This window comes from Pirellulales bacterium (assembly GCA_035546535.1).
GTDB lineage: Bacteria > Planctomycetota > Planctomycetia > Pirellulales > JACPPG01 > JACPPG01.
The window spans coordinates 1-52,199 of sequence record DASZWQ010000208.1 but is presented as its reverse complement, the minus strand read 5'-3'; the positions used below and the strand labels follow the sequence as shown (position 1 = coordinate 52,199).

General features: G+C 62.7%; 43 protein-coding genes. 17 read left to right on the top strand and 26 right to left on the bottom strand.

Features of this window, described 5'->3' with window-relative positions:
- Both VHD36_24725 and VHD36_24720 read left to right on the top strand, forming a co-directional pair.
- The coding region (locus tag VHD36_24725) for a transposase (protein ID HVU90550.1) at window positions 1-396 on the top strand (396 nt) is incomplete at its 5' end.
- A gap of 121 nt (window positions 397-517) precedes the next feature.
- Window positions 518-799: a hypothetical protein gene (locus VHD36_24720; protein ID HVU90549.1), complete on the top strand. Its 282-nt coding sequence runs from the start codon at window positions 518-520 to the stop codon at window positions 797-799.
- 72 nt (window positions 800-871) lie between these two features.
- Here VHD36_24720 and tilS read toward each other — a convergent pair whose 3' ends face one another.
- A complete protein-coding gene (tilS, locus tag VHD36_24715) occupies window positions 872-1,900 on the bottom strand; it encodes a tRNA lysidine(34) synthetase TilS (GenBank protein HVU90548.1) in 1,029 nt (342 codons plus the stop codon).
- Window positions 1,901-2,820: 920 nt separating this feature from the next.
- On the opposite strand from tilS, the gene rny reads away from it, so the two are divergent.
- The 3 genes from rny (at window position 2,821) to VHD36_24700 (ending at window position 6,521) form a co-directional block, all read left to right on the top strand.
- Entirely contained in the window at window positions 2,821-4,377 is a 1,557-nt protein-coding gene (rny, locus tag VHD36_24710; GenBank protein HVU90547.1) for a ribonuclease Y, read from the top strand.
- Window positions 4,378-4,444: 67 nt separating this feature from the next.
- Complete coding sequence (locus VHD36_24705; GenBank protein HVU90546.1) at window positions 4,445-5,287, top strand: TIGR00282 family metallophosphoesterase; 843 nt, start codon at window positions 4,445-4,447, stop codon at window positions 5,285-5,287.
- Between the two features lie 196 nt (window positions 5,288-5,483).
- Window positions 5,484-6,521 carry a lipase gene (locus VHD36_24700; protein HVU90545.1) on the top strand — a complete coding sequence of 346 codons (1,038 nt, stop codon included), beginning with the start codon at window positions 5,484-5,486 and terminating at the stop codon, window positions 6,519-6,521.
- A gap of 4 nt (window positions 6,522-6,525) precedes the next feature.
- Here the strand turns inward: VHD36_24700 and VHD36_24695 are convergent, their stop codons facing one another.
- The 3 genes from VHD36_24695 to VHD36_24685 form a co-directional block, all read right to left on the bottom strand.
- Complete coding sequence (locus VHD36_24695) at window positions 6,526-7,254, bottom strand: FAD-dependent oxidoreductase (GenBank protein ID HVU90544.1); 729 nt, start codon at window positions 7,252-7,254, stop codon at window positions 6,526-6,528.
- Window positions 7,255-7,273: 19 nt separating this feature from the next.
- On the bottom strand, window positions 7,274-8,389 hold the full coding sequence (thiO, locus tag VHD36_24690) for a glycine oxidase ThiO (GenBank protein ID HVU90543.1): 1,116 nt from the start codon (window positions 8,387-8,389) through the stop codon (window positions 7,274-7,276).
- A gap of 106 nt (window positions 8,390-8,495) precedes the next feature.
- Window positions 8,496-8,729, bottom strand: coding sequence for a glutaredoxin family protein (locus VHD36_24685; protein ID HVU90542.1), 234 nt, complete (start codon window positions 8,727-8,729; stop codon window positions 8,496-8,498).
- Window positions 8,730-9,295: 566 nt separating this feature from the next.
- Here VHD36_24685 and VHD36_24680 point away from each other — a divergent pair.
- Complete coding sequence (locus VHD36_24680; protein ID HVU90541.1) at window positions 9,296-10,006, top strand: hypothetical protein; 711 nt, start codon at window positions 9,296-9,298, stop codon at window positions 10,004-10,006.
- 176 nt (window positions 10,007-10,182) lie between these two features.
- Window positions 10,183-12,063, top strand: a complete 1,881-nt coding sequence (locus VHD36_24675) for a c-type cytochrome domain-containing protein (protein HVU90540.1) — start codon at window positions 10,183-10,185, stop codon at window positions 12,061-12,063.
- A gap of 34 nt (window positions 12,064-12,097) precedes the next feature.
- Here VHD36_24675 and VHD36_24670 read toward each other — a convergent pair whose 3' ends face one another.
- Entirely contained in the window at window positions 12,098-12,940 is an 843-nt protein-coding gene (locus VHD36_24670; protein HVU90539.1) for an SDR family oxidoreductase, read from the bottom strand.
- A 266-nt stretch (window positions 12,941-13,206) separates the two neighbouring features.
- Here VHD36_24670 and VHD36_24665 point away from each other — a divergent pair, with 266 nt between their 5' ends.
- Window positions 13,207-13,692 carry a hypothetical protein gene (locus VHD36_24665; GenBank protein ID HVU90538.1) on the top strand — a complete coding sequence of 162 codons (486 nt, stop codon included), beginning with the start codon at window positions 13,207-13,209 and terminating at the stop codon, window positions 13,690-13,692.
- Window positions 13,689-14,690 (top strand): hypothetical protein, encoded by a 1,002-nt coding sequence (locus VHD36_24660; protein ID HVU90537.1) that lies wholly within the window; start codon window positions 13,689-13,691, stop codon window positions 14,688-14,690. The genes VHD36_24665 and VHD36_24660 overlap by 4 nt, the downstream gene beginning before the upstream one ends.
- Before the next feature lie 94 nt (window positions 14,691-14,784).
- Here VHD36_24660 and VHD36_24655 read toward each other — a convergent pair whose 3' ends face one another.
- From VHD36_24655 to VHD36_24640, 4 genes are all read right to left on the bottom strand, one after another.
- Window positions 14,785-16,572: an acyl-CoA dehydrogenase family protein gene (locus tag VHD36_24655; GenBank protein ID HVU90536.1), complete on the bottom strand. Its 1,788-nt coding sequence runs from the start codon at window positions 16,570-16,572 to the stop codon at window positions 14,785-14,787.
- Between the two features lie 302 nt (window positions 16,573-16,874).
- Window positions 16,875-17,189 (bottom strand): hypothetical protein, encoded by a 315-nt coding sequence (locus VHD36_24650; GenBank protein ID HVU90535.1) that lies wholly within the window; start codon window positions 17,187-17,189, stop codon window positions 16,875-16,877.
- 339 nt (window positions 17,190-17,528) lie between these two features.
- A complete protein-coding gene (locus VHD36_24645; protein ID HVU90534.1) occupies window positions 17,529-18,530 on the bottom strand; it encodes an HD domain-containing protein in 1,002 nt (333 codons plus the stop codon).
- 117 nt (window positions 18,531-18,647) lie between these two features.
- Window positions 18,648-19,901 carry a hypothetical protein gene (locus VHD36_24640; protein HVU90533.1) on the bottom strand — a complete coding sequence of 418 codons (1,254 nt, stop codon included), beginning with the start codon at window positions 19,899-19,901 and terminating at the stop codon, window positions 18,648-18,650.
- Between the two features lie 395 nt (window positions 19,902-20,296).
- On the opposite strand from VHD36_24640, the gene VHD36_24635 reads away from it, so the two are divergent.
- Window positions 20,297-21,487: an aminotransferase class I/II-fold pyridoxal phosphate-dependent enzyme gene (locus VHD36_24635; GenBank protein HVU90532.1), complete on the top strand. Its 1,191-nt coding sequence runs from the start codon at window positions 20,297-20,299 to the stop codon at window positions 21,485-21,487.
- Window positions 21,488-21,493: 6 nt separating this feature from the next.
- Here VHD36_24635 and VHD36_24630 read toward each other — a convergent pair whose 3' ends face one another.
- Entirely contained in the window at window positions 21,494-22,813 is a 1,320-nt protein-coding gene (locus tag VHD36_24630; GenBank protein HVU90531.1) for a tyrosine-protein phosphatase, read from the bottom strand.
- A 321-nt stretch (window positions 22,814-23,134) separates the two neighbouring features.
- Here VHD36_24630 and VHD36_24625 point away from each other — a divergent pair, with 321 nt between their 5' ends.
- Together VHD36_24625 and VHD36_24620 are read left to right on the top strand one after the other, a co-directional pair.
- Window positions 23,135-24,682: a HAMP domain-containing sensor histidine kinase gene (locus VHD36_24625; protein ID HVU90530.1), complete on the top strand. Its 1,548-nt coding sequence runs from the start codon at window positions 23,135-23,137 to the stop codon at window positions 24,680-24,682.
- A 4-nt stretch (window positions 24,683-24,686) separates the two neighbouring features.
- Complete coding sequence (locus VHD36_24620) at window positions 24,687-26,042, top strand: sigma-54 dependent transcriptional regulator (GenBank protein HVU90529.1); 1,356 nt, start codon at window positions 24,687-24,689, stop codon at window positions 26,040-26,042.
- 84 nt (window positions 26,043-26,126) lie between these two features.
- Here VHD36_24620 and VHD36_24615 read toward each other — a convergent pair whose 3' ends face one another.
- A complete protein-coding gene (locus VHD36_24615) occupies window positions 26,127-26,624 on the bottom strand; it encodes a GNAT family N-acetyltransferase (GenBank protein HVU90528.1) in 498 nt (165 codons plus the stop codon).
- Window positions 26,625-26,823: 199 nt separating this feature from the next.
- Here VHD36_24615 and VHD36_24610 point away from each other — a divergent pair, with 199 nt between their 5' ends.
- The 3 genes from VHD36_24610 (at window position 26,824) to VHD36_24600 (ending at window position 30,360) form a co-directional block, all read left to right on the top strand.
- Window positions 26,824-28,173, top strand: coding sequence for a twin-arginine translocation signal domain-containing protein (locus VHD36_24610; protein ID HVU90527.1), 1,350 nt, complete (start codon window positions 26,824-26,826; stop codon window positions 28,171-28,173).
- Between the two features lie 169 nt (window positions 28,174-28,342).
- A complete protein-coding gene (locus tag VHD36_24605; GenBank protein ID HVU90526.1) occupies window positions 28,343-28,882 on the top strand; it encodes a peroxiredoxin in 540 nt (179 codons plus the stop codon).
- 182 nt (window positions 28,883-29,064) lie between these two features.
- Window positions 29,065-30,360, top strand: coding sequence for a TCR/Tet family MFS transporter (locus VHD36_24600; protein ID HVU90525.1), 1,296 nt, complete (start codon window positions 29,065-29,067; stop codon window positions 30,358-30,360).
- A 13-nt stretch (window positions 30,361-30,373) separates the two neighbouring features.
- Here VHD36_24600 and ligA read toward each other — a convergent pair whose 3' ends face one another.
- The 7 genes from ligA to VHD36_24565 all read right to left on the bottom strand — a co-directional run bounded on the left by ligA (window position 30,374) and on the right by VHD36_24565 (window position 38,784).
- On the bottom strand, window positions 30,374-32,386 hold the full coding sequence (ligA, locus tag VHD36_24595; protein ID HVU90524.1) for an NAD-dependent DNA ligase LigA: 2,013 nt from the start codon (window positions 32,384-32,386) through the stop codon (window positions 30,374-30,376).
- A gap of 67 nt (window positions 32,387-32,453) precedes the next feature.
- Window positions 32,454-32,837 carry a cupin domain-containing protein gene (locus VHD36_24590; GenBank protein ID HVU90523.1) on the bottom strand — a complete coding sequence of 128 codons (384 nt, stop codon included), beginning with the start codon at window positions 32,835-32,837 and terminating at the stop codon, window positions 32,454-32,456.
- Between the two features lie 36 nt (window positions 32,838-32,873).
- The gene (locus tag VHD36_24585; protein HVU90522.1) at window positions 32,874-33,203 is read right to left on the bottom strand and encodes a hypothetical protein; all 330 of its coding nucleotides are present in this window, start codon (window positions 33,201-33,203) and stop codon (window positions 32,874-32,876) included.
- A gap of 467 nt (window positions 33,204-33,670) precedes the next feature.
- The gene (gene murD, locus VHD36_24580; GenBank protein HVU90521.1) at window positions 33,671-34,993 is read right to left on the bottom strand and encodes a UDP-N-acetylmuramoyl-L-alanine--D-glutamate ligase; all 1,323 of its coding nucleotides are present in this window, start codon (window positions 34,991-34,993) and stop codon (window positions 33,671-33,673) included.
- 36 nt (window positions 34,994-35,029) lie between these two features.
- The gene (gene phnW, locus VHD36_24575) at window positions 35,030-36,157 is read right to left on the bottom strand and encodes a 2-aminoethylphosphonate--pyruvate transaminase (protein HVU90520.1); all 1,128 of its coding nucleotides are present in this window, start codon (window positions 36,155-36,157) and stop codon (window positions 35,030-35,032) included.
- 36 nt (window positions 36,158-36,193) lie between these two features.
- A complete protein-coding gene (gene phnX, locus VHD36_24570; protein HVU90519.1) occupies window positions 36,194-37,027 on the bottom strand; it encodes a phosphonoacetaldehyde hydrolase in 834 nt (277 codons plus the stop codon).
- 302 nt (window positions 37,028-37,329) lie between these two features.
- Entirely contained in the window at window positions 37,330-38,784 is a 1,455-nt protein-coding gene (locus VHD36_24565; protein ID HVU90518.1) for an MFS transporter, read from the bottom strand.
- Between the two features lie 273 nt (window positions 38,785-39,057).
- Here VHD36_24565 and VHD36_24560 point away from each other — a divergent pair, with 273 nt between their 5' ends.
- Window positions 39,058-40,434: an aspartate aminotransferase family protein gene (locus tag VHD36_24560; GenBank protein HVU90517.1), complete on the top strand. Its 1,377-nt coding sequence runs from the start codon at window positions 39,058-39,060 to the stop codon at window positions 40,432-40,434.
- A gap of 119 nt (window positions 40,435-40,553) precedes the next feature.
- Here the strand turns inward: VHD36_24560 and VHD36_24555 are convergent, their stop codons facing one another.
- Together VHD36_24555 and VHD36_24550 are read right to left on the bottom strand one after the other, a co-directional pair.
- Window positions 40,554-42,923: an MMPL family transporter gene (locus VHD36_24555; protein HVU90516.1), complete on the bottom strand. Its 2,370-nt coding sequence runs from the start codon at window positions 42,921-42,923 to the stop codon at window positions 40,554-40,556.
- A gap of 197 nt (window positions 42,924-43,120) precedes the next feature.
- Window positions 43,121-43,867 carry a hypothetical protein gene (locus VHD36_24550; protein HVU90515.1) on the bottom strand — a complete coding sequence of 249 codons (747 nt, stop codon included), beginning with the start codon at window positions 43,865-43,867 and terminating at the stop codon, window positions 43,121-43,123.
- A gap of 410 nt (window positions 43,868-44,277) precedes the next feature.
- On the opposite strand from VHD36_24550, the gene VHD36_24545 reads away from it, so the two are divergent.
- A complete protein-coding gene (locus VHD36_24545; GenBank protein HVU90514.1) occupies window positions 44,278-44,505 on the top strand; it encodes a BON domain-containing protein in 228 nt (75 codons plus the stop codon).
- Between the two features lie 136 nt (window positions 44,506-44,641).
- On the opposite strand, the gene VHD36_24540 is transcribed toward VHD36_24545, so the two are convergent.
- The 6 genes from VHD36_24540 to VHD36_24515 all read right to left on the bottom strand — a co-directional run bounded on the left by VHD36_24540 (window position 44,642) and on the right by VHD36_24515 (window position 52,040).
- Window positions 44,642-45,796, bottom strand: coding sequence for a glycosyltransferase family 4 protein (locus VHD36_24540; protein ID HVU90513.1), 1,155 nt, complete (start codon window positions 45,794-45,796; stop codon window positions 44,642-44,644).
- Window positions 45,793-47,925, bottom strand: a complete 2,133-nt coding sequence (waaF, locus tag VHD36_24535) for a lipopolysaccharide heptosyltransferase II (GenBank protein HVU90512.1) — start codon at window positions 47,923-47,925, stop codon at window positions 45,793-45,795. The genes VHD36_24540 and waaF overlap by 4 nt, the downstream gene beginning before the upstream one ends.
- Window positions 47,926-48,113: 188 nt before the next feature.
- Entirely contained in the window at window positions 48,114-49,175 is a 1,062-nt protein-coding gene (gene lpxK, locus VHD36_24530; protein HVU90511.1) for a tetraacyldisaccharide 4'-kinase, read from the bottom strand.
- Window positions 49,176-49,328: 153 nt separating this feature from the next.
- On the bottom strand, window positions 49,329-50,426 hold the full coding sequence (locus tag VHD36_24525; protein ID HVU90510.1) for an isocitrate/isopropylmalate dehydrogenase family protein: 1,098 nt from the start codon (window positions 50,424-50,426) through the stop codon (window positions 49,329-49,331).
- A gap of 820 nt (window positions 50,427-51,246) precedes the next feature.
- On the bottom strand, window positions 51,247-51,585 hold the full coding sequence (locus VHD36_24520; GenBank protein ID HVU90509.1) for a hypothetical protein: 339 nt from the start codon (window positions 51,583-51,585) through the stop codon (window positions 51,247-51,249).
- A gap of 38 nt (window positions 51,586-51,623) precedes the next feature.
- Window positions 51,624-52,040 (bottom strand): VOC family protein, encoded by a 417-nt coding sequence (locus VHD36_24515; protein ID HVU90508.1) that lies wholly within the window; start codon window positions 52,038-52,040, stop codon window positions 51,624-51,626.
- Window positions 52,041-52,199: the final 159 nt, after the last annotated feature.

Below are 52,199 nucleotides of genomic sequence, written 5' to 3'. Positions count from 1 at the left end.
TTGCCCGACCATTTCCATACGCTCTGGACCCTGCCGGCATCCGATGCGTCGTATTCGCGGCGCCTGGGCTGGATCAAAAAGGAGTTCACGAAGTCTTGGCTAGCGCAGGGTGGCGACGAGATGCCGATTACGGCATCTCGTCGTAATCGCGGTGGACACGGCGTTTGGCAACGACGCTTTTGGGAGCATGCCGTGCGCGATGAGGAAGACTTCGCCAGGCTGCTCGACTATATTCATTTCAATCCGGTCAAACATGGGTTGGTCCGTTCGCCAAAGGACTGGCAGTATTCTTCGTTTCACCGTTGGGTGCGATTGGGAGTCTATGGTCAAGAATGGTGCGCCTTGTTCCCGCAGACGCTGAAGTCAGACGATTTGAGTGGCGTTGTAGGAGAGTAGGGGGCCCTGTGGGCACCATGCCCTATCGCATTCGTGCAAATCCTGCCAAATGTGCTTTCTTGCGCTGCCGTCGTCATAATTCTGGTGCCCGCAGGGCACCCTACTTAAGGAGTCTTTCGGTATGGATGCCGGTGCCGCGTGGCGTGATTACTTTCTGGCCTGGCCCAAGGAACTGCCGCGGCGCGGCGTGCTGGTGACGGCGTTCGGCGAGCAGGTGCCGTTCGACGGCTTCATGACCACTGATGCGCTCTTGCTGATCGAGCGGCGCACGCCCGACACGATCGGTGCTCGCAAGGTGATCCTGTCCTACACGCAAATCGTGGCCATCAAGCTGGTCGACGTGGTGAAGGCGAAGACGCTGGCCAGTGCCGGCTTCGTGGGCGACCTGCCGAATCAAGGATGAGGCAAAGTGCGAAGTGATGAACGATGAGTGCTGAGCTGTCATCTTCGACGTTCATCACTCATCACTTCGCGCTCAGCACTTATTCAAAACCAGCTTCTCACCCTTTCGCTCGGCGGTGATCGACCCGGGAAAATCTCGCTTCCGCTGGGCTTCCAGCGGCTCGATCGCCAGTGCAGCGAGTGCGTCCCACTCGTCGAAGCCCATCGCCTGCAGCGGCCAGTTTTGTTCGCGCCAAATCGCCATCAGCATTTCGCGCACCAGGTAGGGCGTGGCTTCGGCCAGGGGGGCGGTGTCGATGACGATTTGCGCGTGTCCGGCCGACACGATCGCACGTGTGGCAAGCGCCGCGGCGTCGACCTCGATGATCCGTTGCGCTTCGCGCGCCAACTGGGCCAGTCGCAGCAGCGACTCGACGACGCGCGGGTTGTATTCGGCAGCCAGCTTCGGCAGCAGGTCATTCCGCAGGCGATTGCGCGTGTAATCGAGCGAGGCATTCGAGCTGTCGTGACAAAACGACTGCCCCATCTCGGTCAGGTAATCGAGTACTGTCGCCCGGTTGATACCCAAAAGCGGGCGCACCAAAGCAATGCCTGGCGCCAGCTCGCGCGCCTCGGCCATCCCGGCCATGCCTGCCACTCCGGTACCGCGGAGGATGCGGTGCAAGACGGTTTCGGCCTGGTCATCAGCCGTGTGCGCGGTGACGACGTAGCGAGCGCCAAGCTCTTTTGCGGTTCGCGTTAGAAAATCGTAGCGTGCCGCGCGCGACGTTTCCTCGCTCGATCGGCAGGCGTCGGCGCGGTCGGCGCCAGCCCCGGTATCCAGCCCGTCAGCGACCGCTGGCCGACCCACGCGGCAGGCGACTCCCAGCGCGCCGGACAATTCGACGACGAACCGCTCGTCGCCATCGGCTTGCTCGCCGCGCAGGCGATGATTGAAATGGGCGGCAATCAGTCGACCGGGGCCCGGCGGTTTCAAGGCCGCCAGCGCGCAAAGCAGCGCCGTGCTGTCGGGTCCGCCCGAGACCGCCACGAGCACGGTAACATCCTGCCAGCGGTCCGGGGGCCAGGCGGCGGCCAGTTGGGCTTCGAAAGTTGGGGTCACGGCATCTCTGCGGGACAATGTTTTTCCGGCGGCTTTTGTTGATTGTTTTGCGAGCGGACCACCAGCCACAAGATGGTCCTTGCCAACCGCATATGCCAGCGGTAAACCCTAAAATGGTTGCAGGTTCGGGAGACTCTGTTAGGATGACGTTAGTTTGCCAGTTCCAGGTCCGGTAGCGAGTTGCGACTGGCTCGCACACTCGTGGCTGTTCGTGTTACGGCACAGTGGTCCCTGCCCGGCGGGGACTGCCGGTCCTGCTTGAGGGCGCAAACGTCACCGTTGCAGTCTTTGAATACGGCGAGTTTGTACCGCGGCGGCTCAGCAGGAATGGGCGTCAGCCAAGGGAAGTTATAGCGAGTTTGCAACTGGATCTGCCTGATGTGGGAAGAACCAGTCGCTTGCGGGAGTCGGCCCCTACGATGCACCTCTTGATCATTATCTTGCAACAACTGCTGGGACTACTTCCCAGCGGAGAAGGCAAGAAGGCCCCTCAAGTCGAATTAGCACGCGTACCGCGTCAGAACCCTCATAATTCTGAACCCAGTCCGTGCCTTGGGCTTGAGCTTCCGCGTAACGACTGGATGACGCTGCTTCCGTTGTACGGAGTCACCCCCGTGGTTTGGCGGGGTGAGGTCGAGTTCTCCTGGCCTCTAAGGCCGCCGCGCGTGCATCCTCGCGCGCGCCGTTCGGACGATTCCCCGACCCAAAGCGGATAACGCTCGGCTTCGCGCAGCGCTACGGCATCAATCAGGTTGTTTTTGGTTTGGCTCACTTGGCCGGCGGCCAGGCTTTTCTGCTCCGCCGCGTCCAACTTCTCCCTTGGCCTGTCCGCCTTCTGCGGGCATTCCGTGTTTTAGGCCAATCGCTGCGCAGGCGGATCACTAGCTAGCGCGCGGCGTTGATATTTTCGGGGGTGAACCGTGGAATCGAATGTTGTCACCGTGCTCGTGACCGCTGCCGTGGCGGCCGTCATGACGTTCGTTTTGATCAAGATGTTGGATTATTTGCGGCAGACGGATGCCGAAAAGAGGGCCCGCGAAATCATCGAGCGGGCCGAGCGCGACATCGAAACACGGCGCAAAGAAGCTGAGCTGGCCGCCAAAGAGCTGGCCATTCAGGTCAAGGCCGAGGGGGAAAAAGAGCTGGGTGTCATTCGCCAGGAATTGCACGAGCGCGATCGCATGCTGGACAAGCGGCAAGACGCGCTCGAACAGCAGGGCGACCAGCTCCGCAAGCAGGAAAAAATGGTCGAGGGGAACCAGCGCAAGCTGGCTGAACGGATCGAGGAAACCAACCGCCGCAACGACGAGCTGGGCAAGCTGCTCGATCTGCAGCGGCAAACCCTGCACCAGGTCAGCGGCCTGTCCAAGGACGAAGCCACCCGCCGGCTGCTCGAGCAGCTCGATGCCGAGCTGCAGCACGAGTCGGGCGCCCTGATCATGAAGCACGAGCGGCACATGGCCGAGGTCTGCGAGGAGAAGTCGCGCGACATCATGATCACGGCTTTGCAGCGCTACGCCGCCGCCCACACGGCCGAGACCACGACCAGCACCGTCGACATCCCCAACGACGACATGAAAGGGCGGATCATTGGCCGCGAAGGCCGCAACATCCGCGCCTTCGAGAAAGCGACCGGCGTCGACGTCATCATCGACGACACGCCGGGCGTGGTCATCGTCAGTGGTTTCGACATGGTGCGCCGCGAAGTCGCTCGTATCTCGCTCAGCAAACTGATTGCCGATGGCCGCATCCATCCCACGCGGATCGAGGAGATCGTTGCCGAAACGCAGACCGAGCTCGAGAAGCACCTGCAACAGCTCGGCGAGGAAGCGGCGCAAGAAGCCGACGTGCCTGGGCTGCATCCCAAGATCATCCACCTCTTAGGCCGCCTGCGCTTCCGCACCAGCTACAGTCAGAACGTGCTGCGACACTCGATCGAGGTGGCGTTCCTCACCGGCATGATGGCCGAAGAGATCGGCCTCGACGGCAAGTTGGCACGGCGCTGCGGCCTGTTGCACGATATCGGCAAGGCGGCCGACCACGAAGCCGAAGGCGGGCATCCGAAGATCGGCGCGGATATTCTCAAACGGCATAATGAACGCCCCGAGGTGGTCCACGCGGCGCTGGGGCACCACGACGACTTGCGGATCGATAATCCTTACACCGTGCTCGTGGCCGCGGCCGACGCCTGCAGTGCCTCGCGTCCTGGCGCGCGTCGCGAGAGCTTGGAACGTTACATCAAGCGGATGGAAGAGTTGGAAACGATCGCCTGCGGCTTCCCCGGCGTCGATCATGCGTTTGCGATCCAGGCCGGGCGCGAGCTGCGCGTGCTGGCCAGTGCCAAGGACACGACCGACGCGTCGGCCGCCAAGATTTGCCACGACATCGCCAAGGCGTTCGAAGAGCAGTTGACCTACCCGGGCGAAATCAAGGTGACGGTGCTGCGTGAATCGCGCTTCACGGAGATTGCCCGCTAAAGCCCAGCGATTGAGTTCCATCTAACCTTCCATCGGCCATGCCTTAAGAGTGCGTGAGGAGAAACGGTTGCGTATCTTGTTGATCGGCGACGTGGTCGGTAAGCCAGGGCGGCACATCATCGTGCAAGCTCTGCCGGGCTTGATCGCGCGCGAAAAGCTGGACCTGGTGATCGCCAACGGCGAAAACGCGGCGGGCGGATCCGGCATCACGCCGGCAATTTACCGCGAGCTGTTGCGCGCGGGCGTCGATTGCATCACGCTGGGTGATCACATCTACCGGCGGCAAGAGATCGCGCCGCTTATGGAGCAGGAGACGAACATCGTCAAGCCGGCGAACTTCCCGGCCGAGGCCTCGGGGCACGAACTGGCCGTCGTCAAAGCGCGCAACGGGGTTCCCGTGGGCGTATTCAGCGTGCTGGGGCGCGTGTTCATGCGGCCGGTAGATTGTCCTTTTGCCGCCTCCGACCGGGTGCTCTCGAATATGCCGGCCGATGTAAAAGTGATCGTGCTCGATTGTCACGCCGAGGCCACCAGCGACAAGCAGTTGCTCGGACGGTACCTGGACGGGCGCGTATCCGCCGTGTTGGGAACGCACACGCACGTGGCCACGGCCGACGAGCAGATTCTGCCTGGCGGCACGGCGTTTCAATGCGACGTGGGCATGACCGGCCCCTACGAAAGTATTCTGGGGCGGCGCATCGACCGGGTTCTGGAGACTACGCGGACGTTCTTGCCCAGCCATTTCGAGGTAGCCACCGGCGATCCGCGCCTGTGTGGTACGATCGTCGACGTCGACGAAGCGACCGGTCGCGCCACGGCGATCCGCCGACTGTGTGTCCTGGGGCCCGAAGCCGACGCCCTTGCGCAGGCGGCCAAGGGTGCGACGTCGGTGCCCTTGTCCGCGGGGTGAAGTGTCCGCGGGCTGTAGCGCATGTGCTTTCGGCCTGCTAGCGGCGCTCCCACCTCTCCTTACGCACTTTTTCAGTGCGCAAGCCAGGCCGCGGCGTGGGCGCGAATGGTCTTGCCGCTGGGCACCGCGGCTGCTAGCGTATCGCCCCCTATTCTGTTGCGGGACGCGGGCTGGAACGTCCTGACGAGGCATGTCGATGCGCCGTTTGTGCACCCATTCCGCACTGCTGCTGGGGGCATTCGTATTGCAGGCTGGGCTGGCGCCGGCCGAGGAGCCGGCTGGCTTCATGCGCTGGCCCGTCATTCGTGCGAACTTCCTGGCCGATCCTCCCAACGTCGTCGCGCCGACGCGCGGCGGAACGCAATTGTGGGGAGACGTTGTTTGCTGCGGCCGTTGGCGCATCCAGCGCCACGTCGTGACCGGACACTGCCGGCTGCTCGATCCCGACGATGTGCGCCGTGCCTGGGGCAGCCAGGAGGCGTGCCTCGACCATTTGGAAAAGCTCAAAGAGCGCGGCGCCGTCGAGCCGGTGCGCGGCACGGTCGTGCTGGTGCTGCACGGCCTGATCGGGACCCGCCAGCAGATGGGCCCCCTGGTCGAGGCCCTGGCCGAGGAGAGCACCTGGACCGTCATCAGCATTGCCTACCCCAGCACCCGCGCCTCGGTGGCCGATCATGCCGCGGCCTTGCGTTCGATCATGGCCAATCTCGACGGCGCCAAGGAGATTCACTTCGTCGCGCACAGTTTGGGCAACCTGGTCGTGCGTCATTATCTGGCCGATCACGCCCTCGCTCACCAGGGGCGGCACGATCCACGGCTGGGACGGTTCGTGATGTTGGGCCCGCCGAACCACGGCTCGCGCGTGGCCGACCGGCTGGGAGGGAACGTGATCTTCGACACGACGTTGGGAGAATCGGCGCAGCAAATGGCGCACCGGTGGAGCGAACTGGAACCGCATCTGGCGACGCCCCCCTGCGAGTTCGGCATCATCGCCGGCGGGCGCGGCAACGACAGTGGCTTCAATCCTTTGCTCGACGGGGACGACGATGGCACGGTGCGCGTCGCCGAGGCCCGTCTGGTGGGCGCAAGCGACTTCATTCTGGTCGACGCCTTGCACTCGTCGATGATGATGAGCAAAACAGTGCAGCAGCATACGCGACGATTCCTCCGTACCGGTGCCTTTCGCGCGGACGGCGTCCGCGAACCGATCGGCGAGGACGACGTCGCGCCTTGAGTCCTTAACTGAGGGCTGCAGTGCGGGCGTAGAGATCGAGCGACGCTCGGTCGGCAATGATCGTAAACAGGTCGCGGACCTGCGCCAGGCCGTCGACGAAGCGGAATTCTGACTGTACCGGAGCCGACTTCGCGCCCAGGACGTAGTAATCGGCCTCGGCCGTCAGCAATCGCTGCGGAGACAGGTCCCCGGCGGTGGATTGCCCCCGTTTTGTCCCGAGCAAGGCACCGAATGCGAGCGAGTCAGCCTCGCTTGTCACGGCCGGGCCCGAAGCGTCGATCACGACGTCAACTGTCTCCTCAGTTTCACTACTTGCGGTGCGGATACGCAGCCGGAAGCCGGCCACTTCGTCCTCCTCGACGACCTCACCGGGAGACAGGTCGCGCTCGATGCCGATCACCGCGCTGCCAAGGTAAAGGCTGTCGACGAGCAAATCGGATTGCGCCAGGAGCAAAAAGTATCGCTCGGCCAGATCGGCCGGAGAAATCGCGGCCTCTGGCTCGGGCGGCTGCCATCTCGGATCTTGCGCCGACAGGGCGGCAATGCCAAGCGGAGAAGTGCTTTCGCGCCACACCACCTGCCGCGCCGGATCTCCACGCCGCAAAGTGCCGACAATTTCGTGTTGCTCGAAGATGCGCACCTCGTAACCGAGAACTCGCGCGTACAGGGCGGCTTCGAGCCCGATCGGGCCAGCGCCGATGACGGCAATCGTGGCGGGCGTATCAACGGCCATAAAGATTCTGCTGTTTCGGTTACGATCGATCGACGCGGAACGGCACCAGGTCGATATCGACCGGCTGGCCGAGGATGGTTTGTCGCATGACGACGGCCGTGCCTGGCGAGAGCTGCAAGCCGGCGCGGAAGTGCCCGGCCGCCACAAAAGCGTTCTCCCATCCCGGCACGCGGCCGAGATACGGTCGCCCATCCGGCGTCGTGGGCCGGAGCCCCGCCCAGGACGTCTCCATCTTCGCGGCCGATAGCGCCGGCACAAGCTCCGCGGCAAACCGAACGAGCGCGGCGATGGCCTCCGGGGTTGTTTGCTTCTCGAAGCCGACATCCTCTTCGGTCGAGCCGACCAGCACGCGGCCGTCGGCGCGAGGCACGAGGTATCGCTTGCCTTCGTTGATCACGCGTCGCAGCAAACCTGCTGGTGCTTCCAGCAGAGCAATCTGGCCACGAATGGGCTTCAGCGCGACGGTGATTCCCAGCCGGCCCAGCAATGCGCGACTCCACGACCCGCCGGTGATGCAGACCATGTCGGCCGAGTAGCGGCTCGTCGTCGTCCGCACGGCCGTGATGCGATTCCCAGACGTTTCGAACTCCTCGGCCGCCATTCCTTCGCTCAGTCGAACGCCGCGGGCCGTGCAGGCCGCCTTTAATGCACGTAAATGACGCGGATTGCGCAATTGCGCCTCGTCGGGAGCGAACAAAGCTGCGATTGATGGAAGGTTCGGGCCCTCGACCGCCAAGGCAGGCTCGATATCGCGCAGTTCCGCCGCCGACGGCAAGTCGGCCCAAATGCCTTGCCTGCACCAGGCGGCGGCCTGCTCGCGAAGCTCGATTGCTTCGCCAGCCGTTCGGGCGAGATAGAGGCCGCCGGTCCGTCGATACTCGTTATCGATGCCGGTCTCGTCACGCAGCTTCTCAGACCATCGCGGGTGCAGGTCGTGGCACAGTCGAATCAGCCGTTCGTCGGCGGTTTTTGGGTCGGCAATATTGCCCGGCGGCAGGATGCCGGCACCGGCCCAGGAGGCCTCTCGGCCGATCGAGCCGCGCTCGATGACGTGCACCGAAGCGCCCGCGCCGGCCAGTTCGTAGGCCAGCGAAAGGCCGATGACCCCGCCACCAATGATCAGACAATCTTCCATCTGCCGCTGCTCCCTCTCGCTGCCGGCGCAAGTCGCTGGCCAGAAACGGCCATTCTAGACCGTGACCAGGGAGCGTCGAGAGGCGTCGATCGCGACGCTGTGTCGCTTATCGGCCAGGACCGGCCTTGATGAGCCGCCTTAGCAAAAGCTCGTCGACGCGCCCTCGAAATCGCTCCCGACCATCGATTTCGACCACCGGCACGCACGTGTCGTAGCGCTCTCGGAGTAGGGGATCTTGGTCGATATCGACCTCGCGTGGCGAAAGTCCGTGCCGTCGCAATAGCGCCAGGGCGTCGTCGCACAGGTGGCAGCCAGAACGGGTGTAGAGGGTGACGTTCAAGGGGTCTGCTCTCAGCGGGCCGGACGCGGCTGCTGTTTCGCTCTCGGCCATAGAGGTGGAAGAGCAGTTGGCTTTGCACTCGCGCAACCAACGCCCAAGCATTCTAACAAGCCACCGAGTCAATCATCCGCGCGATCAGAAATGGTGCCCGTCCCGCGGCACTGCGCAGCAGCCGGCTTTTCGCGCCGAATGACGCCTCGCGCAGGCACGAAAATCTTGCGGCTGCGAACCCCATCAGCGACGCTCCTTTCGAGGTCCCGATCGACAGTAAAAAAGGGGCGCTACGGGGCTCATTTTGGAATGTCAAGGGTGTCAAAAAAATGGCCGCAAGTCTCTGTGTATAAGCCACTTGCGCGCGTCGCTTGCTTTCTGATCCGCCGGCCCGCTAGGATGAGATTGTAGGCCCTTGCCAGGCATCCCCACTGGGGACGTCAGGCAGGGGCTTTAGCGTCCAGTTTTGATGACGGACCGACCGGCTTGCGGATCACCTCGCAGGCCAGCCAGGGATTGGTGGCGAACCGCTTGTTGTCACTCATCCCTCGTTGCTTATCTCGGTGTGGTCCGCGATGCGTTCCCAACGACAATCGTACAAACGGGGTCCGGTCCCCCACGAACGGAGTACGGCCCCCCTGGCGCGCCCCGCTCGCCAAGGGGTACCGCTCAGCAAGCGCGCCCGCCTTGGGCAGCGCAACGAGAAGCTCCCGTTTGCGCCTCCGGAGAACTGGTACGAGCCGCGCGAAGACGGGTCGGGCTATCGCTTTGTCATCCAGGAGCCGGGGCCGGGCTATCGACACGTGGTGACCCCTCAGGAAGTGCGTGATCGGCTGGCCAAGCTGCCTTCGGCCTTCCTGAACCCGCTCGAAGTCGTCCAATTCAGCCGCATCACCCGAAAGAAACAGAGCTTCCCCTGCTACGGCATGCAGTGGGGAACGACGTTGTACCTCTACCCGATCGAAAAGGGGCTGGTCGAGTATTACGATCAGCCGCCGAAGCCGAATCAGCGGAACGAGGCCAACATGTACGGTGGCCGCTGGATACGCAACCCCGAGGGGGGCTGGAAGCTGGTCTGGACCGAGCAGGCGATCAAGGACTTCTATCTCAATAACATCCTGATTCACGAGCTCGGGCACCTGGTGGACGATCGCAATTCCCGCGCGATCGATCGCGAACGCTTCGCCGAGTGGTTTGCCGTGCGCCATGGCTATCAGCCGACCAACGGTGAGCGCAGCCGCCTGTTGAAGAGAACGGTCCGCCGCCGCCACCACGGCCAGCATTGATCGACCGCCGCGACCTGGCCGGTGACGCCCGTTTCCGTGACGCGAAGGGTCGCAATTCGTTGGACGGCCGCGGCGAGCCGCTTTTATAATGGTCGGCGGGGCTGTCGGCCGGCCCGGCGCTGCCGGTTGCCACGGCGACAGAACGGAACACGAGTAACGAGGGCCGAGCCTTGCCCATGCGCACGGCATCTACCACTCTCGCGATTTGCCTGCTTGCACTGTCCGGCTTGGTCGCTCAGCGAGCCACGGCGGCCGATGCGACTGATGACGCCATCGCGTCGATCAATGATTCGTTGACCAAGGCCGGCAAGGCCTTTCGCGACAAGAATGCCGCCGAGGCCGCGGCGGCCCTGGGCGAAGCGAAGACGACATTCCAGGCGGCAACCGCCGGGGACGTCTCGCCCGCGATGCGTGCGAAGCTCGACGCCCTCGGCGATCGTCTCGCGGCCGCCGAACGAGCGATCGCGCGGCTGGCGGCGCCGGTGGAATCGAAGGCTGCATCGGCGAAGAAGAGCAGCGCAAAGCCTGCGGTCACGCCGACGGCCAAAACCAAGAAACCGGCGAAGGCGCGCCGGGCAGCGCCCACAGGTCCCAGCTTCACCTCGGACGTGGCCCCGATTCTGATGGCCAAGTGCGGCAACTGCCACGTGCGCGGCGCGCGCGGAGGGCTGAGCATGGCTACCTTTGCTGCGCTCGAAAAGGGAACCCGCAACGGTCCTGTGATCCGCCCCGGTAGCGCCGCCGAGAGCCGCATGATCGATCTTGTCGCCACGGGCCAGATGCCCAAGGGAGATAACAAACTCACGCCTGAAGAATTGGCTACTCTATCGCGCTGGATCGATGCCGGTGCATTTTTTGATGGTGATGATCGCACGGCCCCCTTAGGACAGAAATCCGCTGGCGAAATGGAAGGACTCGTCAAAGCCACCGGGAAAGAAACCGTGCAATTCTCGCGCGACCTGGCGCCAGTGCTCCTCGAACAGTGCGCACGCTGCCATGGCGGCGACAACCCGGCAGGGCAACTGCGCCTGGAAACGTTTGCCGGGTTGCTTGCGGGCGGAGCGTCGGGCAAGGCGATCGAGGCCGACAAACCTACGGAAAGCCTGCTCTTGAATCGGTTACGCGGCATCGACGGCGACCGGATGCCGCTCGAAAAGCCGCCCCTGCCGGACGAGGTGATCGCGCGGTTCGAGACGTGGCTCAAGGAGGGAGCGAAGTTCGACGGCTCGGACGCCACGGCGTCGTTGCGCGTCGCGGTCGAGGAATCGCTGGCCGGCCGGATGACGCATGACGAACTAACCGCAAAGCGTGTCGTACAGGCACAAAAGCTGTGGGCCCTGGCCGCTCCGGACGAGGCGTCCGAGATGGTGCAGACCGCCAACTTCATTCTCATGGGCAACGTCTCGCCGGCCCGGCTGGCCGAAATCTCGCAGTTGGCCGAGGCCGAGCGTGCCAAGATCGTCAAACTGTTGAAGCTCGACCCGGCAGTGCCACTGGTGAAGGGGAGCCTGGTCGTTTTCGTCTTGAAGCGGCAATTCGATTACAGCGAATTCATACGCATGGTCGAAGGGCGCGAGGCTCCGCGCAACGCAGCCGGCCATGCCAGCGTGAAAGGATCCGATCTGTACGCTTGTCTAACGGCCAGTGTCGACAATGACGACATTCTTCCGGCACTCGTGGCCGAGCAAATTGCCGGCGGTTTCCTGCTCAACTTTGCCGATATGCCGCCGTGGTTCGCGGCTGGTGCGGCCCGCGCCATCGCCGCCCGTGTGGAACCAAGAAGCCCGCTCGTGAAACGCTGGGACGCGGAACTGCAAAACCTGCCGGCCACCGACAGCCCCGATAGTTTCGTCGCGGCCACGGTGTTCGACGCTGAGCTTGCCGCGCGTAGCTACGGTTTTGCCCGTACTCTGCTACAGAAGCTGCCGGCCTTTCAATCTCTCGTGGCCCATCTGGTCGACGGGCGCAATTTCGAACAGGCGGTCACGGACGTTTACCGCAATAATGCTCGGACACTCGTCGAATTGTGGCTGCGCGGCAAGCAGCGACGCGGATAGAAGCGACTGCCAGGAATAGTGTCCATTGCAGGCCCTATTCGCGCTGCGATTCTTTCTGAGCGCGATATCGCGCCTGTCGCTTGAGACTGTCGCGCGTCAGCGACGGTAGCAGCCAGCGTGCCGAAGCCGGCCACAGCGACGTGAGCTTGGCCAGCCAGCCGCGCGAGCGGGGCAGCGTAATTTCGAGTGGCCGCCGCGGTAGTGCGCGTTCGAAGATCGCGCGGCCCACGTCCTCGACCCTCAGAAATCGTTTAGCGCTGAAGGTCAGCGCAGCGGCCTCGTGTGTCATTTGCAGATCGAGCATTGGCGTTTCCACCGCATCGGGGCAGACGCACGTCACGCTCACGCCGTGAGATCGCAGTTCGTGAGCCACGGCCAACGAAAATCCGCGCACCGCAAATTTCGATGCCGAGTAAGAGGCGATGCCCGGGATCGGCGCGATGCCGGCCATCGAGGAGATATTGATGATGTGGCCATGCCCTTGGCGAACCATTTGTCGGGCAGCCGCTTGCGTGCCGAGCATCACGCCACGCGCGTTCACATCGATGTGCAGGAGCACTGTCTCCGGCGAAATCTCGTGAACGTAGCCGGGCTGGATCACACCCGCCACGTTCATCACGACGTCGAGCCGCCCGAACGTTTGCACGGCGCGGTCGATGACCGCCGGCCAGGCGTTTGCATCCCGCACGTCCAGGGGGCAGTGGTCGACCTGCGGTGCCCGCCAGCCGAGTCGCTGGGCCTCGCGTGCAAGTGCCGCGGCATCGAGGTCGGTCGCTAGCAACTGATGTCCAGCCGTCACCGCACGCTCGGCCAAATGCCGGCCGATGCCGCTGGCACAACCCGTTATGAGAAAGGCCTGTCTCGCGAGAGGGGGCATCGCCAAGGTGTATCAATTGCGGGAAGGTATGGCAATCGCCCGGGTTTTCGACGGATGGCGGCTGTCTCTTCCTGGCAAAGCGCCGCAGGTCCGGTTGATGCTAGCGTGCTGCCAACTTGGGGAATCGCGGCCTGCTGGCAATCTTGAGCCCCTCGGGCGTTTCGAGTACTCTTCGCCGTTCAATTTTTCGTCCAGGCGGTGCCCGTGCGCGCTTGCGCGGGATGAGACGTCGTGCAGTGAGTGCGGCGCCGGCTACAACGAGGGGTATGGATTACGACGTACAACGGTTTACGCGCCACTGCGCCGCGAGCGGCCGCGAGCTGGCGCCGGGCGAGGAGTTTTTTACGGCCTTGGTGGCCGAAGGGGCCGAAGTGCGCCGGCTCGACTTTGCCATCGATGCTTGGACGGGGCCGCCTGAGCGCTCTTTGGGATGGTGGAAATCGCGCGTGCCGACGCCGGACGCCAAACGACCGCGACTGGCCCCCAACGACGTGCTTTTGGAATTGTTCACGGGGCTCGAGGGGATCGAAGAGAAGGCCGACATGCGGCTCGTGATGGCGCTACTGCTCGTGCGGCGGCGCGTGCTCCGGCTGGAAAAACAAGAAACAGATGAACGCGGTCGAGAGACGCTCGTACTTTTTTCGCCGCGTGAGGATGCGACCTACCGCGTTGCCGCCGTGATGCCCGAGGCGGCGCGGGCCCAAGAAATTCAGGACGAACTGTCACGTTTGTTATACGCCGGATCGGAATGAAGCCCATCGCGAATCAAACTGCTGGCCGGCTTCGTGGTCCCACGGGGCGCTATGCGCTATGGCTGGCCGTGGTGCTGCTGTTAGTCGCCAGTAGCGGCGCGAGTTGCCCGGGCTTCATTACGTCGTATTCACCGGTGATGCCGCGCGTGTTGTCGGCGACGCCGACGTTGGCCGATGTAACGGCGGTGGTCAATAACAATAGCGGCAGGATCCATTCGCTCTATACGACCGACGCCGAGATTCATTCGCCAGGCGCGCCGAAAGCTCGAGCGAACATCGCGCTCGAGCGACCGCATCGCTTTCGCCTGCGGGCCGACACGCTGTTGACGGGCCCCGAGGTCGATTTAGGCAGCAACGATGAGCTGTTCTGGTTCTGGGTGCGCCGCGCGCCGGAGCCCGCTATCTATTTCTGCCGGCACGAACAGTTCTCGAATAGTGCCGCGCGGCAGATCCTGCCGGTCGAGCCCGAATGGCTGATCGACGCGCTCGGCGTCGCCACGCTCGATCCGGCGGGCGACCATACGGGCCCCGTGCCCGTGGGCGGCGGGCGGCTGCGCATCGAGACGCGGCTGCCGCACGCCGAAGGCGACCTCCGGCGGGTGATGATCATCGATGACTCGCGCGGCTGGGTCCTGGAACAGCATCTGTACGATCCGTCGGGCCAGCTATTGGCCTCGGCCTTGATGAGCGGGCATCGGCGCGACCCGCTGGCCAACGTGGTGCTGCCGAAGACCGTGAGAATCGTCTGGCCGCCGACGAAATTTGAAATGACGATCGACCTGAACAACGTCCAGGTGAACCAACTATCGGGCGACCCGCAGCAGATGTGGGCCATGCCGAATCTCGGCGCCAGCACGCCGCCGGTGAACCTGGCGGATCCGAACTTACATCTCGCGCCGGCGCAGCCGGCGCCGCCACCCCCGCCGGCGTACCCAGAGCCCACCGAAACGCCGCAGACGTCGCGCGGTAGGGGCGGATGGCTGAACTGGACGCGTTAGCACGTTGCTGTTGGACGCCGTTTCAAAATCGCGCGACCGGCCCACTGGGGGACGCACCAGTGGCACCCAGTCGGGTGGAGAACCCGCTTTGGTCTTAGTGGCCACCGCCGGCTGCCGCGGGCGCTGAATTGCCGAGCATCATGTTCGCGATGCGGGTGGTGGCCTCGTCGTCGTTATCCCACAGGTCCGCCAGGTTGCGGTGCATGCGCCGCGCGGCGGTTTGCAGGTAATAGCGACCGAGCTTCAGACCCCGCTGTCGCGCGCCCTCGTCGACATGATGATCGCGGAGGAGTGCGTCGAGCCGGTTGAGCACACAGCCCGAGACGTACAATTCGGTGGCGACGTCGGCAACGCGGCCGAGCTGATATTGCCGGTCCATGACACCTTCCTGGTACTTTCGGAGCAACCGTTCGACGTTCGTGCCCAGCGCGCCGACGAGCCGGCCGACCCGCGCGGCATCGTCTTGCAACTCGGTGCTGCGGACGGCGACCTCGGGCGAACTGAGCATCGAGCCGATGCGCCGGCTGGCAAAGCCGCCGATCTTGGTGATATTGCCGAAGGGGTTCATCAAGGCGTTGAGCACGCCTTTCAGCTCCAGGCCGACGTCGCGCATGCCGACAAGCGCCGAGAAGACGCGGAGCACATCGTTGGCGCCTTCGCCGATCATATTGATGCGCCCGTCGCGCATCATGCGCTCGTAAGGCTCGTCGGCAAAATACGCCTTGCCGCCGAAGATCTGGATCGTGTCGTTGATGATCCGCCACAGGACGTCGGTGGCGAAGACCTTGAGCATGGCGGTCTCGAGCATGTAGTCGTCTTCGCCGGCGTCGATCAGCGCCGCGGTCTGGTAGGTACACGACTCCATGGCGAAGGCGCCAGCGGCCATGTAGGCGATCTTGTCCTTTACCAGCTCGAACGAGCCGAGCGTTTCGCCGAATTGCACGCGTTGGTTGGCGTGCTGCGTAGCGCGCTCGACACAGAATTTCGCGGCTCCCGTGCAACTGGCGCCGAAGGTGGTACGGCCGAAGTCGAGTACCGTGAGCGCGATCTTCAGTCCCTTGCCCGTCTGACCGAGGATGTTCTCTTTGGGCACGAACATATCGTGGAAGGCGAGGCGCGCCGTGGCCGACCCGCGCACGCCGCACTTGGCCATCCGCTTTTCCACGACCTCGAAGCCCGGCATGTCGGGCGTGACGATAAAGGCCGTGATCTTCGTGTCGTCGCTGTGGGGGACTGGCGTGCGGGCCATGACGGTCAGCACGTTGGCAATGCCGCCGTTGGTGATCCAGCGCTTGTTGCCGTTGAGCACGTAGCCCTTGCCGTCAGGCGTGGGCGTGGCCCGCGTCTGCACGTTGGCGGCGTCGCTGCCGGCGTCGGGCTCGGTGAGCGCAAAGGCGCTGAGCCATTCGCCGCTGGCCGACTTGGGCAAGTATTTCTGCTGTTGCTCGGGAGTGCCGAAGAGAACCAAGGCACGCGGTCCGATCGAGTGATGAGCATTGACGAACAGCGCCGTGCCGCCGCAATGTCCACCGAGAACTTCCATCAATTGGCAATAAGCGGTCTGGCTGAAGTCCAGGCCGCCACAACTCTTGGGCAAGCACGCGCCTAGCACGCCGAGTTGACCAAGGCCGCGCACGACGTGCTCGGGGATTTCGGCATCGCGGTCGATTTGAGCGGCATCGATCTGCTCTTTGCAAAACTTGCGCAAGTCGGAGGCCAGCGAACGCGTCGCCAGGTCGGCGGCCAGGTCCGGATACGGTAGCAATCGATCGGCGAGGTATTGGCCGAAAAACAAACCTTTGGCAAAACCGAGTCGCGGTCCGCCATCTCCGAGCAACTCTTCCGCCTCGGCCACCTGTTTCTCGCGATTGGCGACGCTCATGGAATTCTCCCCTCCCGAAGGATCGATCGGTGCGATGCAAGTGCGGCATTATAAGCAACATCGCACTTGTTTGGCAGGAGGCGCGGGATGAGGAGAGTTGCCAAGGCTGTGGCCGAGGATCTGCGCCCCTCGGGGGCCTCGCCTCTCGATTTCCGGCCGAGCAGACACCGGCTCGAGAGACACGGCGCATGTTTTCGATGATGCAGGAAGCGCGGCCCGCAGTTCGACGCACAAAAAAACAGGCCGGCGTGCGCACGCCGGCCCGTGGAATGATTCGTGATCGTCGCGAATCGGTTGATCGGCTAGCTCAGCTTCGAAAGAGCTTCGATAGCGCGGCGCGTCACGTCGATGCCGCCGAGGCGGTCGGCCAACTTCTTGGCTTCCATCAACAACTCGACACTCAATGCACCATTGGCACCGTGACCTCTCCGAGGCCTGCCAAAGGTGGCTTTGATGTTGCTGACCTGTGCCGATGAAACGTCGATCCCCTTCGACTTCAACGACGCGATGATGTCCTTCGGGCGCGTCTCCATTCCCTGGGATGAAAACTCATCACGAATAGCTTGCGCCTTATTTACGGACCCTCGCTTACCACGTCCTGATACCTTCTTTGCCATGCGGAAAACACCCTTTCGAAACCGTAGCCCTAAGAACAAAAACCCTCCTCCCCTAACGCAGAGTAACAAGGTGGGCGTTTGCGACAACCCCTAGGGGGGGTGGTGAGTTACAACCAGCCACTTGGAAGAAATCGGAGCGCAACCGCGCTGTAACAGGACCAAATTGCGTTGTAACATCGCCACGCCCAGGAGCGCCGAAAAGTGGCTCTGCTACATCCCTAAAGCGCTCTCGCCTGCGACCAACGGACGTCACATCTTGTGTGTGAAATCTCGCGCACCGATGCGCGATAGTTCGCAATAACACTGCGATGACACGTTGCCTGACACGACAAAGTGGCGCTAGGAAAGCCCGCGATAGATGTGTTGAAAAAGCTGGTTCTTTTTCGACGTAAGCGGGCCAGGAGTCGTGTCGTCGCGCAGTGTGACGTACATCATGTTCATCTTCGCGTCGATATCGTCGGCATAGTGAACCAGGAGCGCCTCGGGAGTCATGGGAGGCTTGGGCGAGCCCCATTCGGGCAGTCGCTGATGCGCGACGATGATGTGTTCCAGCCTTAGCAGCAGGTCACCTTCGAGTGGGTGCCGGACCGTCGCCTCGCGCACGATATCGCGGCCCTGTAATATATGACCTACCAGCCGTCCGGCCGCCGTGTACTCGGCGCCCTCGGGCCGCCACTCGATTTCGCGCAGTTTGCCGATGTCGTGCAGGACCGCTCCGGCGATCACCAGGTCGCGATCCAGCGGCGGCCGCATGTCGGGGTAATATTCGACGTACTTATCGGCGAGATACACGGCCGTCCGCGTCACGCTGAGCACGTGCTCCAGGTATCCGGCGTAGTAGGCATGGTGGTTGCGCGTGGCGGCTGGCAGCGAGAGCAATGGCTCGCGATTCTCGTCGAGCAGGGCCAGCACCAGCCCGGCGAGCCCGGAGTTCTTGATTTCACTGGCGATCGCCCGCAGTTCAGCGAACATAGCCACCGGATCGAATCGCGACTGCGCAACAAACAGCCCGGGATCGAAGCCCTCGGCGGCGTCGGCTGCCACGACTTCACGAATCTTGCGGATGTCGAGCTGCGGGCCGTAGGTCGTATCGCGATAGGTCGCGCGCAGTTTGTAATAGGCGCCGGGCGTCCACTGCTTTCGACAATCCTCGGCCCACGGCGAGTCGGACCAGATGGGAAAGCTGACTTCGCGCCGGGCGTCGCGAAACGTGACTTTGAAGTAAGTCTTGCCGTCGCGCGTTTTCAATTCATCCTTGTTCTTGAGCAGCACGAACAAGTCGGCCTCCTGGCCATGCACCATATCGGCAAGCGCAACGATCGTGGCAGGACGAGTCGACATTGCGAGAGCTCCCTCGTGGCCATTCCGCTCGTGAAAGCCGCGGATGAAGCGGGCTTATTTATTGCTCAAACGAGCTCACGCTAGGCCGCATAAGAGCGCGCGTCAAGAAAGGGACGGTTATTTTGCCGTCGGGTGCTCCGCGCGCCAGGTGCGCCATTTGGTAAGCGCCGCTTCGCGGTCGTCGGGCTTCGCGAAACCGAGGGTCGCCGTGTTGAAGAGAATCGTGCCGTTGGGCTGAGCGCGTTCGAAGCCGAAGTCGGCCGGCTTTTGCCCGCTGAGGTGGATCATTACCGCCAGAGCGACGTCGCGGATCTGCGTTTCGATGACCTCGTTCTTGACGTTATTCGGATTTGGCGGGCCGTTCTTTGCGCCGCCGGTTTGCACCGCGATCTGCTGCTGCGCGCATACGGCATAATCCTCGAGCAATGGCTCCAACCGATCGATTTCGATGGGGCCGCCGAACTTACCCACGACCAGCAAGGCGTATTGCCGCATATGAGGGTTGCCGCCGCCGTCTTTCAGCATGGCGAGCGCTGGCTCGACGCCGTCGCGCACGTTGAAGGTCAGCGCCAGCATCATCGACTGGTAAGCGGCCGTGGGGTCGCTGGCGAAATCGCGGCGCACCCAACCGCCGACCAGCTTCTTCAAAAGCGGCGCGTAGTCGCCACCGGCGATGGCTTGTCGAAACGGTTGCTGGTAACAAAAGTTCGTCACGCACATGGCCGACTGCATGTTGACGGCCACGTTGTTGTCGGCGCCGATGAATAAGAGCGCCGCCACCGTGCCGACCGGGACCTGCCGCTCGGCTTGCCGGCCGGGAACCCGCATGCCTTCCTGAATCTGTTGGCAGCGTGCTTCGAAGGCCGTCGTGGCTTGTTGCACGCCGAGCTCCGCGGCTTCCAGCAACGCCGATTCATTGCGTTCGAGCTCGATAAACAGGCGCCGCGCAACGGGACTGTCGCCCACGAACTCGCGGAAACGCCGCCAGCCAGGCAGGTCATGGTCGCGCGTGCCGCCCACGTCGTCGATGAAATCGTCCAGACGCTGCTTAAAGTCGAGCTCCAGCACGTCCGACAGGACCAAGCGGGCCCGATAACGAACTTCGGCATCGGGTGACTCGAGCGCCTTCAATAATACCGCTTTCGCGGGCACGCCCACCTCGATCAGCGAGCGGGTCGCACGCTCGCGCACCCGAAACGATGACGCCCCGAGGTCTTGTACCAGGTTTGCAAGGCGCTGCGGATCGCGCGAATCCTGCCGTGCCGGGGGCGCGAGTTCGCTAGGTCCCAGGGCCAGGGCCGATGGCTGGGGCCATGTCGCCCCGATCAGAGCACCTAGGGCACACGCGAAGAGAAACCGGCCTCGGGTCACGCGCAGGGTCTCCGAAAAGAAAATCGCCAACGACTTTCATTTTAGCAACTGGCGGGCCAGACGGCATCACGTTTTCAGCAAAACCGGTCCAGCGCCGGTGGGCCACACGGCCGAGAATGGGGGTAATCCGCAACGCGTGATTCGGCTCTCAGCTTGCTCCGCCGATGACGAGCCATTAAGATCATCTGCACGGGATTTGCGGCCGCTTGCAGCCACGAACTGCTAAAGAGCCATCGCCAGCGGGTCGCCTGATAAAGCAGGCGGCGGCGATCCAGCTTGACCTGCGAATGCCGCGACCGCCCCTGGGCGGGAACGCGGTTTTTTTGTTGGTCGACGAAATCCCACGGCGTCGGTGCCTTGCGCCGACAGTTTTCAGTCTGGTGGGAGAACGTCCAATGTCCAAGCAAGTGCAGGCCCCGGGCCTCTCGACAATCGCCGTCCACGGGGGCGAGGATCGCCAGAAATTCGGCGATTCGATTACCGATCCCATTTTCTGCGCCTCGACCTATACCTTCGCCTCGACGCAGGCAGTGATCGATTTTCTGGAGGAGAAGCAGCCGCGCGAGGAGTACGGGCGCTACGGCAACCCCAGCGAGAAAGTCGTCGAGCGCAAGCTGGCGGCACTCGAAGGAGGGGGATCCGCGCTATTGTTTTCGACGGGCATGTCGGCCATCGTGGGCTTGCTGATGGCGAAGTTGAGCTCCGGCGACGAAGTCGTTTTCTTCGATGAGTGTTATCACCGCAGCCGCGAGTTCTGCACCAAGCACCTGGCGCGCTTCGGCGTGGTTACTCGGCAGGTCAAGGCGTGCGACTACGAAGCGATGGATGCCGCCGTCACGCCGAAGACGAAGCTGCTCATTAGCGAGTCGCCCACGAACCCTCACTTGAGCGTGGTCGATCTGGACCGCTTTGTCGACATCGGTCGTCGGCGCGGCGTGGAAACCTTGATCGATGCCACGCTCGGCACGCCGTACAACATCCGGCCGCTGGCCGCGGGCGTCGACTACGTGTTGCATTCGGCCACCAAGTATCTGGCCGGTCACAACGATCTATTGGCGGGAGTAATCGTCTCGACCGCCGAAAAGCTCGACCCGGTGCGCAACCTGCGCGGCATCATGGGGGCCATCAATTCGCCGCACAATATCTATCTGCTCGAGCGCGGGCTGAAGACGTTCGAACTGCGCATCCAGCGGCACAATCAAAACGGCCAGGCCGTGGCCGAATTCCTGGCCCGTCACCCGAAGATTGAAAAGGTGTATTATCCCGGTCTGCCTGATCATCCTCATCACGCCGTCGCAAAGAAAACCATGCGCGGATTTGGCGGGTTGGTGACGTTCCTCGTGAAGGGAGCCGACTGGCGTGCCACGGCTCGGGTCGTCGATGCCGTACGCCTGCCGCGCATCGGGCCAAGCCTGGGTGGCGTGGAATCGCTGATCGAGCAACCGCTCGTGATGAGTTATTACAGCCTGTCGCCTGAAGAGCGCCAGAAGTTCGGCATCCCCGACAACATGATTCGCCTGTCATGCGGTGTGGAAAACACCGAGGACCTGCTAGCCGACCTGGCGCAAGCGCTTGAGACGGTGTAGCCGAGTCTAGCGCAGCCGCGTTGGTTGTGGCGGTGGTTCCACGCGGCGCGCCTGGGCCAGGGCCGGATGCGTGCTGAGCCATGATTTGGCACGCTCGCGCGCTGCGTCCCAGTCGGCCAAGGTCGGCGTTGAGCCGACGTTGATCAGCCGCTCGTCCACAATGGCCGATAGATGCGCCACGGCCATATCGCAATGGCGGACCGGCACAGTGCCCGTATTCGGCGTGAGGTCCGTGCTATCAAGAAGTGCGGCCAGGAAGGGAATCCGGTTACCCGTGTAGCGATTCGAGATCCCTGCCACGACCGCTCGGAACGCGTCCGGCGAGATTTCCTTGTTGTCGCGCAGCAAGCCGAGCAGTAGCTGTTGATCGTCGCGGGGGCCGAAGTCCGCCACGATCGACGCGGCAGCGGCAATGTCCCGCCCGCTACCTTGGGAGGTTTCGGTCGTTTCGGCTCCGGTCAAGCTCTGGAGGCACAACCTCGCTGCGTCGATGGCAGCCTCCGTTGCCGGATGATCCGCGGCGTCAATCAACCGCACGGCCAGTGGCAGGGCGAAGAGTGCCCCCTGTGTGAGTTGTTCGGTCAGCACGCGCCCGACCTCATCTTGATCGGCGCTGGTGCGCAAGTAACGTACGAGTCCTGGATAGTCAGCCGGCGCCTTCCCCTCACAACAGGACGCCCAGCACGGCCGAATCACCTGCCACTCGTCCGGTGTCGGCTGTGGCCGTGGCACGTACGTCCGCAGGTTGATTTCTTGCAGTGGAATCGGCGGCCCGAAGCTGAACGAGTACATCTCGGCGAGCACGCGCTCGATCGGCCAGTGGTCGTATTCCAACCGAAATAGCGCCGCGATCGTGCCGGTGCGATGGCGGCCGCTCACACAATGAATCGCGATGGGGAAATTGTCCGGTTCGTCGAACAATCGAAAGAACTCTTCGAATTGCCAGGGGCTGACCCACGGCCAACAGGCCTCGCGTCCCATGGCCCACTGCAGGCTGCGGACGCCGAGTTCGGTGACGAATCGAGATTCGACGTCGCCCGTCGGCGCGCCCACGGCCAGCACTCCGCGGCGCAGGTGGTCGTCCTCCAGGCGCAGGTTGAGCACGGTTTTCACGTGGTGCCGTTCGGCGAGATAACGGATGCCTAGCTCGCTGGGTTGTGCGACGCGGTACAGCACGCCCGGCCGAACCACCTGGAACCGTTTGACGTGCTGGCGCCACAGAAAGTGATAGCCCAGCCCCGCCACGAGCGCCATCACGACGCCCATCGCCGCCAGGGCAATGCGGCGCCGTGAGTGAGCCACAGGCAAGGGAGCGTGTGCGGCCATGAAAAACAAATGCGCCGCGGCGGCGACAAACGGCAGTGAGCGCGAAACGGGCTTTGCGCGGCGCGGACGATAGCACAAGCGTGTAGGGTGGGTCAACGCGACGTCGGGGCCGAGCCGAAAAGGGATTGCTAGCATCGCCGCGCGTTCGACCGAATCACCCGCCATGCAAGTCCTAAAGATTGCGGCGCCGCTTATCTTGCTTCGATTCGCGAATCGCTGGTACACTCCGCAGCCCGCGCGAGAGCCGAATTCATTTCTTACCGGTTCTGCCCCTGCGGCAGCGCGGTCGGGTGCATCTGTCGGGCGACATGGAGGTCGCGCTTGCTATCGAAGTGGCCGATACGCGACAAGCTCCTGGTGGGCTTGGCGCTCCTGCTGGTGATCGTCGGCACGCTCTCCTGGGGCGGGCTGCAGGGGCTGTACGCCTATCGGGCCTTGGTGCGCAATCTACACGGCCGCGTCGAGACAGAGCTTCCGTTGTTGAACGAGTTCAGCAAGGGGGTGGGCGATTTGCGCGGCGCCTTAAGCGCCTCGAACATTGAATCCGGGGCGCGCGGCATCGCGGCCCGGGCGGTCGGCGAGGATTTCAAAGTCCGGCTGGCAAAGCTGGCCGATATTTTCGGCAGCTACCGTCACCAGTTCGGCAACGAAGGGCCGCAAAAAGCGACCTCGCGCGAGATCGAACAAGTCCTGTCGCGCATTCAGATGGCCCAATCCACGGGGGAATGGATCGTCGACGGTCGGGCGCGCGATCGGCTCAACGAAGACCTCCGCGATTTGCAACAGCTCTCCGGCAAGCTGCTCTTGGACTTTCAGGACGCTTTCGGCCTGGTGACCGATGACGCTCGGGACGAATACCGGGCGCTCATTATTCTCACATGGGTGACGAGCGTTAGCGCCGCCGTGATGCTGGCCCTGTTCGTGAAGCTCTTCTACCAGTGGATTTTCCTCCCCTTGCGCGTGTTGATTCAAGGCTCGCGCAAAGTGGCCTCGGGCGAGTTCACGCACCGCATTCACCTCGACGCCCATGATGAAATGTCGGAGCTGGCCGGCGCGATGAACGAAATGACCTCGCGTTTTCAGGCCATTCGCGATGATCTGGACCGGCAGGTTCAGGAGCGCACCAAGCAAGTGGTGCGCAGCGAGCAACTGGCGAGCGTCGGCTTCCTGGCGGCCGGCGTGGCGCACGAGATCAACAATCCACTGGCTTCGATCGCGCTCTGCGCCGAATCGCTCGAAGGGCGCATGGCCGACGTCGTGCCCACCGACGACGAGCAATTCACGATCGTCAAGAACTATCTGCGGATGATCCAGGATGAAGCTTTCCGCTGCAAGGACATCACCGAGCGGCTGCTGGATTTCGCCCGCATCGGCGAGGTCAAACGGCAGACAACCGACCTGCGCGAGCTGGTGCAGGGAGTGATCGAAATGGTCGGTCACCTAGGCAAGTACCAGGAAAAGCATCTCGACCTGGCGCCCGGCGGTCCGATTTGGGCTTCGGTCAATGCGCAAGAGATCAAGCAGGTGGTGCTGAATCTGCTGACCAACGGACTCGACAGCCTCGACCCCGGCGGCAACGTCCGGGTCGAGCTGCGCGAAGTCGACGACCAGGCCGAGATTCTCGTCACCGATAATGGCTGCGGCATGACGCCCGACGTGCTCGAGCAGATCTTCGAGCCGTTTTTCACGCGTCGCCGTAACGGTCAGGGCACAGGGCTAGGGCTGTCGATTGTGTACCGCATCATCGCGGACCACGAAGGGGCGATCGAAGTTCATAGTGATGGGCCGGGACGCGGCTCGACGTTCCGCGTACGCTTCCCGCTGGCCCATAGTCAGAAGGAGATCGAAGATCGCTACCAAGCCGCATAAACGATTGAAGCTGCTTTTTGCCGACGACGAGAAGTCGTTGCAGGGCTTGATGAGCCTCGAGCTGCCGCGCATGGGGCACGAGGTCACGGTCTGCCCCGACGGTCTCACCGCCGCCGCAGCGCTCGAACGCAATACGTATGACTGCATCCTGGTCGATCTCGATATGCCGGGCATGAACGGCATCGAGGTGATCAAGCGGGCCAAGAAGCTGTCGCCCGAGACCGAGGCCGTGGTTCTTACCGGCAAGTCATCGCTGGAGACGGCCGTGTCGGCTCTTCGCCAGGGCGCCTTCGATTACTTGACCAAGCCTTGCAAGCTGGTCGAGCTGGAAGGGCTGCTCGCCCGCGTGGCTGAGAAGCGTGAGCTGACCAACAAGTACAAGGCGCTCAAGCGACAGTTAGAACGCCTCGAAGGCGGCTCGCACCTGGTCGGCAACTCGCCGCAGATGGACAAGATTCGCGATCTGATCGCCAAGGTAGCGCCGTCGAACTCGACGGTGCTCGTGCGCGGCGAAACTGGCACCGGCAAGGAGCTGGTCGCGCGGGCCGTACACGATCAAAGCCTGCGCGCCGAGATGCCGTTCGTGGTCGTCAATTGCGGCGCGCTGCCCGAAAATTTGATCGAAAGCGAGTTGTTTGGGCATCGCAAGGGATCGTTCACCGGCGCCGACGAGCATCGCGTGGGCCTGTTCGAGGTGGCCAACGGCGGCACGATCTTCCTGGACGAGATCGGCGAGTTGCCAAAGGCCATGCAGGCCAAACTGCTGCGGGTGCTGGAAAGTGGCGAGATTCGCCGCGTGGGGGACAACGAGTCGCACATCGTGGACGTGCGTGTCGTGTGCGCGACGCATCGCGACCTCGAAGAAATGGTCAGCGAAGGAAATTTCCGCGAAGATTTGATGTACCGCATCAACACTTTCGAGGTGCTATTACCGGCATTGCGCCAGCGCACCGGCGACATTCCGGCGCTAGCGATGCACTTGTTGCAGCGCTTCCGCCCGCATCTGCGCCCCGGTGACGAAGCATTCACGCCCGATGCGATCCGCGCATTGGAAGGCCACGTGTGGCCCGGCAATGTCCGCGAACTGGCTAATGTAATCGAGCACGCGGCGATTCTGTGCGACGATGGCCCTGTCTCTTCGGCGCACTTGCCAATGAATTTTGGTCATCGCCGCCTGCAAGGACCGCATTTCAAGACGGTCGTCCCACAAACGCTGCAAGAGATCGAAATGCAGGCGATTCAACAGACCTTGGAACGCCATCAGGGGCAAAAGCCCAAGGCGGCGAAGGAATTGGGGATCAGCCTGAAGACGCTCTACAATAAGTTGAACCACGCAAGCAACTTGGAAGAGTCGGCGTAGCGGCGCTGTCGTAGCAACGTCATCTCGACCCGCTTCGTGCCATGCTTTTTCGCCGCAGGCGAATAAGCTGATGATCGACGATGTTTACGCTTTGGGCTGGTCTTTCGCTGGAATCGTCTTTTCCAAGACGACTTCGTAATCCCGAAATCCGAGCTTTCGGTAAAGACCGTGCGCCGCGTTGTTGGCCGCGAGAACGCCGACTCGAATTCTTTCCGCGCCATTGGCAAAGGCATAGTCCTCGGCAGCGCGCATCAATTGTTCGCCGATGCCTCGTCCACGATCGCTCTTGCGCACGTACAGATCCGTGACGTACGCATGATCGCGGTATTTCTCGATCACGCTGCTGGAGTGTACTTGCGACAGAACGCAGGCAAAGCCCGCGAAGCGGCCGTCTTCCTCCGCGATCAGCACCGCGCCGTTGTGATAGACACAGTCGGCGAGCAGCTCTTCAATGTAGTCAGCCGCCACAATCTCTGGCTCGACGCGATTGGGCTCGATCGTCCGCTCGAAGGTCTGCAGCTCGATGAAACAAAGCTCCAGGGCCGCGCGATCTTCGGATGTTGCTTTTCGAATCGTAGCCATATGACGCGTGTCCCCTGGGATGCGCCAACGACAGAACGCCTCGCCTAGTATCCTAGTGTAAAGGGCACTCGCCTGATTCGCATGCCCTTCGCCCGGGCATAATCCCTGCCGGCGGTGCGTGCGGTGCGGGTAATGGCAGGTTATGATGCCTGTCCTGCCTGAAATCCTTCCTACCGCTCCGCCCCCCGAGGAGGCGCCGATGTCCACGTGTTACGATCGTCGCGATTTCTTGAAACAGACGGCCGGGCTGGGTGCCGCCGCAGTTGCCGCTTCGGCTTTTCCTGGCGTTTTGCGTGCCGCGGCCGAGCGCACCCGTCCCAAGGTGGCCGCCGTGATTACCGAGTTTACGTACCGCAGCCACGCGCACGTCATTCTCGAGAATTTCCTGAAGCCATACCTTTTCAACGGCCAGCAAATCGACCCCGGATTCGATGTCGTGGGTATGTACATCGACCAGTTCCCCGAAGGAGAAATGGGGCGTGGCGTCTCGCGCGATTATCACATTCCCATCTTTCCTACGATCGCCGAGGCCCTGCGCTCAGGTGGTGACAAGCTGGCCGTCGACGCCGTGCTGTCGATCGGCGAACACGGCAAGTATCCGGTCAACGCCAAGGGACAGATGGAATACCCGCGGAAGCGGTTCTTCGACGAGATCGCCGCGGTCGTGCGCAGCGACGGTCGACCGGTGCCAGTCTTCAACGACAAGCATTTGTCATATCGCTGGGATTGGGCCAAGGAGATGTATGACACGGCGCGAGAATTGAAAATGCCTTTCATGGCGGGCAGCTCGGTACCGCTGGCCGAGCGGCGTCCGCCCTTGGAGTTGCCCGCGGGGGCCGAGATCGAGGACGCGATTTCGATTCACGGCGGGGGCGTCGAGTCGTACGATTTTCATGCCCTCGAGGTTCTGCAATCGCTTGTCGAAGCGCGCCAGGGAGGCGAGACGGGAGTCGCCCGGGTGCAGTTCCTCGAAGGCGATGCGTTGTGGAAAGAGGCCGACGAGGGCCTGTGGTCGATTCCACTGGCCACCGCCGCCATGGCCGCCGAGTTGGGGGCGGATCACGACCTGACGCGCTGTTTGTCGTCGCGCGGCAAGACGCCCAGCGGCGATGCGGTGCCCATCCACGGCATTCGCGTGACCTACCGCGATGGCTTTGGCGCCACGGCCCTTGCCGTTGGCAGCAGCGGCACGCGCTGGAATTTTGCCTGCCGGCTGAAAGGCGAATCGCAGCCGCGGGCCACGGCATTCTACGTCGGCCCGTGGCAGAACCGGAATCTATTCAAGGCTTTGTCACATGCCATTCAGGAGTTCTTCCGCGCGGGCCGTGCACCGTATCCGGTCGAGCGCACGCTGTTGGTCAGTGGCATCTTGGACTTTGCCATGGACTCGCGGCAGCAGGGCAATAAGGTGATCGAGACGCCGCCATTGGCCGTGGCTTACAAACCATTGGACTACCGTGCCATGCGCGAATACGGCGCGACGTGGAAGATCATCACCGAAGACATTCCCGAGCCGAAGGGAATCGGGCTCGCAGAGAAGGGAAAGTGAGTTTCCGACGCTATTGGTAGGTTGGACCGACGATCGCGCACGTGTTAGGCTGACGCGCTCACGAGGCGGCGGTTAAATCCACCGCACCGCCGGGTGCGTATTGTCACTAATAGCCCCGAGTTTACAGCCCTCTGCCAGTTCTTCGTCGCAGTAAAGGAGCCCACCAACTATGAAAATTGCCGTCAGAAAAAACGCCGCCTTGTTATCGCTATTCATCGCCGGAGCACTCACGAGCATGGCCCATGCCGAACCGAAGGCCGGAGACGAGGCCCCTGATTTCACCATGCAGGGGACCGACGGCAAGACCTACAAGTTGAGCGATTTCAAAGGTAAGCAAGCCGTGGTGCTGGCCTGGTTCCCGAAGGCGAAGACGCCGGGCTGCACGCTGGAGTGCAAGTCGTTCCGCGAATTCGGCAAAGATTTACGCGCCTACGACGTGGCCTATTTCACGGCAAGCTGCGATACACCGGAATTCAACAAGGAATTCTCCGAAATGCACACGCTCGACTTCCCGATCCTCAGCGATCCCGACAAGAGCGTAGCGAAAGCCTATGGCGTAGTGCATGACCAGCGGCTGGTACCCGAGCGCTGGACGTTCTACATCGGCAAGGACGGCAAGATTCTGTACGTGGACAAAGAGGTCAAGACCGCTGCCCACGGCAAAGACGTGGCCGCCAAGCTTGATGAGCTGAAGGTCGCGAAGAAGTAGTTCCTCGCGGACCGCGAGCATAAAGCGCTTTCACGACAGGCCCTCTTCCCGTGCAGGAGAGGGCCTTTCTTTTGCGCGTCGGTTACCGCGTGCTAGTCGCGCATGGACGAGTTCTAGGTTCCGACCTATTCTCTATCCGTCGGTCGCATCTCAGCCACTCGTCCTTCAACCACATCGCTCGCATGACCGATTCTTCGGCCGCCAAACCTTCGGAATCCACCGCACCGACCGGAGCCACGGCCGCCGAGGCGGCAGATCAAAGTCAGGCTCAGCCCGGTGCACGGCGCGCGGCTTTGGTGTTCATCTTCGTCACCGTCGTGCTCGACGTGCTGGCCCTGGGGATCATCATTCCCGTGCTGCCCGAGCTGGTGAAGCAGTTCCTCGGTGGCGACACCCGCCGCGCGGCCGAAATCTTTGGCGTGTTCGGGCTGATGTGGGGAATGATGCAGTTCATCTTCTCGCCGGTGATGGGAACGCTCTCCGATCGATTTGGGCGGCGCCCCGTGTTGCTGATTTCCACGTTCGGGCTGGGTCTGGACTACGTGCTGATGGCGCTGGCGCCGACCTTGAGTTGGCTATTCGTCGGGCGTGTCATCTCGGGCATCACATCGGCCAGCTTCACCACGGCCGCGGCGTATATTGCCGATGTCACGCCCGCGCACAAGCGCGCCGGCGGCTTCGGCATGCTCAGCGCCGCCTGGGGCCTGGGCTTCGTATTGGGACCGGCCCTGGGGGGCACATTGGGCGAGATCGATCTGCGGTTGCCGTTCTGGGTAGCGGCCGGCTGCACGCTGTTGAGCGCCGCCTATGGGCTTTTCGTCCTGCCCGAATCCTTGCCGCGCGAGAAGCGCGCGGCGTTCAGCTTCCGACGCGCCAATCCGATCGGCGCGTTGGCTCTGCTTCGCTCGCATCCCGAGTTGTTGGGCCTGGCCGCGGTGTTGCAGATTTATTTTCTGGCCCACGAGGTGCTGCCGAGCACGTTCGTTCTCTACACCGACTATCGCTACGGTTGGAGCCAGCAGGCCGTGGGACTGACATTGGCCACGGCGGGCGTCTGCTCGATGTTCGTGCAAGGGCTGCTCGTGCAGCCGTTTGTGCGCCGCTTTGGAGAGCGGCGCGGCATGATCGCGGGTCTCGTGTTTGGCACGATCGGCATGGCGATTTTCGGATTGGCCACGGTCGGGCCTGTCTTTCTGTGTGGCCTGCCTTTTATCTCGCTGTGGGGACTCTTCGGCCCGTCGGCCCAGAGCTTGATGACGCAGCGCGTGGGTCCGAGCGAGCAGGGAAAGTTGCAAGGGGCGCTTAATGGGCTGCGAGGCATGGCCGATATGGCAGGGCCGGTCGTGTTCACCACGACCTTCGCGGCCTTCATCGAGACAGGCCGCGGCTTCGAGCTGCCGGGGGCGTCGTTCCTGTTGGGGGCGCTATTGCTCTTGTGCGCCGCGGCGCTGGCATGGCGCGTCACGCGGGCGAAATAGCCTGGCGTGATTGCTACTGGCCGATCAGCTTGTTGAATTCGGCCTCGGTGAGGACTTTGACGCCCAGTTTTTCGGCCTTGTCGAGCTTGCTGCCGGCTTTCGCGCCGGCGACGACATAATCGGTCTTTTTCGAGACGCTCCCCGAGGCGCGGCCGCCCAGTTGCGTGATTAGCTCTTCGATTTCTTCGCGCTGGTAGTTTTCCAGTGTGCCGGTGACGACCAGGGTCTTACCCGCCAGCGGGCCCGTGGCCGCCGCCGTGGCGGCCTTGGCTTTGGGCGACGTCATCTTGACGCCCAGGTCGCGCAGCTCGTCGATCGTTTCTCGGCCGGCACGGCTGTGCAGGAATTGATGCACGCTCTTGGCGATGATGGGGCCAATTTCATTGACCTCGGAAAGCTCCTCTTCTTCGGCCTCCAAGAGATCCTTCATGGAGCCGAAGTGATCGGCCAAGACCGCTGCGACGCGGGCGCCGACGTGGCGAATGGCCAGTGCGTTGAGCAACCGCGCCAATCCGCGCGCTTTGCTGGCCTCGATGCCGGACAGCAGGTTTTCCGACGACTTCTTGCCCATCCGCTCCAGGTCGTTGAGCTGCTCGAGCGTGAGGCGATAAAGATCGCCATAGCTTCGCACCAGCCCGTCGTTGACCAACTGATCGACCAGCTTGTCCCCCAGCCCTTCGACGTCCATGGCATTGCGGCTGGCGAAGTAACGCAGGCGCTCTTTAAGCTGTGCGGGGCAACTGGGGTTGGGGCAGCGAATATACACGCCCCCTTCGTCCTTGACGACCGGCGTGCCGCACTCAGGGCACTTTTCGGGGAAGTGGAACTTTCGCAGTGTCTTTTCGCGCAGATGTTTTTCGACGCGGACGATGTGCGGGATGATCTTGCCCGCCTTTTCCACCACCACCACGTCGCCGATGCGAACGTCCTTGCGTTCGACTTCTTCGGCATTGTGCAGGCTGGCGCGGCTGACCGTGGTGCCGGCCAGCTCGATCGGCTCCAAGTCGGCGACGGGCGTGATGGCGCCGGTCTTGCCGACCTGCACGCGAATATCGTTGACCTTGGTGGTGCCCTCGTATTTTTCGAACTTGTAGGCGATCACCCAGCGTGGGCTCTTGGAAGTACGGCCCAACCGTTCGCGCTGGTCGAAACGATTGACCTTGAGCACCAACCCGTCGATCTCGAATTCCAGCTCGTGCAACCGCTCGATCAGCGTTTCGCAATGGGCGATCGCCGCGTCCATGTTGTCGAAGCATTCGACCATGGGCGTGGCGGGCAGGCCGTAGCTGCGGATCTCCTTGAGGAATTCCATGTGCGTCGTGGCGCGCAGGCCCTCGGCCTCGCCCACGCCGTGGCAGAAGAGCCGCAAATGCCGCTCGGCGCAGATTCGGGAATCGAGCATTCGCACCGTGCCCGCGGCGACGTTACGACTGTTGGCGAACAGCTTTTCTCCCTTCTCGGCCTGTTGCTCATTCAGCCGCACCAGGTCGGCGTTGGTCATATAGACCTCGCCGCGAACTTCCAGAAGCTCGGGGACGTGCTTGCCGTGCAGCTTGAGAGGTACTCCCAGCACCGTGCGAATATTGTGCGTGATATCGTCGCCGACGACGCCGTTGCCGCGCGTGGCGCCGTATTTCAGTCGACCGTTTTCATACATGAGGGCCACGGCCACGCCGTCGATTTTCAGCTCAACGACCCATTCGATGGTCTCGTCGGGCAACAGCTTAGCAACGCGGGCCCCGAACTGGCGTAGCTCTTCGACGCTGTAAGTATTGTCGATCGATAGCATCGGCCGCGGATGCTCGATCGATGCCAGCTCATCGATCGGCTGTTCGCCCACGCGTTGTGTCGGGCTGTCGGGCGTGACGAGCGCGGGATGCTCGCGTTCGAGCGTGCGCAACCGCTCCATGAGGCGGTCGTAGTCGGTGTCCGAGATTTCAGGCTCGGCCTCGACGTAATACTTTCGGTCGTGATAGCGGATCTCTTCGCGCACTCGTTCGATCTCGGCCTTTACATCCTTCGACATATCGCGGTGTGCTCGCGCGGTTCGGAAAGAATCGCTGGGAAGAGTTGGAAGCTACAGAAAGTCCCGATCAGCGTTCGCCGCACTCGGGGGCCTGATGAATCGGCGCGTTTTTCGACGAGTTCGGTACCAGGCAGAGGAACTTGAGTGGCGTCGGGCCGGTATTGCGAAACTGATGCACGTCATCGGGGGCGACGAAGATTACATCCCCGGCCTGGAAACGATGCTCGATGTTCCCTTCCAGGATGGTGCCGCTTCCTTCGAGGATGAACACTTCATGCTCGTAAGGGTGGCTGTGCTTGGGCGTATGGCCACCAGGTTCGACCTCGAACTGCCGCATGGCAAAGTTCGGCGCCCCCTCGCGCTCGCCAATCAGCCAACGAACCTGGCAGCCCGACGAGCCGGGCATGTCGACCGGCGCGCTGGGAACGTCTTGGTGATGATGTACTTTCATGCGTGGCCCCCGGGCTTGGGAGAGAGTGCTGTTAATTCAGGAATGCTCGTCGCGGCGTGGCGTCGAAGGATTCGATATTGAGGAATGACTCCCCTTCCACCAGTGATCGGTGCCGATCGCGCCCCAAGTGGCCAGGGCCAACAGGCCGAGCTCGCCAGCCATCAACGTGACGCCGTGCTGCTCGAGAAACACGAGCAGAAAGTGGCGCTCCTCGGCCGGGGCGCTCTGTGCCTCGCGCACGGCGGACCAGCGCTTGTTGCCGCGCAGCGTCATTACGAAGTACGCCGCGGCCGTGATCGTAAAGGCAATGCCTACCACGATCAAAGCGGCGTAGAAGGGATTGGTGCGCTGGCGGTTCTGTAACACGGTACGACCGGCTCGAAAAAAAACCCCGGCAGATGGAAATACCGGCCGCCCGGCCGGCGAATTTTGCTAAGGAATTATACCGTGGCCGGCACAGCGCGGGCAGAACCTTCGCCAGCCGGCACGGTGAGCGGAATTAGACGGCCGAGCATCCACGGTTTCGAGACGACGGGGAAGGGACGCGATGAATGAGACCACGGCCGAGGCTGTTGCGCCAGATGCCCGTGACCGCATCGCGCGAGCGCGAAAAAAAACCTCGAGGTAACGACTCCCAGCGCCGCTCGACCCTCCCACAAGGAAGATCTAACAGCCGTCGAACCTCGAGGCGATGCCGTGACTAGAGCAGCGCTCTGGGCACGACATACTGGCACTGTAGTCAATTGATTTCAGGGACGCAAGAGTTCTTCACGTCCCAAAGCTACTCCGGCAACGTCGCGTCGAGTGACTTCACCCCGCGCGATCACGAACCCCTATTGCGCCGCGCGCTCGAATCGCGCAAGCGCGCCGACGAGCGAACGAAACCGCGCGCCGCGCGCACGATAATCGGCAAACTGGTCGTAACTGGCGCAACCGGGTGAAAGGAGGATGCAATCTCCGGTGCGCGATTGTCTGAAGCACCAGTCAAACGCGGCGTCGAGCGTTTCATGAAGCGAGACGCGCTCGCCAGGCATCTGCACGGCGAGTTCGGCGTGCAATCGAGGCCCAATGGCCCCGTAAAAAGCCGCGCCCCGGGCATGTTCACAGGTGGCTTTCGTCAAAGCGGCCATGTCGACGCGCTTGTCGTATCCGCCAGCCAACAGCCACGCCCGGCCCGAGAATGCCGCGAGTGCCGCGGCCGTCGATTCGGGCGTGGTGGCCATCGAATCGTTGTAGAATGCGCGACCCGCGATCGTGCCGATCAGCTCCAGGCGGTGTTCGAGGCCCGTGAATGCACGCAAGGCCGCGTCGATCGCGGCCGCCGAGCAACCAACGGCGTGGGCGGCCGCTGCGGCACAAGCCGCGTTCGCGCGATTGTGATCCCCAATGGCGTTCAGGGGCGGGATGTCAGCGACGGGTAAGGGCAGCAAAACTCGGCCCCGAATATCTGCGTTGCCGCCGCTATCGAAATCCTTCCGCGGGCTGCCAAGAATTGCCGTTTTTGCCGCCTGCGGCCCGCAAAACAGCCGCCGCTTTGCCGCCGTATAGTCAGCGATCGTGCCGTGCCAGTCGAGATGGTTGGGGGTGAAGTTCGTCAGCACGCCTGTCTTGGGCAGGGGGCAATCATCGCTGAGCCAGGTGAGCTGAAAGCTGCTGATTTCGAGCACCGACCAGCTTTCGGGAGTCATTGCATCGAGGTCGTCAAGCAAGCTGCGGCCGATATTGCCCCCGAGAAAGGCCTGCCGCCCGTCCCGCTGGAGGATCGCCGCGATCATGGCTGTGGTCGTCGATTTTCCGTTCGAGCCCGTCACCCCCATCATGCGGCCGGGGCAACGGCGCAAGAAGAGTTCCAGCTCGCTCGTAATCGTCGCGCCGCGCTGGCGCGCGCGCTCGACGAGCGGGTGGCCTGGTCGGACCGCCGGATTCACGACGATCGTCTCGGCATCGTCGAAGTCTTGTTGATCGTGGCCTGCCAGGCGCCACCGCGCAACTGGGACGTCGGCCAACGCGGCGACCGAATCAGCGAGCGCCTCGGCCGGGGCCACGTCGGTGACGGTAACGATCGCACCTTGCTTGGCCAGCCAGCGCGCCGCGGCAACGCCGCCTCCGTGGCGACCGAGCCCCATCACGGTCACGCGGCGGCCGTGGAATTCCATGCCGGGCACACCCTTGCCAACAAAACGCAGCCTGCGCTAGATCTGCCAGTCGAACTGTCGTACGACCTCGGCGAAGCACTCCACCAGACGGCGAATATCGTCGGGAAAAACGTGACCAATCGTGCCAACGCGGAACGTGTCGGCGTTGCTGACCTTCCCGGGATAAATGACGAAGCCGCGCCGCTTGAGAGCCTCGTACATCCGGTCGAACGAGAATCCTGGATCGCGTGGATAGAAGAATGACGTGATGATCGGCGAACGGTGCTCCGGGGGCAAAAGCGGGCGAAAGCCTGGCCGCGACAGACCCTCGACGAGCAGGCGGTGATTTTCCGCGTAACGCGCGGCCCGCGCGGCCACGCCCCCTTCGGCGTCGAGTTCGACAAGCGCCTGGTGCAGCGCCAGAAGCACGTGCGTCGGCGAGGTGTAACGCCATTTGCCCCCTTTGCTCTCCATTTCGCGCCATTGGTCGAAGAGGTCGAGGCTTAGCGAACGCGCCCGCCCCTGGCAACGCTCCAGATCCGCACGCCGGGCGACAACAAAGCCAAACCCGGGCACTCCCTGCACGCACTTATTGGCCGACGAGATCAGGTAGTCCGCCTGCAGTTCGGATATATCGAGCGGCAAGCCGGCGAATGAGCTCATGGCATCAAGAATAAAAAGGCGGCGATGCCGGCGCACGATCGCGCCAATCTTGGCGGCGGGGTTGAGCATGCCGGTCGTCGTTTCGCAGTGAACGAGTGCCACGTGCGTGATGCGCGGATCGGCCGCCAGGTGCTTATCGATCGCCGCGGCGTCGGCCGGTTCGATCTCGGGCTGCGTAAGCGTGACGTTATCGATACAGAGCCGATGGGCGATTTCGGCCATGCGCTTTCCGTAAGCGCCGTTGTTGACGACCAGCAACTTGCCGTCGCGCGGAATGACTGAGCCCAGCGTGGCCTCGACGGCGAACGTACCGCTGCCTTGCATGAGCACTGCCGTGTAGTGGGTCGCGGCCTCCGTGACAACCGGCGTCGCCAAGCGCACCAGTCGTGCCCGCACGTCTTCGACGATGTCATTGTAATCGCGATCCCAGGTCGAAACGTCGCGCAGCATGGCTTCTTTGACCTTGCGCGTGGTGGTCAAAGGGCCGGGCGTGAGCAGCAGGTAAGTGACGTCTTCGTCCATGGGAAATCGGCCGGTTCTTTCGCAAGCCGGATGGAATTAATATTTTTGCGGCAACTCGCCTTCGGCCAGCCAGCGTTCGATTGTCGCGATGAGCGCCGGCACGTCGCAAATACTGGGAATCACCAGGTGCGCGCCCGCGTTTACCAACCGGATTCGTGCTCGGTCGGCTCGCGCTTCGCGCTCGGCCGGCGCCAGCGCGGCGTAATCTTTTGCCGACAGGCCCACATCGCTGCCGGTATGCGTGACGCCGACGCTCCACACGCCGGCGTTCAAGCCTTCGGCGATATCGGGCACCGTGTCGCCGATTTTCACGACGGCTGACGCCGGATAGACGCCGAGCGCCTCCATATTGCGATAAATCATCCACGGCGCCGGTCGGCCCGTCGCGACTTCGTCCGGCGTGACGTTATGGTCGGGCCGAAAGCCCTGTTCAGCGGCGGCGGCATAGGCAAGCCGCGCCGCGTCGCCGAAATACCCGGTCGAGGTGCCGATCTTGATCCCGCGATTCCGCAGCCAGGCCACCGCGTCCAGGAGCCCTGGTATCAGCTCGGAATGATCGCGCACCGAGGCGAGCTGACGAGGCACGAACTGCTCATGATACGCCCGGTCGAGGTCTTCTTCGGTCCACGCGCGGCCATGTCGGGCTTGCCACTGCTCTCGGATGCGCGGCATCTGCAACAGGGTTTTTAAATGATCGCGCTTACCCAGCCCCATCGGCTCGCGGGCTTCGTCGATGGTCACTTGCACGCCGAAATGCCCCAGTGCCTCGACAAATGGCACAACCGGCGCGAAGCAGCCGTGGTCGACCGTCGTGCCGGCCCAATCGAAAACTATGAGGCGAATCTTGGCGTCTGGCTTGGATGTGGTCATTCAAGTTGCCGCAAATATGCAGTTCGTGCGTCTATTTCGAAGCCGCATTTTGCCTTGCAGGCAGCGAATTTACAAACGACCCTGCTCGGCTAACGATAACGGGCCGGCTGTCATGCCGAAATGGGAAACCCATTCGGACTCGGCGTTGCCGAAATGGTCGTCGTATCCACGACGGCAACCCTGCTGTTCGTGTCGCGGCTGCCCTTTATGCACCGCGCCCTCAAAAACGCCGGACTTTGTAAGTATTGCGGCTGGCGGTCGCGGCACCCGTCGCAATGCGAGCACTGCGGTCGATCTCGCCACTAGGTAGACGCCGCGCCACGGCCTCGTCGCACGTCGTGCATGTACCAGTACAGCGCGGCCGCGGCGAACGTGACGGCCGCGATGGTGCCGAGCGTGTGGAAAGCGCCCGCCCAGCCGTGTTGCTCGGCGATCGCGCCGACACCATAGCCCGAGATGATTGCACCCAGGTATCCGGCAGTGTCGGCCAGACCCGCGGCGGTCGAACTGCCACGTTTGCCGCCGAAGTCGAGCGACAGGACGCCGGTAAGAAATGAGTACGGCCCCAAGAGCGCGAATGAGACGATGCTCGTCAGCAAGAGCGGCACCGTAGCGCCGCTTTCCGGCTTGAGCGAGGCCAGGCCGAACAGCACCACGACCAAAACGCCGAGGAACGGCAGCATGATCGCGCCGCGCCGCCCGCGCGCCAGCCGATCGGTCAGCCAGCCGGCCGCCAGCGTCGACAATCCGCCGACCAGCGGGAACAGCGCGCTGGCTGTCGCCGCGCTTGCATCGGAGAGGCCGACCGCTTCCTTCAAGTAGATCGGGTTCCAGGTATTGAACGTTTCGCGGACCACGGTCAGGCCGAAGCTGATCACGCACACCAGCCAGAACGAGAAGCTGCTCACGAGCGGCCACAACAGATCGACCAGGTCGGCCGGCTGCGGAGCATTTCCCCGTGAACCGTAGACGTTCTCAGGATTCGCGTCGGGCTCTGGCGCGCCGACGTCGGCGGGGCTCGCGCGCAGCGTAAAGGTGCTTGCCACGGCAATCGTGGCCAGCACGCCGGCGGCCACGAAGAACAGCCCTCGCCAGCCGAGCCCCAGGTGCAGGAGCATGCCGAGCCCTAAGCGTGCGATCGCATCGCCGAACAGGTAGCTGAGCGTCAGCATGCCGAAGATCGAGCCGTGCCGGGCGGCGGGAAACCACCGCGACGCGACCTTCACCAGCGCGCTCCAGCCCATCGATTGCACCAGGCGGTTTGCACTCCACAGAGCCAACATCGCGGCGAAACCGGTCGCCATGCCGAAAAAGACCGTGCACACGACCGAGGCGAACATGCCGAACAAGAACATGCGCCGGCCGCCGGCAAAGTCGCACACCATCCCGCTGGTGAACTTGCCCAGCGCGTAGAACAAGATGCTGATGCTGGCGATCAGGCCGAAGCGGCGCTTTCCGATCGCTTCTTCGCGCTTCACACTCGAAGGCGCGGCCGCGGCCTCGTCAGGTGCCGGATTCGATCCGCGAAAGAGACTTGTGACGCTGTCGAATGTTCTCTGAATGCGGCCGCTGACGGCTTCACGGGCTTCGCGCAGCCAGTTCTCGGCGGCACCGGTGGGCTGCTCTGCCAACTCAGCCTGTAGCAGCGGGCCCGCGACCGAAAGATTCGACCGGCAGACATAATAACCGGCATAGCCCAGCCACAACGTGACAAAGGTGATCACCTGCCAGCGAAAAAGGTGCGAGTCACGATTCATGCCGGCGAATCATAGCGACCGGGCCACGGCCACGCCACGCGGAAGTGCCGCTTGACAGCTATTGTCGCGGCAAACGACGATTGGAACCGGCCACTGCGCACTCGGTTCCGGACGGAACGATTAGCCCGAAGCGCTAGCGATGGTGGCAGTTGAACGCGATCCCTCGCTAGCGCTTCGGGCTGCTATTAGAATCGCAAACTCGCAATTCTAACTTCGACCAGCAATCGCGCGCCATCAAAGATTCAGATTGTATGAGGAAGGGAGAGAGCGGCCTTGAATCGTCGAAACGACAACGACTTGTCAGCCGAGAAATCCGAGGGGGACAGCAATCTTTCCCGGCTGCGCGACCAGTGGCAGGCCGCAACGCTCGACGATGCGACCCGCGCGCTACTGGCCGAGGACGCCCAGTACTTTCTGCATCAATCGCTGTCGACCCCGTGCTTGAACGCCATGCAGTCGTGCGACGGCGTCTGGATTACAGACACGGCCGGCCGCCGCTACATGGATTTTCACGGCAACAACGTCCACCAGGTGGGCTTTGCCAACCCTGCTGTCATTGCGGCAATTAAATCGCAGCTCGACGAACTGGCCTTTTGCACGCGGCGCTACACGAACCGCGTGGCCGTCGACCTGGCCAAGAAGCTGGCCGAGATCACGCCCGGCGATTTGTCGAAGGCGTTGTTCTGCCCTGGCGGCACCGGCGCGATCGGCATGGCCTTAAAGCTCGCGCGCGTGGCAACGGGGCGGCACAAGGTGATCTCGATGTGGGACAGCTTCCACGGCGCTTCGCTCGACTGCGTGAGCGTCGGCGGCGAGGCGGTGTTTCGCGCCGGCGTGGGACCACTACTGCCCGGCTGCGAGCACGTACCGCCGGCCGACGCTTATCGCTGCCTGTGGGATTGCTCGTCGCGCGGCGGCTGCGATCTGAAATGCGAGACGTACCTGGAATATGTGCTCGAGCACGAACGCGACGTGGCGGCCGTGATCGCCGAGCCGGTGCGCAGCACTCCCTACATTCCACCGAAAGAGTATTGGCAGGCGGTGCGTCGCGCCTGCGACCGGCATGGGACGCTATTGATCTTCGACGAAATCTGTCACGGCCTGGGACGCACCGGTCGGATGTTCACGTGCGAACATTTTGGCGTCACCCCTGATATCCTCGTGATCGGTAAGGGACTTGGCGGCGGTGTCATGCCATTGGCCGCCATGATCGCCCGGCCCGAGCTCGACGTGGCGGCCGATCGAGCGCTCGGGCATTACACGCACGAAAAAAGCCCCGTGGCTTGCGCGGCGGCGCTAGCTGCGATTGGCTACATCGAAGAGCACAATCTGGTCGAGCACGCCCGAACGCTGGGGGAGCGCACGCTCGAAGCGCTGCGCGGTTTAATGACACGGCATCGGCTGATCGGCGACGTACGTGGATTGGGGCTGTTGATGGGCGTCGAGCTAGTGAAAGATCGCGCGACGCGCGAGCGCGCCAGCGACGCGGCCGAGGCCGTCATGTACCGCGCGCTCTCGAAGGGCTTGAATTTCAAACTGACGATGGGGAACATCCTTACACTGACGCCCCCCTTAACGATCAGCAACGAGGAGATGGACCAGGCGGTGCGGATTCTCGACGAATGCCTGACCGAGGTCGAAGCGGCGTGAGCGCCGTGCATTCCCTCGCTGGCGCTTCGGGCTAGTAAGACGGTCTAAGCGCGTACCACGCTTTTTCGGCGAAGGCACAATATGCATGCTCCGCCCGGCCGTCGGCTTTTGACAATGGTTCAGGTCACCGTGGCAGGTGGCTTCTGTGAATGGCCGATATGCGCTTCGGGAACGCTCGTCTCGGCGACCGTTTCCGGCCGCTGATCGAAGAGCATTAGCAAGTTCGGCAGCATGAACAGATCGCCCAACATGGCCGCGGTCATGGCGGCGCTCGACAACAAGCCGAAATGAAATAGCGGCTGGAAGTCGGTCAGCAAAAAGACGGTGAAGCCGGCGATATGCACGACCGACGTGAGCACGATCGGTCGCCCCAAATCGGCGATCGTCCGCACGATGCCGTGCCGGGTGCCCATCCCTTGTTCGCGGGTCAGCCGTTGATAGTGCAGCACGAAGTGCATGGTGTCGTTCACGGCGATGCCCAGCGCGATCGTGGCCACCATGGCCGAGCCGGAGCTGATCGGAATCTTGAACAGGCCCATCACGCCGTATAGTGCCAGCACGGGAAACAGGTTTGGCGGCAGGGCCAAGAGGGTAAACTTGAGTGAGCGGAACAGGAACCCGCACAAGACGGCGATGATGATCACGCTCGAACCGAGTCCCCACAGGATGCCGCCGGAGAGCCCTTCGCCGAGCTGCACGACCTGGGCGATCGAGCCGCACAGGTAGCAGTTGAAGCGATCATGGGGCAAGTTCTCGCGCGCGAACCGCAAGAGGGGCGCGAAGCCCTCGCCTCCTGACTCGTGGGCGAGGAAAGTCAGACGCAGAGCGCCTTCTGCCTTCTTGTCGTGGTTCCAGCTCTGAAACGTCGAGGAAAAGATCGACGACTGCGAGGTCACGCGCGAAAGCTTGGCCAGGTACGCGCCGATGCCTTCTTCGCGGCGCGTTTTTTCCAGTTGCTCCTGAAACGCTTGCTGCCGCTGGTGAAAGGCGTCGGTCGAAACGACACGCATCACGCCCAGGTCGCGGCGCGACAGGATCAGGTCGCTGTACTCGCGGGCACGGTCGCGGTTGGCCGTGTACGCAGGATCTGGTTTTTGGCCGACCTTCGGCGGCGCGGCGAACTCCTTGGGTACCAGCACGACGTCGAGTTGATAGACGCCAAACTCGCGGCGCGAAAACAGGTCAAGGGCTCGCGCGATCGGCTGTTCTTCGGTGAAAAACGAGAACGGGTCGGCATCGACATACAGACCGATCGGATAGTCGGCCGGACGGGGCCACGCGCAGAAGAACAGAAAGATGGTTACGCCCAGCAGGCCCAGTGTGGTCACGACCGGCATTTTGGTGACGGCTGTGGCGTAGCGGCGGAACCGGTCTTGCGTCAGCACCACGCCGCCCGAGGCGTTGCGAATCGGGATGATTTGCGATACCAGGAACACGCCGAAGAACGCCAGCAGCGATCCGATAAAGAGTTGCACGCCCAGATCGCGCACCGGCGCCAGATCGTTAAAGCCGAGCATCAAAAAGCCGATGGCCGTCGTGGCGGCGGCGCCCAGGCAGGGAACGGCGACCCAACTGACCAGTTGGCGGCGATTGCGTGTTTCGCCCGTCGTTCCATGGTCGGCAGCGTACTCGCCGAAGTGCATGGTCGAGGCGACCCCGATGATCGAGATCAAGGCGGGGGTGGCCACGGTCACGACGCCCAGCGTTCCCCCACCGGCGCCCAGCCAGCCGAGCACCAGCAGGATCGCCATCGCACTACCGAGGACGGCCACCAGCAGGGTGCGCCAGGTGCGAAAGCTGAAGTACAGGCTCAACATGCCCACGGCGATCGAGGCGGGCAGAAAGGTCAGAGCCACTTGCCGGGCACGCTTTTCCAACTCCATCATCATCACGATGGCGCTGGCCACGTGGAATTCGACGGCGTCCCCCCAGCCGGCCTCGACCTTTTCCTCGCCAATGATCTTGTGAACCGCATTAACGACCGTGCGACGCCGCTCGTTGAGAACGTCGTCGGTTTCCTTGTCGGGATGAAATTCCAGCTCGCACACCGTGACCAGGGTGCGCGTGGGGTCCTCCGGCGGGGGCGTGTCCCACAAGGCGCCCGCGTATAGATTGAATCGATCGTGGTTCTCGCGCGCCAAAAGCGTCATCAGCGGCACACCTTCAATCTGCTCGGCCACGAGTGAGGTGTCGTAAACCTGCTTCACGCCCGGGATCGCGGCAAAGCGCTTGCGCAGGCTGCTCAGTCGCGGTAAATCTTCCTCGGTGATGGGCCGGGTAAAGTGCAACCCGACAGCCACGGTGTCGCCCACGTCGAAGTGGCTGTCGAACACGCCCCACGCTTCGACCGTGGGGCGCGGCATCCAACGCTCGGGCGAGTCGAGGATTTCGAGCTTCGTCAGCAGGTACAGCGACGCCGCCAGCAAAGCCAGCGTCACCAGCCAGACCGTTCCGCGATAACGGTCGACGAGATTGAGAATCGTTTCCATCAGCCCGGCTCGCTCGGGTGGCGCCACGGCAAGAGCCGCCCTCCGCAGGCGGCGCGAACCCAACTTGCGAGCGATGCGCGAAAGGAGGGCGTAGGCCGATTATTGCCGCTTCAAGCCAAGAATGCTAGCGCCGGAGTGTCCGACGTCGGGTCTACCAAGGCCACAAGCCCGGGGTTTCACCAGTGAGAACTTTGCTCTCACTTTTGTCGGGGGCTTTCGGTCTTGGGCGACTCGTCTTGGAATGCAGCCGGCTGAACGACACGAATGCACGCGACGTCGTCCAGTTGCAGTTCCGTGCGCACGACCTCGGTATGCGAGTTGTCCGCCCCGAAGGCGCGACCCACGACCGGCAATTCGGAAAGCGCGGGAACGCCCGATCGCTCGACGACATACCGTTCTTCATCGAACATGATCTTATCCTTGGCCACCGCGATCAGGGTGCCGTCGTGCCGGACCTTCTTTTTTTCCTTCTTTTTATCGGGCGTCTTATCCGTCAGCAGCGTCACTTCGCAGCGAGCGCCAACGGTGGGGAATTCTCCCAGCGGATGCTCGAGCGGAACCGTTCGCTCGGCAGGGGCATGGCTGACAACGGCGGCAAACTGGCGGGGAATCCACAGATATTCGGTCTGCACGCCAATCTCGGATTTCTTGCGTGTCACGAAGGGGATCTTCGACGAAATCGGCACGTTTACGTCGTTGCGGCTCTCGGAAATCCGCCGCAGCACGATCCACCGGGTGCTGGACTTCACGAACTCCCCTTCCAGCCGCACGCTGGCGCCGTCGCGGTCGACGGCGACCGTGCAAGACTCGCCAACGACGACGCGCTCCGGCTGAGCGGGCATCGGCTGGGCGGGAGGAGGAGGCTTTTGCTGTCCGCTAGCAGCCTGTGCCAGTAACACGGTCACGAGCGAAGCCATCCAAAGGGCCCAGGGGGAATGTCGCACGGAAACCTCCTTGTTTTCACAGTTCACGCCTGTCTTCACAAGTTCACGACCGGAGGAGCGGCCGTCGGCGCCGGTAGCTGGCACCGCGATATGTCCATTCCGCAGACCCCTCGCGGAGCGGCTCCTCGAGCCGGCGTCTCCGAATCGTAAGCCTGCAGTTAGCAATTCGTTAGAATCGTTCGGGACCTTCAACGAGCGACCTTCGGGGAGTTGACAGTCCGCGACCTGCGCTCCTAGAGTAACGGGGTAACGTTGTCCCGGTGGGGTGGCGTTGGGGCATTCGAAATATCGGGCAGCATCGCGCAAATTCGCGTGGTGATGAAGTATTGGCTCGAGTGTTTGGGCCGTTCGGTTGAGAGAACGGCTGGCACGTATCATCGATGGATTGAGCTTTGCCGGGAGGGAACCTTTTGGCCACGACGCAACGAGCACTGAGTGAAGCGCGACCGCTTGCGCAGTCGGCACTGGCTGACAGTCATATTTTCGATTTGCGCGATCTGGTCGTCGAAGAAGGTGAGGACGCGCTGGTGCTGCGCGGTTCGGTCTCGAGCTTTTACCACAAGCAAATGGCACAGGAATTGGTTCGAGCTGTCGCAGGACGTGAAGTGGACGTGGTAAACGCGATCGACGTGCGGTAAGCCTATCGGCCCTTCTCCTTCGTTTCGATTTCTGCCGCTGGCCGACGTAGCCAGTCTGTCCGTGGGACGCGCCAGCCCGTCCGCGGGACACCCGAGCTTGCGGCCCCTGGACCTGTGACGCCGTACAGCAGGACTGCTAAGCAGCGAGGCGCAGGCACCCGGCCACCTGTTCCCAAAGATTCAGTACCTGCTGGTAGTTTCCTTCTAGTGGATATTGCTCCGCGAGCTTGCGCGCGGCGACGCCCATGCGGAAACGCGTGGCGGGATCGATGAGCGCGCGCAAGTGGCGAGACAGCGTTGCCGAGTCACCAGGGTTTTCCACGACGAAACCGGCCCGGCCGTCGGACATGATCTCGCTGGCGCCGTTGTGACTCGTTGTAATCACCGGCAGGCCCGTGGCCAGCGCTTCGAGCAACACCAGGCTGCACGAGTCGTACCACGTAGGCAGCGCAAAGACATCCGCCGCCGCGTACAAGGGCGCCGTGTCGGCCACTGAGCCCAGGAAGTCGACTCCGGGACTTGCGCCAACTTGCACAGCAAGCTTCTTGTATTTATCCGCCTGGCCACCGCCGACAGCCAGCAGCCGCACGGCACAACCAGATTTGCGCAACTGCCCCACGGCCTGGAGCAAAGTCGGCAGTCCCTTCAGCGCGAAATTGTGGGCCACGAACAGCACCAGCAGCTCGTCGTTGGTGACACGCAGCCGCTGGCGAACCGCGGCGCGATGCTGCTGGCGATTGTCGGGCGAGTAACGGTCCAGATCGACGCCATTATAGATCAGTCGTGAGCGCTCCATCGGCCAGCCGTGCGTGCGTTCCAGGTCGCGAGCCACGAGCTTCGACAGCGCAATCACCAGGCGGCGATGATCGGCGTACTGCCGCCAGGTTACTCGCTCCTGCTGTTGCCAACGCGGCGAGACGGCCGTCAGCGCGCGGCGGACTGTGCGCTTCCAGGGGGGCATCGACTGTAGCTTGCGGTCGAATTGGGCCCGCGGCGCTCCGAAATGCGGCTGCAGAATGTCGAATCGCCAGCCAAAGCCCATGTCATGTACCAGGTCGAGGTCGAGATTTCCGAGTGTCTCGTCGATGGCGAGGGCAAAGGCGTACGGCGAGTGCATGCGCGGGACCGGCTGTGGCACGATCGGCAGCGCGTGCTCAGCCGGACCGAAGCTTTGCGCCACGACGTGTACCTCGTGGCCGGCCGCCAGGGCGCGCCGCGCCAGCTCGTGCGTCCAGCGCTCGGCACCGCCGCGCGCGGGATTGAAATGACGGACAACCAGTCCCACTTTCATGGATGCGATCCCAATTTCAGTTCCATCTGGCGTTTCTTCGCGAGAACCATGCGCAGCAGACGCCGATCCTCGGCGCCGAGTTTGTTCACGCCCCGGTATGCCTTGAAGAACGCCAGGCGACGGCTGCGACTGACGACTTCGCGTGGCGCCGAATAAGCGAGCTGTGCCAGGTCCTTCACGATCCACCGCCGACGCAGATGCGTCCGGTGCTGCACACGTTGCAAGTCGATCAGGCGGACGTCGAACAGGCCGGACTGCGGCTCGCGAATGAAGAAATGGCAACAGTACAAGTCGCGGTGGTTGTAGCCGGCGCGATGAAAGCGGGCCGCAACGTCGGCCACTTGCGCAAGCAACCGCTGCAAGTCTGGATCGCGCGGCTCGCCGCTCGCACGCTCGTCGTTGACGGCCGGAAAACGCTGTCTCAGAAACTGGTCGAGCTGCACGTAGCCGGTCAATTCCTCGGTCATGACGAACGATTCGAGCAGCCCAGCGCTGCTCAGGCGCTCGCCAAAAGCGATGACGGGCATGGTCTCGATGCCGGCCACGGCAAGCCGGGCGACGTTTTCCGCCTCGATGCGGCCCGGTGTCGCCGGAGCTATCGCCCCGAGCTTGGCCCGCACCCAATGAGCGAGCGAGCGGACGTGGTGTTTTTTCAAAAAAGCGCCGCGCGTCGTGCCGTGGGGACCGTGCAGCCGCAACCACCAATTTTCGCGGTCAGGCAACGCCCGCATCAGTCGCCCTTCGGTCGTGGCCATGACGGCGGTGAAGTCGTCGAGCTCGGCGTCAGCCAAGGCGGCGCGATACGAGCTATTGATCCAGATCTGCGCCGTGCCCGCCGTGGGCCGCGCGGCGCTTGCGAGTTCCGCGGCCTGTGGGGCGAACGTCGAGACGGCCGGAGCAGGTATTACGGGGCGACCGACCGTGGCCGGTGCCACCACCGCGTGAGCGGCCACCGCCGCGTGGGTTGCCGTGGTCGAGCGCCAGGTGTGTATGGGAATCACCAGCGGTCCGCCACCGCCGTCCCGGTCGCCGTCTGTCCAGGAATCGCCGTGGCGCGCCGATGCGGAGAGGCCTTGCAGCTCGCTCAGTTGAGCGTGCACCGCCTGGTACACCCGGTCCACGCTCAAGTCGCGCATGCATTGGTGATGCGCGAGCGGGCAAACCTGCTGCAAACAAGGCCCGCACGGAACCTTGTGCTGCAGGTGAACCGCCTTCGCAAAGTGCGTCTCGCTGAGCGAGATCGGCATCGGGCCAAACAACGTGATCACGGGGACGTCGAAGGCCGGCGCGAAATGTCGCGGGCCACTGTCGGTCGTCACCATGAGTGCGGCGCGGCGTACACAGGCTTTGCTCAGTCCCAGTGGCAGCGGGTAATCGTCTCCCAGTCGCGCATCGGCCAGACTGACAACGCCCGGATGATCGGCCACCGTCGTGATCTGTCGAGCGATTTCCCGCTCGCGCGGGCCGCACATCGCCAGCACGGGATAACCCCACTCGTCGGCGATGCGGCGCGCCAACTGGCCGAAGTATTCAGTGGGCCACAGTTTCGAAGCCCCGAACGCGGCCCCGGAATTCAAGAGCACCAGCGGCTTGTCGGTCGGAATCGCCAGGCGTCGCCAGACATCGTCCGCGGCGCGCTCATCGGCCTCGGTCGTAGCCAACTCGATGCGTGGCGATTCCTTCGGACAGCCTAGCGCGTAGGCAATTTGCAAATACGCATCCAAGGTCGATTGCGGCGCGTATTCGCCGCCCGCCATGGGAGCGTAAAGCTTGTGCGTCAAAAAAATCGAACGGACATCGCGGGCATAGCCCACGCGCTGTTTGGCGCCCGAGGCCCAGGCCCAGAAGCCGGTCCGCAAGGAATTCGTCAGCAGCACGACCGTGTCGAAGCGCTCGCGGCGCAGTTTTTTCGCGAAGCCCCGGCCGTTGAGCTCCGGCTTTTTCGAACGCGGGTCGAAAAACAGCCGGTCGTCGATCCAGTTCGTGCCGACCAGCACTTCCGAAACGTACGGCCGCATGATGCCGACGATACGCGCCTGCGGACCGTAATGGCGGCGCAAGGCTCGCAACGTCGGCGTGGCCATCGCCACGTCGCCAATCCAATTGGGCAGGAAAACACCGAGCTTCATCGGCACAACCAGAGTGACCGTAGTACGATTCGAGCGCGCCAGCAAAGCATGCGCGCGAAGCCGCCCGCCGAAGGGCGGCTAAAGATAGCCATGCTCGCCGGGGGGGACAATAGCGAGTCAGCGGCCCCGTGAGCGAGGCGGGTGACAGCAGCTCGCTGCCAGCGTGATTCGCCGTTCAAGTCGCGGCTTTAGCTCGTCGCAACCTTGGCGACAATCGTTTGCAAGCGCTCGTCGAGTGCTGCCTCGCCAGCCAGCATCTCCACGCCGATCTCGACGGCCCATAGCGGAATGCCGCCGATCTGGTCGACGCCGAGCTTCACCAGGTCCTTGTGCGTGCAAACTAGCGCCGCAGCGTTTTGCTCCCGGGCCCATCGGCCAAGCGACTGAACGTCGTCCTGCGTGTAGGCATGGTGATCGCGGAACTCGCGCAGATTGTCGGCCGCCAGCCCGCACTGCGCAAGCGTATGCCGAAAGCCGGCCGGGTTGCCGATGCCGCAGAACGGCGCGATCTTTTGGCCGGCCAGGTCCGCGAACGATCCGGTCTTACCGCTGGCTGCCAGCAACCGCTCGGGCGCGTGCCGCATTTCCAGCCATACCGCTTGTGGGTTGTAACGCGCGACGATCGCCCGCAATTGCGCGCGGCGTTCGGGCGAGACCATGTCCGCCCGTGACAGCGCGACGCAGTCGGCACGGCGAAGTGACGAAACCGGTTCGCGCAGCATGCCGCGCGGGAACACATGGTCGAACCCAAACGGCTCCAAGGCGTCGACGAGGACGATGTCGAGATCGCGCGCCAGGCGGCGGTGCTGAAAACCATCATCGAGCAGGATCAGCTGGCACTCGAACTCCTCGACAGCCGTGTGGGCTGCGGCGACGCGATCGGGATTCTGCAAATGCGGCACGTCGGGGAGCTTCTGCTCGAGCTCGAGGGCTTCGTCGTTCCGCGCGCCCTGCTGGGCGCCGTAGCCACGACTGATGAGCGTGACGCGGACATCGCGGGCGCGCATCCAGCGCGCGATCCAGGCCACGAGCGGAGTCTTGCCCGTGCCCCCGAGTGTCAGGTTGCCGACGCTAATCACGGGCACCGAGGCGTGCTGTACGCCCACCTGGCGATCGTAACCGTGATTACGATAGCGAACGGCGATCGTATACGGAACCTCGACAACGCGGAACAACGCGCGCCATAGAAACGCGCTCACATCGCGCCGCTGGCCGCTCACCACCGCACGAAAGTCAGCAGGGCTCAGCATGGGGAATGACGAATGTCGAAAGACAAATGTCGAAGGAAATCCGCATGACGAAAATCAAATGTCGAAACGTCCGCCGCTTCAGCGTCGGCACACTTCGTCATTCGCACTTTTAGTTTTCTTTCGACATTTCTCGTTTAGACGTGCGTCATCTTGCTATTCGGCCAGCTTGCGGCAAATCGCGTCGGCCATTTCGCGGGTGCCGACGGCCGTCGGGTCGTCACGATTGGGCTTCAAGTCGTACGTGACGTACTTCCCTTCGGCGATCACGTCAGCCACGGCCTTTTCCAGGCGATCACCAGCTTCCAACTCGCCCAGGTACCGCAGCATCAGCATGCCCGACAGGATCAGCGCGGTCGGGTTGACCTTGTTCTGCCCCTTGTACTTGGGGGCACTGCCATGCGTGGCTTCGAAGACGGCGCCGTTGGGGCCGATGTTCGCACCCGGCGCGACGCCCAAGCCGCCCACCAGGCCCGCGGCCAGGTCACTCAAAATGTCGCCGTACAGGTTTGGCAGCACCAGCACGTCGTACAACTCGGGCTTTTGCACGAGCTGCATGCACATGTTGTCGACGATGCGATCCTCGAACTCGATGTCCGGATACTGCTCCGCGACCTTGCGCGACACTTCCAGGAACAATCCGTCGGTGAACTTGAGGATGTTCGCCTTGTGAACGCAGGTGACGCGCTGACGGCTGTTTTTGCGGGCATAGTCGAACGCACATCGTACGATCCGCTCGGTGGCCGATACGCTGATCGACTTGATCGTCAGGCCCGTCTCGTCCAGCCCCGACTTGATCTTCTTCTCGGCCCGCTCGTTGATGAACTTGATCGCCTCAGCCGTCTCGGGCTTGCCACGCTCGAACTCGATGCCGGCGTAAAGGCTCTCGGTGTTCTCGCGGACGATCACCAGGTCGACCGGGACCTCGCTGAAGAAGCTGCGCACGCCGACGTATTGCTTGCAGGGGCGGATACAGGCGAACAACCCCAGGGCTTGCCGCAGGTGGACGTTGATGCTGCGAAAGCCGGTACCCACGGGCGTGGTGATGGGGGCTTTCAAGGCGCACTTCGTGCGTCGAACGCTCTCCATGACCGCGTCAGGTAGCGGCGTCCCCATCTTCTCCATGATGTCGACGCCGGCGACCTGCTCGTCCCAGTTGATTTTGACGCCGGTGGCATCGACACACTTCTTAGCGGCGGCGGCCAGTTCGGGACCGGTGCCGTCGCCCGTGATCAGGGTAACTTCGTGAGCCATTGCGTGGAGACCTACCTTTTTGCCCTTAGGGGGGAATGTCGAAAACGAGGCCGACAGGGCGGCCCCGGGCGGGCGAAGCGTAAGCAGGAAAAATTATCAGAAGGGGGGCAGGGGGTCAAACGGGGCGGGGGCGAGCAAGATCTGTAATCATTTCGCCATGCCCGCAAGGGGTACAATTCTGATCATGAGCGAGGAAGTGCCAGAACCGTATCCAGAGTGGACAAACGCCGTACATCTCACACTGGCGATTCTAGTCGGCGTGATTACGGCCATCTGGAGTCTCGCAGTCGCCTTTTTTGCGGACAGCTACCGCAGCCTGGTCACGGGAAATCTTTCGCCCTACGCGGTAGGTGGCCTCACGACACTTTTTCTCGCCCGTTCGCGACCGGGGGTCGGCAGACGTTGCACTATAGCCGTCGCGGCGCCCACGGTCTTGTTAAGCGCATGGCTCGCCGAGTGGTTCGCGCCAGAAGCTAATTGGAGAGGAGTGTTGATTTGTGTCGCGCTCGGCGCGGCCTATACCTGTCTCTGCTTCGCGGGCGCGTGGTTTGGAACGCGGCGATCAAAAAACGCCGTCACTTAAGGCGAACGTCCTTGGTCGCGGCATGTCGTAACAATGTGCTTGTGATCGATCGCAAGATTGTCGATCTCTTGAAATGAATGTCGAAATGCCGCGCAAAGAGAGTATAGACGGCCAGTCAAAGACGAGAACGCCGTTACGCGCAGCCGAGCATAAGAGCAGAGTTCGCGCAGCACGCCGAAAAGTCAACCACAAATACTCCAAGGCCTTCAAGAAGTTGGCGGAGCGAAGACGGGTGCCTTACTCGTTTGCTTCCTGCACGAGGGGGCCTTCAAGCTGTTCGGCGAATACGTCGAAACGTGTCTCGCCCGTCGTTGACTCGACATGGTCAGGCAACTCGGTATCCACCACGACGGTTGTCCGCCCATCTTGTTGAACGCGCGTCTCGACGATTCTGCACCTGATCGACCCCGTCTGCGGAAAGTCACTTTTCGTATTGATATCGGCGGTTGTAAAGATGACGTGCTTGTCCTCGAAAATCCATTCCTTACCCGCTGCGTCGATTAGGGTGCACTGAACCCGCATTGGCCAAACCTCTTCAACAGAGAGGCGGCGGTCGATCGTGACGGCGACGTGCATGACCTCGTTCAATCTTGTCATATTCGGTGGCTGGTGTTTCAGCCCTCGATCGTCGGATCGTGACACACCAGTTCCACCTGATTGCCTTCCGGATCGCGGACGTAAATGCTGCGCCACCCGACCCAGGCGTGCGTGGCTGTTTCGACCGATAGACCGAGCGCTTTGAGCCGCGCCAGCTCGGCATCGTAATCGGCCCGATCGATTTCGAAAGCCAGGTGATCGACGGTCGTGGTCGCAGGATTCAGGCCGGCATAGCCGGGCTCGGAGGAGCGGTTGAAGAGCGCGAGGACCTGCGTGTGCCCAGCATAGCCGTCGGCGATCTTGAAGAAGACCGCATGCTCGAAACGTTTTAAGAGCGTCAGTCCGATGACGTTCTCGTAGAACTTCCGCATGGCGTCGAGGTTATCGACGCGTAATGCGATTTCGCCGAGACTGCGAATGGCCTTATTTGGCATGGAAACTCCTTCCATGTCACTCAGTTCGGCTTTCGCAGTTTTTGCTAGCGTTGACAGCTTCTTGAGAAATAGGACGAGCCCCGTTCACGATGCAGATAGGTTCTCACGCCAATCGCATCGCCAAGGAGGCTCGCCATGTGTCTTGTTACTTCGTTCGTC

Bases quoted from the DNA above. Each gene is read 5' to 3' on its own strand.
- VHD36_24720 (HVU90549.1), top strand. From the start codon at position 518: ATGGATGCCGGTGCCGCGTGGCGTGATTACTTTCTGGCCTGGCCCAAG.
- VHD36_24700 (HVU90545.1), top strand. From the start codon at position 5,484: ATGCGCCGTTTGTGCACCCATTCCGCACTGCTGCTGGGGGCATTCGTA.
- VHD36_24695 (HVU90544.1), bottom strand. From the start codon at position 7,254: ATGGCCGTTGATACGCCCGCCACGATTGCCGTCATCGGCGCTGGCCCG.
- thiO (HVU90543.1), bottom strand. From the start codon at position 8,389: ATGGAAGATTGTCTGATCATTGGTGGCGGGGTCATCGGCCTTTCGCTG.
- VHD36_24680 (HVU90541.1), top strand. From the start codon at position 9,296: ATGCGTTCCCAACGACAATCGTACAAACGGGGTCCGGTCCCCCACGAA.
- VHD36_24675 (HVU90540.1), top strand. From the start codon at position 10,183: ATGCGCACGGCATCTACCACTCTCGCGATTTGCCTGCTTGCACTGTCC.
- VHD36_24670 (HVU90539.1), bottom strand. From the start codon at position 12,940: ATGCCCCCTCTCGCGAGACAGGCCTTTCTCATAACGGGTTGTGCCAGC.
- VHD36_24665 (HVU90538.1), top strand. From the start codon at position 13,207: ATGGATTACGACGTACAACGGTTTACGCGCCACTGCGCCGCGAGCGGC.
- VHD36_24660 (HVU90537.1), top strand. From the start codon at position 13,689: ATGAAGCCCATCGCGAATCAAACTGCTGGCCGGCTTCGTGGTCCCACG.
- VHD36_24655 (HVU90536.1), bottom strand. From the start codon at position 16,572: ATGAGCGTCGCCAATCGCGAGAAACAGGTGGCCGAGGCGGAAGAGTTG.
- VHD36_24650 (HVU90535.1), bottom strand. From the start codon at position 17,189: ATGGCAAAGAAGGTATCAGGACGTGGTAAGCGAGGGTCCGTAAATAAG.
- VHD36_24645 (HVU90534.1), bottom strand. From the start codon at position 18,530: ATGTCGACTCGTCCTGCCACGATCGTTGCGCTTGCCGATATGGTGCAT.
- VHD36_24635 (HVU90532.1), top strand. From the start codon at position 20,297: ATGTCCAAGCAAGTGCAGGCCCCGGGCCTCTCGACAATCGCCGTCCAC.
- VHD36_24630 (HVU90531.1), bottom strand. From the start codon at position 22,813: ATGGCCGCACACGCTCCCTTGCCTGTGGCTCACTCACGGCGCCGCATT.
- VHD36_24615 (HVU90528.1), bottom strand. From the start codon at position 26,624: ATGGCTACGATTCGAAAAGCAACATCCGAAGATCGCGCGGCCCTGGAG.
- VHD36_24610 (HVU90527.1), top strand. From the start codon at position 26,824: ATGTCCACGTGTTACGATCGTCGCGATTTCTTGAAACAGACGGCCGGG.
- VHD36_24605 (HVU90526.1), top strand. From the start codon at position 28,343: ATGAAAATTGCCGTCAGAAAAAACGCCGCCTTGTTATCGCTATTCATC.
- VHD36_24600 (HVU90525.1), top strand. From the start codon at position 29,065: ATGACCGATTCTTCGGCCGCCAAACCTTCGGAATCCACCGCACCGACC.
- ligA (HVU90524.1), bottom strand. From the start codon at position 32,386: ATGTCGAAGGATGTAAAGGCCGAGATCGAACGAGTGCGCGAAGAGATC.
- VHD36_24590 (HVU90523.1), bottom strand. From the start codon at position 32,837: ATGAAAGTACATCATCACCAAGACGTTCCCAGCGCGCCGGTCGACATG.
- murD (HVU90521.1), bottom strand. From the start codon at position 34,993: ATGGAATTCCACGGCCGCCGCGTGACCGTGATGGGGCTCGGTCGCCAC.
- phnW (HVU90520.1), bottom strand. From the start codon at position 36,157: ATGGACGAAGACGTCACTTACCTGCTGCTCACGCCCGGCCCTTTGACC.
- phnX (HVU90519.1), bottom strand. From the start codon at position 37,027: ATGACCACATCCAAGCCAGACGCCAAGATTCGCCTCATAGTTTTCGAT.
- VHD36_24565 (HVU90518.1), bottom strand. From the start codon at position 38,784: ATGAATCGTGACTCGCACCTTTTTCGCTGGCAGGTGATCACCTTTGTC.
- VHD36_24555 (HVU90516.1), bottom strand. From the start codon at position 42,923: ATGGAAACGATTCTCAATCTCGTCGACCGTTATCGCGGAACGGTCTGG.
- VHD36_24540 (HVU90513.1), bottom strand. From the start codon at position 45,796: ATGAAAGTGGGACTGGTTGTCCGTCATTTCAATCCCGCGCGCGGCGGT.
- waaF (HVU90512.1), bottom strand. From the start codon at position 47,925: ATGAAGCTCGGTGTTTTCCTGCCCAATTGGATTGGCGACGTGGCGATG.
- lpxK (HVU90511.1), bottom strand. From the start codon at position 49,175: ATGCTGAGCCCTGCTGACTTTCGTGCGGTGGTGAGCGGCCAGCGGCGC.
- VHD36_24525 (HVU90510.1), bottom strand. From the start codon at position 50,426: ATGGCTCACGAAGTTACCCTGATCACGGGCGACGGCACCGGTCCCGAA.
- VHD36_24520 (HVU90509.1), bottom strand. From the start codon at position 51,585: ATGCACGTCGCCGTCACGATCGACCGCCGCCTCTCTGTTGAAGAGGTT.
- VHD36_24515 (HVU90508.1), bottom strand. From the start codon at position 52,040: ATGCCAAATAAGGCCATTCGCAGTCTCGGCGAAATCGCATTACGCGTC.